This is a genomic window from Pedococcus soli (assembly GCF_054782575.1).
Genome location: NZ_BAAGSF010000003.1, coordinates 222227 through 277742, shown reverse-complemented (window position 1 = coordinate 277742; position 55516 = coordinate 222227). Strand labels below are relative to the sequence as shown.

58 protein-coding genes and 1 pseudogene (2 of these 59 cut by a window edge) are annotated in these 55516 nt (G+C 70.3%); 28 read left to right on the top strand and 31 right to left on the bottom strand.

The genetic code is table 11. The features are described 5' to 3' along the window. From ACYVKF_RS04305 to ACYVKF_RS04275, 7 genes are all read right to left on the bottom strand, one after another. Positions 1–253, bottom strand: partial view of an HIT family protein gene (locus ACYVKF_RS04305; RefSeq protein WP_056915311.1) — the 5' portion only. It extends 170 nt beyond the left edge of the window; the window shows 253 of its 423 coding nt (coding positions 1–253); its start codon is at positions 251–253; the stop codon falls past the left edge of the window. Positions 254–319: 66 nt separating this feature from the next. Beyond that, positions 320–1111: a DUF1295 domain-containing protein gene (locus ACYVKF_RS04300; protein ID WP_056915312.1), complete on the bottom strand. Its 792-nt coding sequence runs from the start codon at positions 1109–1111 to the stop codon at positions 320–322. Further along, positions 1108–2421 carry a class I SAM-dependent methyltransferase gene (locus tag ACYVKF_RS04295; protein ID WP_460965104.1) on the bottom strand — a complete coding sequence of 438 codons (1314 nt, stop codon included), beginning with the start codon at positions 2419–2421 and terminating at the stop codon, positions 1108–1110. The genes ACYVKF_RS04300 and ACYVKF_RS04295 overlap by 4 nt, the downstream gene beginning before the upstream one ends. Continuing rightward, positions 2418–3755: a class I SAM-dependent methyltransferase gene (locus ACYVKF_RS04290; RefSeq protein ID WP_460965102.1), complete on the bottom strand. Its 1338-nt coding sequence runs from the start codon at positions 3753–3755 to the stop codon at positions 2418–2420. Before ACYVKF_RS04290 ends, ACYVKF_RS04295 begins: the two co-directional genes overlap by 4 nt. Next, a complete protein-coding gene (locus ACYVKF_RS04285) occupies positions 3752–4483 on the bottom strand; it encodes a DUF1365 domain-containing protein (RefSeq protein ID WP_056915315.1) in 732 nt (243 codons plus the stop codon). Before ACYVKF_RS04285 ends, ACYVKF_RS04290 begins: the two co-directional genes overlap by 4 nt. Beyond that, a complete protein-coding gene (locus ACYVKF_RS04280) occupies positions 4480–5796 on the bottom strand; it encodes an NAD(P)/FAD-dependent oxidoreductase (RefSeq protein WP_460965099.1) in 1317 nt (438 codons plus the stop codon). Before ACYVKF_RS04280 ends, ACYVKF_RS04285 begins: the two co-directional genes overlap by 4 nt. A 64-nt stretch (positions 5797–5860) precedes the next feature. Continuing rightward, a complete protein-coding gene (locus ACYVKF_RS04275; RefSeq protein ID WP_460965097.1) occupies positions 5861–7078 on the bottom strand; it encodes a heparan-alpha-glucosaminide N-acetyltransferase domain-containing protein in 1218 nt (405 codons plus the stop codon). Positions 7079–7350: 272 nt separating this feature from the next. On the opposite strand from ACYVKF_RS04275, the gene ACYVKF_RS04270 reads away from it, so the two are divergent. Beyond that, positions 7351–8349 carry a MerR family transcriptional regulator gene (locus ACYVKF_RS04270; RefSeq protein ID WP_460965096.1) on the top strand — a complete coding sequence of 333 codons (999 nt, stop codon included), beginning with the start codon at positions 7351–7353 and terminating at the stop codon, positions 8347–8349. Between the two features lie 36 nt (positions 8350–8385). Here ACYVKF_RS04270 and ACYVKF_RS04265 read toward each other — a convergent pair whose 3' ends face one another. Then, positions 8386–10431, bottom strand: coding sequence for a DEAD/DEAH box helicase (locus tag ACYVKF_RS04265; protein ID WP_082552867.1), 2046 nt, complete (start codon positions 10429–10431; stop codon positions 8386–8388). Between the two features lie 503 nt (positions 10432–10934). Between ACYVKF_RS04265 and ACYVKF_RS04260 the strand changes: the two genes are divergently transcribed. Both ACYVKF_RS04260 and ACYVKF_RS04255 read left to right on the top strand, forming a co-directional pair. Beyond that, positions 10935–11744: a PAS and ANTAR domain-containing protein gene (locus tag ACYVKF_RS04260; RefSeq protein ID WP_460965094.1), complete on the top strand. Its 810-nt coding sequence runs from the start codon at positions 10935–10937 to the stop codon at positions 11742–11744. 59 nt (positions 11745–11803) lie between these two features. Beyond that, positions 11804–12721: a cation diffusion facilitator family transporter gene (locus ACYVKF_RS04255; RefSeq protein ID WP_460965092.1), complete on the top strand. Its 918-nt coding sequence runs from the start codon at positions 11804–11806 to the stop codon at positions 12719–12721. 18 nt (positions 12722–12739) lie between these two features. Here ACYVKF_RS04255 and ACYVKF_RS04250 read toward each other — a convergent pair whose 3' ends face one another. The 4 genes from ACYVKF_RS04250 to ACYVKF_RS04235 all read right to left on the bottom strand — a co-directional run bounded on the left by ACYVKF_RS04250 (position 12740) and on the right by ACYVKF_RS04235 (position 15399). Beyond that, a complete protein-coding gene (locus ACYVKF_RS04250; protein WP_460965090.1) occupies positions 12740–13258 on the bottom strand; it encodes a cupredoxin domain-containing protein in 519 nt (172 codons plus the stop codon). 11 nt (positions 13259–13269) lie between these two features. Beyond that, positions 13270–13896 (bottom strand): copper resistance CopC family protein, encoded by a 627-nt coding sequence (locus ACYVKF_RS04245; protein WP_460965088.1) that lies wholly within the window; start codon positions 13894–13896, stop codon positions 13270–13272. Then, complete coding sequence (locus ACYVKF_RS04240) at positions 13893–14627, bottom strand: YcnI family copper-binding membrane protein (RefSeq protein WP_460965086.1); 735 nt, start codon at positions 14625–14627, stop codon at positions 13893–13895. The genes ACYVKF_RS04245 and ACYVKF_RS04240 overlap by 4 nt, the downstream gene beginning before the upstream one ends. Before the next feature lie 142 nt (positions 14628–14769). Further along, entirely contained in the window at positions 14770–15399 is a 630-nt protein-coding gene (locus ACYVKF_RS04235; protein WP_460965084.1) for a hypothetical protein, read from the bottom strand. 341 nt (positions 15400–15740) lie between these two features. Here ACYVKF_RS04235 and ACYVKF_RS04230 point away from each other — a divergent pair, with 341 nt between their 5' ends. Further along, on the top strand, positions 15741–17441 hold the full coding sequence (locus tag ACYVKF_RS04230) for a ribonuclease J (RefSeq protein ID WP_056918296.1): 1701 nt from the start codon (positions 15741–15743) through the stop codon (positions 17439–17441). A 103-nt stretch (positions 17442–17544) separates the two neighbouring features. Here ACYVKF_RS04230 and ACYVKF_RS04225 read toward each other — a convergent pair whose 3' ends face one another. After that, positions 17545–20286, bottom strand: coding sequence for an ATP-binding protein (locus tag ACYVKF_RS04225; protein ID WP_460965082.1), 2742 nt, complete (start codon positions 20284–20286; stop codon positions 17545–17547). Between the two features lie 417 nt (positions 20287–20703). Then, entirely contained in the window at positions 20704–21249 is a 546-nt protein-coding gene (locus tag ACYVKF_RS04220; RefSeq protein ID WP_460965080.1) for a DinB family protein, read from the bottom strand. Between the two features lie 463 nt (positions 21250–21712). On the opposite strand from ACYVKF_RS04220, the pseudogene ACYVKF_RS04215 reads away from it, so the two are divergent. Then, positions 21713–22310, top strand: a pseudogene (locus tag ACYVKF_RS04215) (cadmium resistance transporter); the annotation flags it as partial. Positions 22311–22328: 18 nt separating this feature from the next. Here the strand turns inward: ACYVKF_RS04215 and ACYVKF_RS04210 are convergent. Together ACYVKF_RS04210 and ACYVKF_RS04205 are read right to left on the bottom strand one after the other, a co-directional pair. Next, positions 22329–22643 (bottom strand): DF family (seleno)protein, encoded by a 315-nt coding sequence (locus ACYVKF_RS04210; protein ID WP_460965534.1) that lies wholly within the window; start codon positions 22641–22643, stop codon positions 22329–22331. A gap of 176 nt (positions 22644–22819) precedes the next feature. Beyond that, positions 22820–24370, bottom strand: coding sequence for an FAD-dependent oxidoreductase (locus tag ACYVKF_RS04205; RefSeq protein ID WP_460965078.1), 1551 nt, complete (start codon positions 24368–24370; stop codon positions 22820–22822). A 159-nt stretch (positions 24371–24529) separates the two neighbouring features. On the opposite strand from ACYVKF_RS04205, the gene ACYVKF_RS04200 reads away from it, so the two are divergent. Together ACYVKF_RS04200 and ACYVKF_RS04195 are read left to right on the top strand one after the other, a co-directional pair. Further along, positions 24530–24895, top strand: coding sequence for an ArsR/SmtB family transcription factor (locus tag ACYVKF_RS04200; protein WP_460965076.1), 366 nt, complete (start codon positions 24530–24532; stop codon positions 24893–24895). Further along, positions 24892–26016, top strand: coding sequence for an ArsO family NAD(P)H-dependent flavin-containing monooxygenase (locus tag ACYVKF_RS04195; RefSeq protein ID WP_460965074.1), 1125 nt, complete (start codon positions 24892–24894; stop codon positions 26014–26016). The genes ACYVKF_RS04200 and ACYVKF_RS04195 overlap by 4 nt, the downstream gene beginning before the upstream one ends. Here ACYVKF_RS04195 and ACYVKF_RS04190 read toward each other — a convergent pair. The 5 genes from ACYVKF_RS04190 to ACYVKF_RS04170 form a co-directional block, all read right to left on the bottom strand. Next, positions 26002–26397 carry an arsenate-mycothiol transferase ArsC gene (locus ACYVKF_RS04190; RefSeq protein WP_460965532.1) on the bottom strand — a complete coding sequence of 132 codons (396 nt, stop codon included), beginning with the start codon at positions 26395–26397 and terminating at the stop codon, positions 26002–26004. The genes ACYVKF_RS04195 and ACYVKF_RS04190 overlap by 15 nt on opposite strands. Positions 26398–26706: 309 nt before the next feature. Further along, the gene (locus tag ACYVKF_RS04185) at positions 26707–27168 is read right to left on the bottom strand and encodes an SRPBCC family protein (RefSeq protein WP_460965530.1); all 462 of its coding nucleotides are present in this window, start codon (positions 27166–27168) and stop codon (positions 26707–26709) included. Beyond that, complete coding sequence (locus ACYVKF_RS04180) at positions 27155–27637, bottom strand: SRPBCC family protein (RefSeq protein WP_460965072.1); 483 nt, start codon at positions 27635–27637, stop codon at positions 27155–27157. Before ACYVKF_RS04180 ends, ACYVKF_RS04185 begins: the two co-directional genes overlap by 14 nt. After that, a complete protein-coding gene (locus ACYVKF_RS04175) occupies positions 27634–27960 on the bottom strand; it encodes an ArsR/SmtB family transcription factor (protein ID WP_460965070.1) in 327 nt (108 codons plus the stop codon). The genes ACYVKF_RS04180 and ACYVKF_RS04175 overlap by 4 nt, the downstream gene beginning before the upstream one ends. 17 nt (positions 27961–27977) lie before the next feature. After that, positions 27978–29045 carry a cation diffusion facilitator family transporter gene (locus ACYVKF_RS04170; protein ID WP_460965068.1) on the bottom strand — a complete coding sequence of 356 codons (1068 nt, stop codon included), beginning with the start codon at positions 29043–29045 and terminating at the stop codon, positions 27978–27980. Positions 29046–29099: 54 nt separating this feature from the next. Between ACYVKF_RS04170 and ACYVKF_RS04165 the strand changes: the two genes are divergently transcribed. Further along, positions 29100–29501 carry an ArsR/SmtB family transcription factor gene (locus tag ACYVKF_RS04165; RefSeq protein WP_460965066.1) on the top strand — a complete coding sequence of 134 codons (402 nt, stop codon included), beginning with the start codon at positions 29100–29102 and terminating at the stop codon, positions 29499–29501. 66 nt (positions 29502–29567) lie between these two features. On the opposite strand, the gene ACYVKF_RS04160 is transcribed toward ACYVKF_RS04165, so the two are convergent. From ACYVKF_RS04160 to ACYVKF_RS04150, 3 genes are all read right to left on the bottom strand, one after another. Then, positions 29568–30188, bottom strand: coding sequence for a DUF305 domain-containing protein (locus tag ACYVKF_RS04160; RefSeq protein WP_460965064.1), 621 nt, complete (start codon positions 30186–30188; stop codon positions 29568–29570). Between the two features lie 227 nt (positions 30189–30415). Further along, a complete protein-coding gene (locus tag ACYVKF_RS04155) occupies positions 30416–31999 on the bottom strand; it encodes a multicopper oxidase family protein (protein WP_460965061.1) in 1584 nt (527 codons plus the stop codon). Continuing rightward, on the bottom strand, positions 31996–32298 hold the full coding sequence (locus tag ACYVKF_RS04150; protein WP_460965059.1) for an SHOCT domain-containing protein: 303 nt from the start codon (positions 32296–32298) through the stop codon (positions 31996–31998). Before ACYVKF_RS04150 ends, ACYVKF_RS04155 begins: the two co-directional genes overlap by 4 nt. Positions 32299–32438: 140 nt before the next feature. Here ACYVKF_RS04150 and ACYVKF_RS04145 point away from each other — a divergent pair, with 140 nt between their 5' ends. The 3 genes from ACYVKF_RS04145 (at position 32439) to ACYVKF_RS04135 (ending at position 36875) form a co-directional block, all read left to right on the top strand. Continuing rightward, complete coding sequence (locus ACYVKF_RS04145) at positions 32439–33185, top strand: response regulator (RefSeq protein WP_460965058.1); 747 nt, start codon at positions 32439–32441, stop codon at positions 33183–33185. Positions 33186–33286: 101 nt separating this feature from the next. Further along, on the top strand, positions 33287–34378 hold the full coding sequence (locus tag ACYVKF_RS04140) for a sensor histidine kinase (protein ID WP_460965056.1): 1092 nt from the start codon (positions 33287–33289) through the stop codon (positions 34376–34378). A gap of 106 nt (positions 34379–34484) precedes the next feature. Beyond that, a complete protein-coding gene (locus tag ACYVKF_RS04135) occupies positions 34485–36875 on the top strand; it encodes a heavy metal translocating P-type ATPase (RefSeq protein WP_460965054.1) in 2391 nt (796 codons plus the stop codon). A gap of 714 nt (positions 36876–37589) precedes the next feature. On the opposite strand, the gene ACYVKF_RS04130 is transcribed toward ACYVKF_RS04135, so the two are convergent. From ACYVKF_RS04130 to trxA, 3 genes are read right to left on the bottom strand one after another with little or no spacing between them, the layout of a single operon-like run. Then, the gene (locus ACYVKF_RS04130; protein ID WP_056920565.1) at positions 37590–37856 is read right to left on the bottom strand and encodes a metal-sensitive transcriptional regulator; all 267 of its coding nucleotides are present in this window, start codon (positions 37854–37856) and stop codon (positions 37590–37592) included. A 59-nt stretch (positions 37857–37915) separates the two neighbouring features. Then, positions 37916–38308, bottom strand: coding sequence for a DUF302 domain-containing protein (locus ACYVKF_RS04125; RefSeq protein WP_460965051.1), 393 nt, complete (start codon positions 38306–38308; stop codon positions 37916–37918). Positions 38309–38353: 45 nt separating this feature from the next. After that, positions 38354–38722: a thioredoxin gene (trxA, locus tag ACYVKF_RS04120; protein ID WP_460965049.1), complete on the bottom strand. Its 369-nt coding sequence runs from the start codon at positions 38720–38722 to the stop codon at positions 38354–38356. A 194-nt stretch (positions 38723–38916) separates the two neighbouring features. Here trxA and ACYVKF_RS04115 point away from each other — a divergent pair, with 194 nt between their 5' ends. From ACYVKF_RS04115 to ACYVKF_RS04095, 5 genes are all read left to right on the top strand, one after another. After that, positions 38917–39255, top strand: coding sequence for a rhodanese-like domain-containing protein (locus ACYVKF_RS04115; protein ID WP_460965047.1), 339 nt, complete (start codon positions 38917–38919; stop codon positions 39253–39255). A 42-nt stretch (positions 39256–39297) separates the two neighbouring features. After that, complete coding sequence (locus ACYVKF_RS04110) at positions 39298–40719, top strand: rhodanese-like domain-containing protein (RefSeq protein WP_460965045.1); 1422 nt, start codon at positions 39298–39300, stop codon at positions 40717–40719. A 55-nt stretch (positions 40720–40774) separates the two neighbouring features. Beyond that, positions 40775–40954: a hypothetical protein gene (locus ACYVKF_RS04105; RefSeq protein ID WP_460965043.1), complete on the top strand. Its 180-nt coding sequence runs from the start codon at positions 40775–40777 to the stop codon at positions 40952–40954. Between the two features lie 167 nt (positions 40955–41121). Continuing rightward, positions 41122–41934, top strand: coding sequence for a sulfite exporter TauE/SafE family protein (locus ACYVKF_RS04100; RefSeq protein ID WP_460965041.1), 813 nt, complete (start codon positions 41122–41124; stop codon positions 41932–41934). Between the two features lie 103 nt (positions 41935–42037). Then, positions 42038–42649 (top strand): rhodanese-like domain-containing protein, encoded by a 612-nt coding sequence (locus ACYVKF_RS04095; RefSeq protein WP_460965039.1) that lies wholly within the window; start codon positions 42038–42040, stop codon positions 42647–42649. Positions 42650–42854: 205 nt separating this feature from the next. Here the strand turns inward: ACYVKF_RS04095 and ACYVKF_RS04090 are convergent, their stop codons facing one another. After that, the gene (locus tag ACYVKF_RS04090; RefSeq protein ID WP_460965037.1) at positions 42855–43601 is read right to left on the bottom strand and encodes a hypothetical protein; all 747 of its coding nucleotides are present in this window, start codon (positions 43599–43601) and stop codon (positions 42855–42857) included. A 315-nt stretch (positions 43602–43916) separates the two neighbouring features. Here ACYVKF_RS04090 and ACYVKF_RS04085 point away from each other — a divergent pair, with 315 nt between their 5' ends. From ACYVKF_RS04085 to ACYVKF_RS04065, 5 genes are all read left to right on the top strand, one after another. Continuing rightward, positions 43917–44522, top strand: coding sequence for a helix-turn-helix domain-containing protein (locus ACYVKF_RS04085; RefSeq protein ID WP_460965035.1), 606 nt, complete (start codon positions 43917–43919; stop codon positions 44520–44522). After that, the gene (locus tag ACYVKF_RS04080; RefSeq protein WP_460965033.1) at positions 44515–45267 is read left to right on the top strand and encodes a B3/B4 domain-containing protein; all 753 of its coding nucleotides are present in this window, start codon (positions 44515–44517) and stop codon (positions 45265–45267) included. Before ACYVKF_RS04085 ends, ACYVKF_RS04080 begins: the two co-directional genes overlap by 8 nt. After that, on the top strand, positions 45264–45569 hold the full coding sequence (locus ACYVKF_RS04075; RefSeq protein WP_460965031.1) for an antibiotic biosynthesis monooxygenase family protein: 306 nt from the start codon (positions 45264–45266) through the stop codon (positions 45567–45569). Before ACYVKF_RS04080 ends, ACYVKF_RS04075 begins: the two co-directional genes overlap by 4 nt. Positions 45570–45768: 199 nt before the next feature. Next, positions 45769–46461 (top strand): EamA family transporter, encoded by a 693-nt coding sequence (locus ACYVKF_RS04070; RefSeq protein WP_460965029.1) that lies wholly within the window; start codon positions 45769–45771, stop codon positions 46459–46461. Between the two features lie 185 nt (positions 46462–46646). Beyond that, a complete protein-coding gene (locus ACYVKF_RS04065) occupies positions 46647–47183 on the top strand; it encodes a hypothetical protein (protein ID WP_460965027.1) in 537 nt (178 codons plus the stop codon). Between the two features lie 806 nt (positions 47184–47989). Here ACYVKF_RS04065 and ACYVKF_RS04060 read toward each other — a convergent pair. Beyond that, positions 47990–48463, bottom strand: coding sequence for a hypothetical protein (locus tag ACYVKF_RS04060; RefSeq protein WP_460965025.1), 474 nt, complete (start codon positions 48461–48463; stop codon positions 47990–47992). Positions 48464–48841: 378 nt separating this feature from the next. Here ACYVKF_RS04060 and ACYVKF_RS04055 point away from each other — a divergent pair, with 378 nt between their 5' ends. Then, a complete protein-coding gene (locus ACYVKF_RS04055; RefSeq protein WP_460965023.1) occupies positions 48842–49576 on the top strand; it encodes a hypothetical protein in 735 nt (244 codons plus the stop codon). A 122-nt stretch (positions 49577–49698) separates the two neighbouring features. On the opposite strand, the gene ACYVKF_RS04050 is transcribed toward ACYVKF_RS04055, so the two are convergent. Next, entirely contained in the window at positions 49699–50307 is a 609-nt protein-coding gene (locus tag ACYVKF_RS04050) for a class I SAM-dependent methyltransferase (RefSeq protein ID WP_460965528.1), read from the bottom strand. Positions 50308–50789: 482 nt separating this feature from the next. Between ACYVKF_RS04050 and ACYVKF_RS04045 the strand changes: the two genes are divergently transcribed. From ACYVKF_RS04045 to ACYVKF_RS04030, 4 genes are all read left to right on the top strand, one after another. Further along, the gene (locus ACYVKF_RS04045) at positions 50790–51044 is read left to right on the top strand and encodes a hypothetical protein (RefSeq protein ID WP_460965021.1); all 255 of its coding nucleotides are present in this window, start codon (positions 50790–50792) and stop codon (positions 51042–51044) included. Between the two features lie 138 nt (positions 51045–51182). Next, a complete protein-coding gene (locus tag ACYVKF_RS04040) occupies positions 51183–52664 on the top strand; it encodes a hypothetical protein (protein WP_460965019.1) in 1482 nt (493 codons plus the stop codon). A gap of 113 nt (positions 52665–52777) precedes the next feature. Beyond that, positions 52778–53068: a hypothetical protein gene (locus ACYVKF_RS04035; protein WP_460965017.1), complete on the top strand. Its 291-nt coding sequence runs from the start codon at positions 52778–52780 to the stop codon at positions 53066–53068. Between the two features lie 405 nt (positions 53069–53473). After that, the gene (locus tag ACYVKF_RS04030) at positions 53474–53887 is read left to right on the top strand and encodes a replication/maintenance protein RepL (protein WP_460965015.1); all 414 of its coding nucleotides are present in this window, start codon (positions 53474–53476) and stop codon (positions 53885–53887) included. 426 nt (positions 53888–54313) lie between these two features. Here the strand turns inward: ACYVKF_RS04030 and ACYVKF_RS04025 are convergent, their stop codons facing one another. Further along, on the bottom strand, positions 54314–54910 hold the full coding sequence (locus ACYVKF_RS04025) for a helix-turn-helix domain-containing protein (protein WP_460965013.1): 597 nt from the start codon (positions 54908–54910) through the stop codon (positions 54314–54316). 227 nt (positions 54911–55137) lie between these two features. Here ACYVKF_RS04025 and ACYVKF_RS04020 point away from each other — a divergent pair, with 227 nt between their 5' ends. Both ACYVKF_RS04020 and ACYVKF_RS04015 read left to right on the top strand, forming a co-directional pair. Next, entirely contained in the window at positions 55138–55299 is a 162-nt protein-coding gene (locus ACYVKF_RS04020; RefSeq protein WP_460965011.1) for a hypothetical protein, read from the top strand. Further along, positions 55296–55516, top strand: the start of a protein-coding gene (locus tag ACYVKF_RS04015) for an NAD(P)/FAD-dependent oxidoreductase (RefSeq protein ID WP_460965009.1). The gene runs 718 nt beyond the window's last position; the window shows 221 of its 939 coding nt (coding positions 1–221); its start codon is at positions 55296–55298; its stop codon lies beyond the right edge, outside the window. Before ACYVKF_RS04020 ends, ACYVKF_RS04015 begins: the two co-directional genes overlap by 4 nt.

The following is a 55516-nucleotide window of genomic DNA, read 5'->3' as shown; positions in this document are numbered from 1 at the left end:
TCATCGCCACGAACGACCCCTGCGCACCGAGCCCGGCGACGACGGCGCTCGCCGTGCGCTGGGCCGCGCCCATGAGGACCGGGAGGAGCTCGGCCGGGAGGTCGGTGAAGGTGTCGACGTGGATGCGGGGCACGAGCAGGACGTGCCCCTTGAACACGGGCCGGGTGTCGAGGAACCCGAGCACGAACGGCTCGTCGACGACGACGGTGGCGGGCACCGAGCCATCGATGATCTGGCAGAAGAGGCAGTCCACCCCAGGGACCCTAGCCGCCGTGTCCGACACGGCCGCCACGTCGGTCCCGACGGTCGGGCGGAGGTCTCAGGCCTGCTTCGGCGGGCGGGGCAGGAAGTAGCTCGTGCGCCGACGGTACTCGGCGTACCCGGGGCGCTCGCCCATGTGCTTCTCGAGGAGCTTGGCCCCCGTGGCGAAGACGAGGAAGTAGGTCATGACGACGGGCGAGAGGACGGTGAGGACACCGGGCCACGCACTCGCGGCGACGAGGTAGATCCCCCACCAGACGCAGGAGTCCCCGAAGTAGTTGGGGTGGCGCGTCCACGACCAGAGGCCGCGGTCCATGACCTTGCCCTTGTTGGAGGAGTCGGCCTTGAACGCCTTGAGCTGGGCGTCACCGACCGCCTCGAACGTGAGGCCGACCGCCCACAGCAGCAGCCCGAGGACGGCGACCACGGTGATCCCGGGTCCGGACGCAGCGCTCACCTGGATCGGCAGGGACACGAACCAGACGGCCAGGCCCTGCACGAGGTAGACCTTCCGGATGGCGACCCACGTCGGGTTCCCGGGCTCCTTGTCGAGCATCTCCGCGTAGCGCGGGTCCTCGCCCTTGCCCGCGTTGCGTCGCGTCACGTGCCACGCCAGGCGCAGACCCCACAGCGCGACGACGACCACGAGGGCGAGGCGGCGCCACCCCGTGCCGTCACCGGCGAGGGCGGCCACGACCGCCACGACCACGAACCCGAGGCCCCAGGTCGTGTCGACCACGCTGACGCGCCCCTGCCTCGCGCCGACGACCGCGGTCGCCGCCATGAGGACGACGACCGCGAGGAGCGAGAGACCGGTGACGGCCAGGAAGTTCGAGCTGTCGAAGGTCATGACCAGATCGTAGGGCGCTGCGGCGGGAGGCCGGACGAACCGTGGTTCGGGCGGACCGACAGGATCTGGTCGACGCCCATGCGACCGTCGCGGAAGGCCATCGAGCCACCGACCAGGTAGAGCCGCCACACGCGGGCGACCTCTTCACCGACCAGGGCGACGGCCCGGTCCCAGTTGGCCTCGAACGTGTCGTGCCAGGCATCGACGGTGCGCACGTAGTGCTCGCGCAGCGCGTGCACGTCGCGCACCTCCAGCCCCGACTCCTCGATGAGGTCGACGGTCTGGCCGACGGGCCGCATCGTCATGTCGGGGGCGATGAACGACTCGATGAAGGGACCCCCACCCGGGTGCCGGCCACGCCGGGACATCTGCTGGATGAGCACCCGGCCACCGGGGCGCACGCGGTCGTGGAGGACCGAGGTGTAGGTGCGGTAGTTGCGCTCCCCCACGTGCTCACCCATCTCGAGGGAGACGACGGCGTCGAAGTCGCTGTCCGGCACGTCGCGGTAGTCCTGGAGCCGGATCTCGACCCGGTCCTGCAGTCCACGCTCGGCGATGCGTGCGTCGATGAACTTCTTCTGCTCGGCGGCGATGGTCACCCCGGTGACCTGCGCGCCGAAGTGCTCCGCGGCATACAGGCTCATCGATCCCCAGCCGCACCCGACGTCGAGCAGGCGCATGCCCGGCTGGAGGCCGAGCTTGCGGCACACCAGGTCGAGCTTGTCGCGCTGGGCGTCCTCGACCGTGTAGTCGGGGTCGTCGGAGGTCCAGTAGCCGCAGGAGTAGGCCATGTGCGGGTCGAGGATGAGCTCGTAGAACTCGTTCGACAGGTCGTAGTGGTGGTGGATGGCCTGCTTGTCGCGACCCAGGCTGTGCAGGCGCCCCTTGAGGACGGCTTGGCTCGCCGGCGGCGGGAGCGGGATCCCCAGTGCCCCAGCGCTCTTCGCGACCTTGACGATCGCGGCGATGGCCGCCGGAGTCGGGCGAATGGCGCCCAGGCCGCGTTCGTGCGCGACGGACCACACGTGCGTGAGGGCCGCGTCGAGGTCGCCCTCGACGTCGAGCTCGCCGGTGACGTAGGCCTGCGAGGCGCCGAGCTCACCCGGGTGGCGCAGCAGCCTGCGCAGGGCCCGCGGCGACCGGAGGACGACGTGGGGGGCGTCCTGCGGGCCGGCCGCGCTGCCGTCCCAGGCGGAGAGGTGCACCGGCAGGGCGCCGCCCACGAAGGGGGCGAGCGCCGCGGCGATCTCCGTGGCGACGCCCGGCTGGGTGGCCGTGGCGGTGCTGGGGGTGGTGTCTGTCGCGGTCATCGGCCGCCTTCCCTCTGGAGAACGAGCTGCTGGACATCGAGGTAGCCGGAGCGGAAACCCGCCCGCGAGTACTCGAGGTAGAAGTGCCACATCCGGTCGAAGACCTCGTCGAAACCGAGCTGGTGGACCCGCTCGAGCGCACCGAGGAACCGCTCGTCCCAGAGGCGCAGGGTCTCGCCGTAGTGCTGGCCGAAGGACAGCCGCTCCGAGACCCGCAACGAGGTCTGGGCACGGTTGACGTCCACGATGGCCTGGGTCGACGGCAGGAAGCCGCCGGGGAAGATGTACTTGTGGATCCACGTGTACGTGTAGCGCGTCGCGAGCATCCGGTCGTGCGGCATCGTGATCGCCTGGATGGCGACCTTGCCGCCGGGAGCGAGGACGCTGTCGATCTTGCGGAAGTACTCGCCCCAGTACTCGTGCCCCACGGCCTCGATCATCTCGACGGAGACGACGGCGTCGAACTTGCCCTCGACCAGGCGGTAGTCGAGCAGCTCCACGTCCACCTGCTCGGCCAACCCTGCTGCGGCGATGCGCTCGCGGGCCAGGGCCTGCTGCTCGGACGAGAGGGTGACCGACAGCACGGTCGCGCCCCGTCGGGCGGCGCGGATGGCGAGCTCGCCCCAGCCGGTGCCGATCTCGAGGACGCGGCTGCCCTCACCCACCCCCGCGGAGTCGAGCATGCGCTCGACCTTGCGACCCTGCGCCTCGGCCAGGTCGTCCCAGGCCGGGGCGGACGCCGGACGGCTGACCGTGACGGCCTCCCCCGCCACCGGTCCGCCGCGCTGCTCGTCCCCGGCGAACAACGCCGACGAGTAGCTGAGGGTGCTGTCGAGGAACGTGGCGAACATGTCGTTGGACAGGTCGTAGTGCCTCGCGATGTTGTTGCGGGTGTTGGCCGTCGAGTTCTTCTCCGTGTGCGGCATGCGGGCGACGTAGACCGCGCGCAGCTTCTGCAGCGGCTCGGGGATGAGCGTGGCCATCTGGGCGGCGAACACCTCGAGCAGGCCGCCGAGGTCCTCGGCGTTCCAGTCGCCCGCCATGTAGGACTCACCGAAGCCGATGAGGCCGTTGGCACCGACGGCCTCGAAGAAGGCGTCGGGGCGCTCGATGACCATGAGGGGTGCGGTCGGGTCCACGGCCGCTCCGCCGACGATCGCCTCGCGGCCGAGCTGCACACGCACGGGCAGCCGCTTCACCGCGGACAGGAAGATGCGTCGGGCGAGGGCACCCTCGACGACCCGGCGCGCCCTGGCGCGGCGGGTGGTCAGGCCCGGCCAGCGGACGGGGTCGATGGCGGGGCTCATGGAGAGCCCGGCGGTGGCGGTGGTCACTGGACTGCCTCCTGGTGGTGGGACGGACGGGGTTGGACCGGCAGGCGACGCAGCCACAGCCAGATGCCGTGGAGTCGGATCCGTGCCGAGACGGAGAGAGGTTCGAGGGGCTGGGTCAGCGCCAGGCGCAGGACCGTGCGGGTCGTGACGGGGAGTGCGCGCCCGGTCATCCCGGCGACGAACGCGGGGCGTCCGGGGCGTCGGAGGACGACCTGGACCGACACCCGGTCGTCGGGTTCGGGGACGGTGAGGCTGTAGGAGCCCGACACGTCGTTGAACGGGCTCACGTAGAGGGCCTTGTCGACCTCTGCCCGGCCGAACTCGTCGGCCTGCACGAGGTAGGCGTGCCGGTCGCCGTAGGTGTTGTGGACCTCGACCACGGTGCACGCGAGCGTGCCCTCGGGGTCGTGGCACCAGTAGACGCTGATGGGGTTGAAGACGGTTCCGAGCACCCGGGGCATGGCGAGCATCAGGATCCGCCCGCCGCGCAGGTCGACGCCCTTGGTGGCGAGGAAGGTGTCGAGGTTCTGGCGCAGGGTCCGCGCGGGGTCACCGAGGTGGTCGCGCGACTCGAAGCTCGCAAGGCGCTGCAGGCCACCCAGGCGCGGCAGGTCGTCGAGGTCGACGAGCCAGCTGTGGCTGCGCGTGCGGAACCGGTGGGCCACCGGCTCCTTGCGCGCGTGGTGGACCGACGTCGCGTAGATGCGCGTCGCGGGCGAGGTCCTCATCGGGCGACGACCTCCTCCGGCACTTCCTCGACGACCGCCTCGTCCCAGTCGACGCCGAGAGCAGCCGCAGCCTTGGCCCCGGAGAGCGCGCCGTCCTCGTGGAACCCCCACCCGTGGTAGGCGCCGGCGAAGGCGACCCGCGAGGTGTTGATCTCGGGAAGACGACGTTGCGCCGCAACGGATTCCGGGGTGTAGAGGGGGTGCTCGTAGCTCATCGTGTCGATGACCTTGTCCTGGTCCACGCAGTCCACGCCGTTGAGTGTGACGAGGAACCGCCGCCCCGGCACGTCGAGGCGCTGCAGCCGCGTGAGGTCGTAGGTCACGAGGACACCGGTCCCACCGGCGCGCTCGGGGCGACGCCAGTAGTTCCACGAGGCCCGGGCACCCGTCGTGCGGGGCAGCACCGACTCGTCGGTGTGCAGCTGGGCCACGTTGCTGGAGTAGGGGATCGCGCCGAGGACGTCGCGCTGGAGGTCGGTGGGGGTGCTCAACATGGCGAGCGCCTGGTGCGGGTGGGCTGCAATGACGACGGAGTCGTACGTCTCGCTGTTCCCGCTGGCGTCGACCACCAGCACGCCGTCAGGTGTCTCGGTGACCGAGCTGACGGGGGTCGCGAGGCGGATGTCGTCGATGCCTGCGGCGAGGGCCTCGACGTAGCGCTTCGAGCCGCCGGTGACGGTGCGCCAGGTCGGCGACCCGAAGACGGTGAGCATGCCGTGGTGGTCGAGGAACTCGAACAGGTAGCGGGCGGGGTACTTCAGCGAGACGTCCGGGTCGCAGGACCACACGGCTGCCACGACCGGCTCGAGGAAGTGGCGGGTGAAGTACGCGCTGAAGCCGACCCGGCGGGCGAAGGCGCCCAGGGTCTCGTCGCGGTCGGTGTCCGAAGAGTCGCGGGCCAGCACGTCGCGGGCAGCACCGTGGAACCTCTTCACCTCCGTGAGCATGCGCAGGTAGGACGGGTTGGCGAGGTTGGCGACGCGGGGGAACAGCCCCTTGGCCTTCTTCGCGCCGGCGTACTCCAGGCCGGACTCGTCGTCCCGGACCGACATGCTCATGTCGGAGTCCTGGGTGGCCACACCGAGCTCGGCGAACAGGCGCAGCAGCGTCGGGTAGGTCCGGTCGTTGTGCACGATGAAGCCCGTGTCCACGCCGACCACGCGACCGTCCACCTCGACCTCGTGCGTGTCCGCGTGGCCGCCGAGGCGGGCGTCGGCCTCGTACAGGGTCACGGGGCCGCGCGTGCTGAGCACGTGGGCGGCGGTGAGGCCTGCGACTCCGCTGCCGATGACGGCGCGGCGTGGTGCTGACATGGTGGTCCATCCGTTCAGGGGGTCGACGTGCAGGTCATTCGGCGTGCGGGGTGGGACGGATTGCCTATCGCGGGGCCGTGCCCGGCAGACGGGCAGGGGGTACGAGCCAGAGAGCCGCCCGCCGGGAGGTCACCGACACCACCGTCTCCAGCGGTCCCCGCAGGGGCACGAGCGCGAAGAACGCGCCGACGACACCGACCACGAGGACCTGGTCGCCGTAGTGGTCCGGTGACTCCCAGTCGGGCCACCAGCCCTGGGCCATCATCAGCACGTGCAGGGTGTACAGCGACAAGGTCATGGCGCCGGCCCCGAACACCGCCGCCCACACCCTCGGGTGGATCCGGGTGGCGAGCACGCAGAGCCCGGTCACGGCCATGGCGGTGCCGATCGTCTGGGCCAGGTCCAGCGGCGCGCCCGAGTGCGGGGCCACCACCGCCAGCCACCACCACGAACCGGTGGGCGTGGTCCCGCCCAGCCCGTGCGTCAACAGGGCGTCGAGGGCCCCGGGGTCCGTGGCGAGGGAGGGGTCGGGCGTCACCGTGTCGGGATAGGTCGCCGCGAGCGCCGCCCGCGCTCCCGGCTGCCCCAGCAGGAGCCGGGAGCTCGCGGTGGCCGCCACCGCGAGGACCACCCCGACGGCGAGCACCCGGGCCGCGACCACGGGCCGGGCCAGCGGGAGCCGGCCCAGCGCCATACCGGCGAGCAGGTAGGCGACCCACACGGCGGCTGGGTAGTACCCGGTGAGGAGCAGCTCGCTCAGGAGGTGGCCGGGGCGCAGGAGGTCCTCGGGTTCCGGGCTGCCGACCTCGTGAGGTGGGAGCAGGGGACGCAGGAGGTGGGCCCCGGCGGGGGCGAGGACGACCCACGCCACCGCCCAGGCCGCCAACGAGCGGGGGCCCAGCCCGAGGAACGGCAGGCCGAGGAGGAAGAGCACGGCGTACGAGGCGAGGATGACCGCGATCACGGTGGGCACGGCGCCGAGCGCCAGGCCGAGGGCGCCGATGAGCAGGGCACGGACGGCGAGCCGCACCGACGCGGCGCCGCGCTCACGGCCTCGCAGCGGCTCGGTCCGGCCGCTCGCGAGGGCGACGCTGACCCCGGCCAGCACCGCGAACAGGGCCGACGCGCGACCCCCGGCCACCTGTTGGGCCCAGGGCACGTCGTTCCCGATCCGACCGGGCAGGAGGTGGGTGGCCATCATCCCCGCCAGCGCGAGCGCTCGGGCGACGTCGACGCCGACGACCCGCCCCGGCGCGACGTCCGGGAGGACGGGCTCGCTCATGCAGTCATCCTGTCAGCAGGCTTTTGGTTCCGCGCGCCCGTCGGCCCCGACGGGTGGACCCCGACGCGCCGGAGCGAGGTCTCGGCACGTCGGGGTCGGTCGGGTGGTCGGTCGAGCCGACAGCTCCGCGGCCGCCTCGCCCCTGGTCGAGGAGGCCAAGCAGGCCCAGACTCTGTGAACAATGTTTGTCCAAGGTTGCACCCTGGAGTGATCCTGCCCGCCGCAGGAGCTCTTGTCCATACTTTGACCAACGTCGGGGCTACGCTGCGCGGGTGTACACGATCAGCCACGCCGCACGGCTGACCGGTGTGCCGGCCGCCACCCTGCGGGTCTGGGAGCGGCGGTACGCGCTGGTCGAGCCGCTGCGCACCGACGGTGGCTACCGCCTCTACGACGAGCGCGCCCTGCAGATGGTGCGCGCGATGTCGTCGCTCGTGGCCGCCGGCTGGGCGCCGCGCCAGGCCGCCGACCACCTGCTGTCCGAACAGCCCGGCCGGGACACCGACGGGACCGACACGACCGTGGCCCTCGAGACGATGACGGGGCTGCGGCCCGGACCGGGTTCGGCGCCGGGATCGGGTCGGGGCAGGAGTCCTGCACCGGTCGCGGCTCCCGCGCCGACGGAGGTGCCGGACGGGGACCCCCTGGCCGCGCTGGCGCGGGGGGCTGCCGCGATGGACCCGGGGGCGGTCTCCGCCGCGATGGTGGAGGCCTTCGCGGGCGGTGCCTTCGAGGACGTCGTCGACACCTGGCTCATGCCGTCCCTGCAGGTCGTGGGCGCCTGGTGGCGCGAGGGCCGGGTCGACGTCGCCGGCGAGCACGTCGTGAGCGCCACCGTGCACCGTCACCTGGGCGCCGCGATGGAGGCCTGCCCGCGCCACCCCGGCGGACCGCTGGTGGTGGTCGGCCTCGCCCGCGGATCGCACCACGAGCTCGGGGTGCTGGCGTTCTCGGTGGTGCTGCGCCGACGCGGGGTCCGGGTCGTCTACCTCGGCACCGACCTGCCGGCGCAGGACTGGGTGCAGGTCGTCCGTCGGCACTCCCCTGCGGCCGTGGTCGTCGGGGTGCCGATGCAGGCCGACGTCATCGCCGTCCGCGAGACCGCCGAGGCCCTGCACGCGCTCGACGCCGGGTTCCCGGTGTACGTCGGCGGGGCCGCCCAGGAGGACGTCGCCCACGGGAGCCTGCCCCTCGGGCACACCCTGCGCGACGCCGCGGACCTGATCGAGCTCGCGCTCGCCACGCACGGCTCGACGGTCCCCACGCGCTGACCGACGAGCCCGCCGGGCAGACGGCCGACCGTGCGGTCAGACGGTCAGGCGGGCCTGGAGCGCGTCGGTGAGCAGCGCCACGAGGGCCTCGAGCTGGATGTCCTCGGAGGAGGACACGTCCTCGTCCGACCCGTCGAGAGCGCGCGCGGCCAGGCCGGCCTTGGCGTCGATGAGCTGGGCGACCTTGGAGTCGATGGTCTGGGCGGCGATGATCCGCCACGCAGTGACCGGCTCCTCCTGCCCGATCCGGTGCACCCGGTCGATCGCCTGGGTCTGCTCGGCGTCGGTCCACGAGAGCTCGGCGAGGACGACGTTCGAGGCCACCTGCAGGTTCAGGCCGACCCCGGCCGCACTCAGCGAGCACACGACGACCGCAACCTCGGGGTCGTTCACGAACGCGTCGATGTTGGCCTGGCGCTGCTTGGGCGTCTGGTCACCGCGGATCGAGGAGTAGCGCAGCCCCCGCTTGGCGAAGGTCTCCTCGGCGACGTCCATGACGTCGATGTGCTTGGCGAAGAAGACGACCTTGCCGACGCTGCGCGCGAGCTGGGCGGCGTAGTCGGCGGCGAGGCCGGCCTTGGCCTGCCCGATGCGCCGCATCACGCCGAACACGTTCTCCTCCGAGGCGGAGGAGTTGGTGTCCTCGCGCTCCCAGCGAGCCACCCTGCGGACCAGCTCGTGGTCGATGCCCTCGACGAGGACGCTCGAGCGGCGGTTCTCCAGCGCGGAGTCGTAGCGGGACACCAGGCGCCGGGCGAGGTCGCGCTCGGCGGCGCGGATCGACCGACCAGCCTCGTCGTCGAGCTCGACCGGGAGGTCGGCGATGCGCCGGGCCGGGATGTCGGACGCCACGTCGACCTTGCGGCGGCGCACGATGCCGAGGTCGATGACGCTCGTGCGCGCAGCCGTGTAGAAGCCCGGGTCGGCCGGCGTCAGCCCGGTCTCCTCGAGCGCGTGCATGAGCGGGGCCAACGGCTTCTTGTCGTCGATCCAGCCGAGGAACTGCCAGATGGCGCGGAAGTCCTCGATGTCGTTGATCAGGGGCGTCCCGGTGAGGGCCATGAGCAGCGGCCGCACGGTGCGCGAGCGGATGCGCTCGGAGAGCTGCAGGACGTGCTGCGAGCGCTGCGACGTCTTGTTCTTGATGAAGTGCGCCTCGTCGACGACCATGCCGCGGAACCCGAGGTTGCCGAGCCAGCCGACGTGGCGGTCCAGCACCTCGTAGTTGACGACGACGATGTCCGCGAACCCGTCGATGGTGTCGCCGTTGCCGTGCACCACGGTCGCGGTGCGGCGGGGGGTCCAGAGGGCCGCTTCCCGGGCCCAGTTCGTCTTGACGACGTTCGGGACGACGACGAGCAGCGGGTAGGCGCCCGCGGCCTCGGCGGCGAGCAGGGCCTGGGCGGTCTTGCCGAGACCGGGCTCGTCGGCGAGCAGGAAGGTGCGGTGGCCCGCTGCGGCCGCGCCGACGAGCTGGGCCTGGTGGTGCATGAGCTCTAGCCCGGCAGGGGCCTTGACGGGGGCGTCCTCCGGCAGCTCCATGCAGGACGACGCACCGCCGTACTCGAAGGAGCGGAACAGCGGACCGAGCAGCTCCCAGCTGCTGAGCCGGCCCGTGGGGCGCTTGTGCTCCACGGCGGAGAAGTCGGGGGCGAGGAACGGGTTGGCGAGCTGGCGGGCGACGACCGAGCGGGGCACGACCCGCCGCTCGGGGACCGGGGCGGCAGAGTCGTCGACGGGTTCGGGCTCCGGCTCGTCGGGCACCTCGAACCCTGCGGCCAGCTGCATCTCGCGCTTGAGCGTCGCGGCGTCGTCGGAGACCGGGGTGTCCTCGGGCAGCAGGACCAGCAGGGAGGTGTCGCGCGCCGCGGTCTTGGCGAGGATGGTGGCCACGCCGTCGAGCCGCTTGAGCTGCTCCGTGCGTTGCGCCTCGGTGCTCTCGGCGTCGCTGCGGATCCGCGCCCGCTCCTCGCGGACCAGGAGGGCGACGACCTGGAACTTCGTCCGGCCGGACGGGCGGACCTTTCCACGCTGGGCGGCGGCCTCGACCTCGCGCACGGCGCGGGCGAGGACCGGGATCATCCCCTCGTTGTCGAGGTCACGGACCCGTCGGGGCGACCGCTGGCCCCCCTGGGCACCTCCGCGACGCGCTCCGCCCGAGCGGGCGGGACCACCACTGGCGGCACCACTGCGCGTGGCGCCGGGCTGGCGTTGGCCTCGAGCCAAGAACTTCTCCTCCGAAGGACCGCGACGAGCGGACGGGCGGACCCGGCCTGGGACGACCGGGACGATCAGGCGACGGCAGGCGTCCCTCCCGGGACCCCTCGACGCGACCCGGACCCGCCGGTCGAGCGACCGGGGCGGGGACGGAGCAGCTGCCCCCGCGGTGGGACCGGGGACCCCGGGGTGCCGCGACCGCCGTGCACCGAGCTGAGTCGGTGCGAGAGGGACGGTATGGCGCCGGGGCCGGTACTGCGCCCATCCTACCGTCCGCGGCGCCCGTGCGGGCGGCGGCCCGCAAACCCCCGTCGGGCACCCCGGCTGTGGTACATCTTTCGCACCATCCTCCGAGGCGAGAGAGCACGATGAGCACCGTCACGCCCAGCTCCCCCGTCGACCGACCCCTCCGGACGGAGGGATCCTCCCCCGTCCCCGGTGAGGCCCTCGCAGGCGCGGTCCACAGCAAGCCGGTCAACGAGGCACCCACCCAGCCGGGCCGGGCCACGGGCACCGGTGCCGCGGCCTGGGACCCGCTGACCGCCCTGACCGCCGGCACCGCCGAGCCCGCCGCGCGCTTCCGCTACGACGTCCGCAGCGGTGACTGGTGGTGGTCACCGGGCATGTTCGACCTGCACGGGCTCACCGAGGGCGAGGTCGAACCCACCACCGAGCTGCTCATGAGCCACAAGCACCCCGAGGACCTGGCCGCGACGGAGCAGACGCTGCGCAGCGTCCTCTCGACGGGCGAGCCCTTCTGCTGCCGGCACCGCGTCCTCGACACCCACGGTCAGGTGCGCGAGGTGCTCTCGGTGGGCGAGGCCGTCTGTGACGCCGACGGACGGATCGCCACGGTGCAGGGCTACTTCGTCGATCTTACCTCGGCCTTCGCCGTGGCCACCTCGCAGGCCGCCGCCGAGGTCCTCATGGTCGAGGCGCGTCGCCCGGCGATCGACCCCGTCATCGAGCAGGCCAAGGGCGCCCTCATCGCCGCCTTCCGGCTCACGGCCGGCGCAGCACTCGAGCTGCTCACCTGGCGTTCGGAGGAGACGGGCACGGACCTGGCCATCGTGGCGCGCGGCCTCGTCGCGGAGTTCCACTCCGTCCACGACGACGACCTCAGTGCAGCACGAAGGGCGTGCGCCTACCTCGGCCTCACGGCCCTGGACGAGGACTGAGCCTCCGAGACCCCCCGGGTACGATCGGGACATGACCTCCACGGACGGTTCCTGACGCCGTGGGCGGCTCCCACTCCCACTCGCACGCGCCGATCCCCGGTCACGCGGGCGCGGCGCACCGGTGGCGACTGCGGACCGCATTCGCCCTCGTCGCAGGGTTCTTCGTCGTCGAGCTCGTCACCGGCATCGTGTCGGGGTCGCTGGCGCTGCTCTCGGATGCCGGGCACATGGCCGCGGACGTGGTGGCCCTCGGCGCCGCCCTCGTGGCGACCCGCATCGCCGCGCGGCCCGACACGACGGGAAGGCGCACCTTCGGCTCCTACCGCGCCGAGGTGTTCGCGTCAGGGCTCGCCGTCCTCCTCATGGCTGGCGTCTCGGTCTACATCGTCGTCGAGGCGCTGGGACGGATCGGGACGCCGGCCCAGGTCGCGGCGACACCGATGTTCGTCGTGGGCTTCCTCGGGCTCGTCGTCAACGTCGTCTGCCTCGTCCTCCTGCGCGAGGGCGCCTCGGAGTCCCTGAACGTCAAGGGCGCCTACCTCGAGGTCGTCGCCGACACCGTCGGGTCGCTCGGCGTCCTGGTGGCCGGGGTCCTCGTGGCCGCCACCGGCAGCGCCTGGTGGGACACCGGCGTGGCCCTGGCCATCGCCGTCTTCGTCGCCGTCCGGGCCGTGGCCCTCGGTCGTGAGGTCCTCGTCGTCCTGGGTCAGCACGCCCCCGCGGGCATGGACCCCGACCAGGTCGCCAGCGCGCTCGGTGCCGTGGCGGGAGTGCGCGAGGTCCACGACCTGCACGTGTGGACGCTCACCTCCGGCATGAACGTCGCCACCGCCCACCTCGTCACCGCACAGAGCACCGACGCGCACGCCGTGCTGGACGACGCGCGCCAGGTGATGCGCAGCCGGTTCGGGGTCGAGCACGCGACCCTGCAGGTCGAGCCCGACACCCACACCGGCTGCGCCGAGGTCACCTGGTGATGCCGCCGTCCAGCTGGCTCACCGCACCTGCACCTTGAGCAGCCGCAGCGCCGGGTGGTGCGTCTCCACCTCGTAGGTCCCTGGCTGGTCCGTGACGAGGTCGAGGGTCGTCGCCGTGCCGGGCACGAGCTCGGCCTCCTTCTCGAAGCCGTGCGCGTGCAGCTCGTCCGCGTGGTCGCTCGTGACGGTCAGGCGCAACACCTGGCCGACCCGGAGCTCCACCACCCCCGGTGACGGCGAGACCTTCTTGCCGGTGACGGTGACCGACAGCTGCTTCGCTCCGGCCGGCAGGTCACCCGCGGACGAGGTCGTGGTGGTCGGCGGGCTCGTGGAGGAGGTGGACGACGTCGGGTCTCCACCGCTGGAGGCGGCGGACGTGCTCGTGGCCGCCGCCGTGGAGCTCGAGCCCCCGGTGGTGCTCGAGGACCCCGAGGTGCCGGACCCCGAGGAGCAGCCGGCGAGGGCGACGGCGATGGCGGCAATACCCACGGTGGCGCGAACGCCATGGGACGGGCGCGGGTGCTGGAAACGGGTCATGGGAGGGGCCTTCACTTTCGGAGATGACGGGTGGAGCGGGTGCGCGCGAGGGCGAGAACCCCCAGCGCCACGGCCACGAGGGCGGCGGCCAGGACCAGCCACCGGCTGGCCGTGCCGGAGGTGGCTTCGGGGGGTGTGGGGCGCGTGGTCGCCACAGTGGGGGCAGCGCCGGGTGTCGCGGAGGTCGTCGACGGCGCCGACGACGCCGACGACGACGACGCGGCACCGTCCCCAGCCACGGTGAAGGCGAACTCGTCCGAGACGGGGTGTCCGTCGTCGGAGGTCACCCGCCAGGCGACGTGGTACGCCCCCCGGGCGAGACCGTCCGCGAGGGTCTGGTGGACCTCGTCGTCCACCACCCGGACGGCACCGACGGAGACGACCCGACCGTCCGGCGCCTCCACGCGGACGACGGCGCCGACGCCGATGGGCGGCTCGTTGAACGTCAGGACGACCTCCTGGGGCGCGGTCGTGAGCGTGGCCCCCGCAGCCGGGACCGTGGAGCGGACGCGGGCATGGGCCTGCGCCGACGGCGCGAGCGCGAGGCCGACGGTGCCGGCGGCCACGAGGGCCACCAGCACCGCCCGCACCCCGGGGAGGGCGCGCCGGGTGCGCCCTCCCCGTCGCGGGCCGGTCACGCGAAGACCTCACGTCGTCGCCGTGCGAGCACCTGGCCGGCCAGGGCGGCCAGGGCCACGAGGAGCGCACCACCCGCCAGGAGGCGGCTGACGAGGTCGCCCTCGTCGCCGGAGGTCTGTTCCGCGTGCGCGGCCCGCACGTCGCCCGCCCCGGCTGACACGCCAGCCGTGCCTCCCGCCGTGGCAGCCGTCACCTCGAACTGCGGCGCCGGGTGCTCAGGCTCCTCCTGGCCGGGAGCCTGAGCCGTGGCCCAGTCGACGACCTCGCCGTCCGAGTAGGTCTGGGTGACGGGCAGCACGAGGGTGCCGGGGGCGGGCAGCGGGCCCGCGCTGATCGCGAACTCCTGGTACTGGCCCGGGGCGATCGCCTGCCCACCCCCGGCCGTCCACGTGACGGTGCGAGCGGCCTTGGTGAGCGTGCTGCCGTCGAGCGTGACGGGTGTCGGGAGGGGGGCCTCGGTGACGGCTGCGGTCCACCCCGGGACCGGTCGCACCGAGACGTGGCGGAAGGGCGTGTCCCGGGGCAGCGTCAGGACCACCTTCGTCGTGGACGCGGTGTCGGACTCGTTCGGCACACGGAACGTGAGCCCGGAGTAGCTGCCGGAGACCGTCGAGTCGGGTTCGACCCTGACGTGGGCCGCGGCCGGCCCCGCGGACAGGGAGACTGCAGCAAGTCCGCCGAGGACGACGGTGGTGGTGCGCGCACGAAGGCGCGCCGGGAAGTGGTTCATCGATGAGGTTCCTTTGCGTGGGTACGCCGGAACGCCCCGAGGCGTTGCGGACGCAGGGAGTTCGGGGGGTGGTGGGCACCCGGCCCGTCCGCGCGCCATACGCCGTCGTCGCGTCGTCGACGCGATGGGGAGGTGCGGTCGCTCAGGAGGTGGCCGGGGTGTGGACCCACGGCGGGCCCCGGCGACCCACGCTGCCGGGCACGACGGGCTCGGCCACCGCGAGGAGCAGCCGGGGCAGGACGGTCAGCGGTCGGCGCGCCGCCGGCAGCTGCGCCGCAGCGGGCGGCGTCGGCCACACCAGACCGGCGAGGAACCACACCGCCGTCTCACCGCGCGCCAGCACGAGGGCGAGGAGGACGGCGGCGAGAACGTGGGCGGCGACCATGGCCGCTCCCGACGGCCCGTGGTGCGACATCAGGCCCATGCCGTTCATCCCGGCAGCGCTGCACACCGTGCTGGCGCCGTCGACGAGGTGACCGGCGTGGGCGTGCACCACGGTGACGCACGACCCGGCGGTCCCGGCGACCAGGAACGCCTGGTGCAGGAGGACCTGGGACAGTGCCAGCACCGAGACGAGCGCGACCCGGCCGAGTCGGCGGTGCGTGACGAGCACACAGGCCCACCAGGTCACGAACAGCAGCACGCCGGTGCCAACCGCCGAGGGAGCACTCCCCCCGCCCACGAGGTGGGCGGCGAGCGAGAGTCCGTATGCCGCGACGGCCAGGCCGAGGGCACGGGTCAGGCGCAGAGCACCCGCGCCTGCCGAGACCATGCGAACCAGAGTACGCACCCGGGTGCCGGCGGCCCCTCCGGCAGCCTGCGTAGGACGCCCACCACCAGGGCTGCCACGCCGCCACGAAACTGGTCGAGCCACCCACCGACACGGGTGGACCAGGGCCGCGCGGGCGCCCCCGGATGGTCGTCGGGGCCACCTGTGCGCACCATCCCGCCGCGGACAGAGGACACTGGCAGGTGACCGAACCGGTCGGGAGCCCACCGGGCACCCGGGTGGCTCACCCCGCAGCACCGTTCAACCCCATACCGAAGGACATCGATGAACACTCCCCAGCAGGCACGTCGTGCCTCGTCCACCACGATCCCCGGCGCGGCGCGATGAGCCGCCGCAGCTCCGGACGCGGTCGCCGGACCAAGGACACGCTCGCTCCCCTGCCGAAGGGTGGCCTGCGCGTCGTGCCGCTCGGCGGCCTGGGCGAGATCGGCCGCAACATGACCGTCTTCGAGCACGAGGGCCGCCTGATGATCGTCGACTGCGGCGTCCTCTTCCCCGAGGAGCACCAGCCCGGCGTCGACGTCATCCTCCCGGACTTCACCTGGATCCGGGACCGCCTCGACAAGATCGACGCCATCGTCCTCACGCACGGCCACGAGGACCACATCGGCGGTGTGCCGTACCTCCTGCGCGAGCGGGCGGACATCCCCGTCGTGGGGTCCCGGCTGACGCTGGCCTTCCTCGAGGCCAAGCTCAAGGAGCACCGCATCACCCCGAAGACCGTCGAGGTCAAGGAGGGTGACCGCCGCACGCTCGGGGCGTTCGACTGCGAGTTCATCGCCGTCAACCACTCCATCCCGGACGGCCTGGCCGTCGCCATCCGCACCGAGGCCGGTCTGGTCCTGCACACGGGCGACTTCAAGATGGACCAGTTCCCGCTCGACGGCCGGGTCACCGACCTGCGCGCGTTCGCCCGGCTCGGCGAGGAGGGGGTCGACCTGTTCCTGTCCGACTCGACCAACGCCGAGGTGCCCGGGTTCACGATCTCGGAGGGTGAGCTGTCCCCCGCCATCGACACCGTGTTCCGGACCACCAAGGGCCGGGTCATCGTGTCGAGCTTCGCCAGCCACGTGCACCGGATCCAGCAGGTCCTCGACACCGCCCACGAGCACGGCCGCAAGGTCGCGTTCGTCGGTCGGTCGATGGTCCGCAACATGGGCATCGCGTCCGAGCTCGGCTACCTGAACATCCCGCAGGGACTGGTCGTCGACCTCAAGAAGCTCGAGAACCTCCCCGCGGACAAGATCGCGCTGATCTGCACCGGGTCGCAGGGTGAGCCGCTGGCCGCCCTGTCGCGCATGGCGAACCGGGACCACCCCATCGAGGTCACCGAGGGCGACACCGTCCTGCTGGCCAGCTCGCTCATCCCCGGCAACGAGAACGCGATATACCGCGTGATCAACGAGCTCACCCGCTGGGGCGCCAACGTCGTGCACAAGGGCAACGCCAAGGTGCACGTCTCCGGCCACGCCAGCGCCGGCGAGCTGTCCTACTGCTACAACATCATCAAGCCGCGCAACGTGCTTCCGGTCCACGGCGAGTGGCGTCACCTGCGCGCGAACGCCGACATCGCGATCCGCACCGGTGTCGACCCCCGCAACGCCCTCATCGCCGAGGACGGCTCGGTCATCGACCTCGTCCGCGGCAAGGTGAGCATCACCGGCAAGGTGTCCGCCGGCATGGTCTACGTCGACGGCGGCCGGGTCGGTGGGGCGACCGAGGAGACCCTGCACATCCGCCGGACCCTCGCGGAGGAGGGCGTCCTGACGATCGTCTGCATCGTCGACCCCGACTCGGGCAAGCTCACCGAGGACCCCGACTACATGGTCCACGGCCTGGCCACCGACACGATCGACTTCACCGACGCCACGTCGGCGATCCAGCAGGCGCTCTTCAAGGCGTCCAAGGACGGCGTGGACGACCTCGACCAGATCGAGGAGCTCGTCCGCAAGGCCACCTCCACCTGGGTGCACCGCAAGCACCGCCGCAGCCCGCTGATCATCCCCGTGATCGTCGACGCCTGACCGACCCCCGGGTATGGCGCGCGGGTCACCCGCACGCCGCCGCGAGCCCACCGCACACGTGACGACGCCCCACCCGAACCGATCGGGTGGGGCGTCGTCACGTTCAGGCCAGGGGCACGGTGAAGGTGAAGCGGGCCCCGCCACCCTCGGTGCCACCGGCGTGCATGTCGCCGCCGTGCAGGCGCACGATGTCGCGGGAGATGGCCAGGCCCAGGCCCGAGCCCTGGTGGGACCGGGTGTCGGTGGCGTCGACCTGCACGAACGGTTCGAAGATCTTCTCGACCATCTCGGCAGGGATGCCGCTGCCGTGGTCGCGCACCTCGAAGGTCGCCCAGTGGTCGTCGGCGCGGACGTCGAGGTCGATGGACGCGCCCTGGCTGGAGAACTTCGAGGCGTTGACGAGCAGGTTCGCGAGCACCTGGACGATGCGGTCGGAGTCCACCCGCACGGTCAGCGGGGTCGGCGTGTACTCCAGCGCGACGGCCGCCCGCTTGAGCGCGGCCGCGGCGTCGAGCGAGGCTGCCGAGACCAGGTCGTCGACGGGAACCTCCGCCGGGTGCAGCACGAGACGGCCCGTGCGCAGGCGTTCGGCGTCGAGGATGTCGCTGACGAGCCGGACCAGCCGGTCGGCGCTGGTCGTCGCGAGGGCCACCATCCGCGCGGCGGCTGGTGGCAGCTCGCCGGCCGCTCCCCCGCTCAGCAGCCCGAGCGACCCGCGCAACGACGTCAGCGGGGTGCGCAGCTCGTGGCTGACCATGGCGGTGAACTGGTCCTTCATCCGCTCGACCACCTGCACCTGGCCGATGTCCCGGACGATGACCACCGCTCCGGAGCGGGTGCGCATCGGTGACACGACCCACTCGGCGTCGAAGCTCGAACCGTCCGCCCTGACGTGGGTGCCGCGTTCGGGCAGGCCCGGCCTCACCTCTGGTGGCACGGCTCCCGCCGGTGTCGCCACCGCCTGCGCAGACCGCGTCGCCGGGACGCAGGCCAGGCTGAGGACCTCCACGTCGGTGCGCCCCAGGATGCTCGTGCGCGGCAGCCGCACGAGGTCCTCCCCGGCGCGGTTGACGAAGGTGATGACCCCGTCACCGCCGACCCCGAAGATTCCCTCGTCCACCGAGTCGAGGACGGTACCCATCTGGTCGGTGAGCTCCTGCAGCGCCGTGGACTGCGACGCGAGGTCGTCCTCGGCATAGTGCCGCTCCACGCTGCGCCCGAGGTGGACACCGACCTGGCTCATCACCTCGGTGACCGCTGCGTCCTCCTCGATGACGGACCGGGAGAACATCTCCAGCACACCGACCGCGTTGTCGCGCACGCGGATCGGCAGGGCGACCGCCGTCCGCAGACCCACCGACTCCGCGGTGCGCAGCCAGGCCGCGCTGCTCCACTCCCGGGTGTCGCTCCACACCGGGACCCCTCGTTCCATGGCCAGGCCCACCACGGGGAGGTCGGTCAGCTCGGTGCTCTCGGTCTGGCTGCGGAAGGAGTCGTCGTCCGGGCCCGCCGAGGCGGTCCACATGTGCGTCGACGCCGTCGCCGCCGACCGCGGCGCCAGCCACGCGTGCGCGACGTCCCACTCCCCGAACTCGCAGAGGGCGTCGAGCGTCTGCGCCACCGCAGCCTCCACACTGACGGCCGAGTTGGCTGCGGCGGCCACGGTGCCGAGCAGCTCGAGCACGCGCTGCTGCCTCTGCAGCGTGTCCGCCGCGGTGGCCAGCTCCCGCTGCAGCTGCCGCCCTGCCGTGACGTCGCGGAAGCTCCACACCCGTCCGACGACGCGGCCCTCGAGGCGTTGCGGCTGCGAGTAGCGCTCGAAGATCCGACCGTCCGTGAACAGGATCTCGTCGAAGCTCGTCGCCACCGTGTCCTCGTACAGCGCCGTCACCCCGGCCTGGAAGGCCGCCGGGTCCACGAGCTGCCCGAGGACCGAACCCATGACCGCTTCGTCGTCACCGGCCTCGAGCAGCCCCGGCGGCACCCGCCACATCGACGCGAACTTCTGGTTGTACCCGACCACGTGACCCGCCTGGTCGACGACCAGCAGCCCGTCCACCGTGGACTCGAGGGTCGCGGCGGCGAGGGCGGCCGCCCGCAGCGAGCGCGAGCGGTCGGCGAGCATGCGTTGCGCCTGCACCGTCGTGTCCGCCAGCCAGGCCAGCGTGTCCTCGACGTCCGGCGAGGGCGCGGCCAGGATCGACGCCTCGCCGGGGCCGTCGAGGCCGCAGTCGCGCACGTGGTCGACGGCCTCGTGCTCGGTGAGGATCGGGCCGGATGCCGCGAGCTCGTGGGCCACCGTGGTGTCCGCACCGACCGACACCCGGCAGTGGTGGGCCATGCACATCTCGCCGGCGGCCCGAACCAGCGGTTCGAGACAGTCCGCGAGGGGCGCCCCGGCGCTCACCTGCTCGACGAGGAGGCCGTGCGCGGCCACCTTGAGCTCGGACCGCCGCAGGGAGGTCACGTCGACGAAGACGCCGTCGAACACCGGTCCCTCGACGGGGTCCTCGACCACGTTCGCCTCGTCGAGCACCCACACCAGCCGGCCGTCCTCGCGGACGATCCGGTACTCCGAGACCAGCTCTCCGTTGCGGAAGCCGATCTCCTCCTGCTCCAGCGCTGCCGCCTGGTCGGCGGGGTGCAGGTGGCGGGACCAGTAGTCGTCGTCGGCGAGGATCCGGCTCGACGGCGCCCCGAGCACGTCCTTCACACCACCGGCGACCGACAGGAACCGCCCCTGCTCGCCGGGCACTGCGCGGTAGGTGACCACGCGCCGTACGGGGGAGGTCACGACCGCGCCGGACGGGTCGAGCTGGCCGGCCACGCCGGTACGCGACTCCATCCGAACCCTCCCCTCCACCGTCCCAGCGATCCTCTCGCACGCCGATGGTAGAGGCGTGGGGTGCCCACCGGACGGAAGTCACACATTTGCCGGTGGCGGGGCCAGCGAGCGACGAGCAGCCTCGGAGGGGCGTCCGCTGCGGCAGGGGGCGCGCCGCGCACAGCAGAAGACCCGGACCAGTGGTCCGGGCCTTCTGTCGCTGACGCGTTGGTAGCGGGGGTTGAATGTGAACCAGAGACCGCACGCTGAGCTCGTCAGCCGCGAACCCCCTGACCTGCGCGTTTGCCCTCGTGTCCACCCGTGTCCAGTCCTTCTGTCCAGTTCCTTCGGCGATCTAAACGCCCCGTCCGTCATACCCGACCTGTCTCGTCCGACATTCTGCCGTCCCCGGTGGACACAGTGATCGCGTGACACCGGTCAGCCGCCGAGGGCGAGTTGGGCGCGGTGGTGGGCGTAGTGCAAGACCGGGTACTCGTACACCTGCGCCAAGGTCATGAAGGGTCGGAAGTACGGGTCCCAGCTGGTCGGGAACGGCATACCTCGCCTCAGCCGCTGCTCGGGCTCGCGCTCGAGGCTGACGACCAGGTGGTTGATGGTGCGGTCGCACAGCCGTCCCATCCTGGCGTGGTTGAACACCAGCGCCCCACCGGCAGACCCGGCGTAGTTCACCGCGTGGAACGGCACACGCCCCGCATTCAGCAGCCCGGCGAACGCACGACCCGCCCGCGGCGTCATCACGGACACGAGCCGAACCAGGGGGAGCAGCCGGCGCACGACCAAGAACCCGAAGACCATGTGGAACAGCAGCTGCTCGTTGGTCCACCTGGTGCCGTTGGACCGTGCCCGCAACCTGTCTGGGGTCGCGCCCGCGAGCAGGACGTGCAGATCGTCCCGGCAGGCGGTCAGGTCAGCGACCACTGCCGCCCGGTCCACCATGCCCGACGCGCCCTCTCCCACGCTCACGACGGGCCTGCGCTCATGAGGGACCTTGGCTCATCAGGGCAAGTGCCGGTCCAGGCGCCGTAGCCGCGCTCCGACAACGGGCCAGTCCTGGGCGCCGGCGCGCGTCACACCTTCCCGGGCAGCGGCGACAGTGCGGCGGAGGATTGCGCCGGGCGTACGGCGCCCCACCTCGGCGCTCGCGCGGGCGCGGCGATGCAGCCATTGCGCGCACCCGGCGCAGACCCCGACCTCGGGGTGCGACCCCAGGCGGCTCAGGTCGGCCTCGTCGAAGGTGTTCCCGCAACACCAGCACGAAGGGTGCCCTAGATGCTCGTGCTCGACGGCCAGTTCTGCTGCCATGACCCCATCGTGACGCCTAGCCACACCCGTGACCAGAGGGCGTGACCAGAGGGCGTGACCAGTGGGCGTGACTCGGCGGCAGGGCTGGCACTGCGCGCGACGGACGGCGTGGAAGGGTGTCGTCATGTCCTGGGGATTGGCCGGCCAAGCGGTGAGCCTGTTCGCCGTCACCAACATCGACGACCTCGTCGTGCTGGCGCTGTTGTTCGACCAGGGAGCTGGTCATCGCGGCGCCACCACTCGCATCGTCCTTGGTCAGTACCTGGGGTTCATCGCCATCCTGGCCGTCGCTGTGGCTGGCGTTCGGTGCAAACCTCTTGCCGGAGTCCGCTGTCCCCTACCTGGGCCTGGTACCGCTGGTGTTGGGCCTGCGTGCCGCGTGGACGCTGTGGCGCGACCGTCACCAAGACGCCGAAGAACGCCCCGACGACGCTGCACTTGGCGGCCCGACCACGCTGGCGGTGGCAACCGTGACGTTCGCCAACGGCGGGGACAACATCGGCGTGTACGTCCCGGTGTTCGCCACGGCCGGCGGCAGCGGTTTGAGCGTGTACACCGTCGTCTTCTTGGCCCTCGTTGGAGTGTGGGCCGCCGCGGGAAAGTTCTTCGCCACCCGGGCGCGGGTCGCCAAAGCGCTGAGCCGGTGGGGTCACGTCCTGCTGCCCGTCGTGCTCGTCGGCATCGGGGTAGTCATCCTGGTTGAGGGTGGCGCGTTTGGCCTCTGGCCCCGCCGTCCCGTGTCAGGCGGCGCGTCGGGTCAGGGCCTCAGCCAGTTGGTCGACCGTGGGCGACCCCGCCAACCCGTCGGGCGTGGGGTACACCCGGCAGGCCAACGCCGGCACGGCATCCGAGGTCGCGAACGGGTCCACGCCGTCCAGCCAGATGGTCGGGGACCCAGTGAACCCCAGCCGGTCAGCCTCCTGCTGAGTCTCCACAGCCAGGACGGACACCGACACATCGACGTGTGTCTGTGCCGCCGCCACGTGCACCTGGTCCAGAGCCGTCTGCCAGCTCGGGCAGCCTGCGAAGTAGAGGACAGTCACGTCGACGCTCATACCTTCATCATCGCCCACCACCTTGGGCCAGCCGCATCGGCCAGCCCGTGGCACACGGCAAAGACACCGCCGCCGGACACACCATGACCCACTCAACCAGGACTGCAGTGGAACGAGCGCGACGATGGGCCCGCCCCCGACCACCAGGCGACGCACATCGGCGTCGACCGGTCGGGTCACCCGCAGCAGCCGCCCGAACCCTGCGAACGCACGTCGGCCAGCGCCAGCGACGTGCCCTGCGCGACCGCCTGCTCGGCCTCGACGTCACCGGCGCGGCCGTGCTCAACCCCGGTCGCGAACCCCACCGACGGCGAAAAAGAAGTCGCGGTACCGCAGGAAGCAGCAGCGGAGTTGGGGGTTGCGGTGTCGCAGCAGCCGCTGGTGGCCTCAACGCCGGTGGCGACGTCCTCGTCGGACAGCGCGTTGGACGAGGAACAGACCCCGGTCTCGGGTAGCACGAGATGGACCTCGTCCGCGGCGTCCTGGTCACCGGCCAGGTGGGCCACGACGGAGCGGACCTGCTCGTTTCCGGTCGTGACCAGGAACGTCGGAGCGCGCCCGTACGACTTCATCCCCACGGTGAAGAACCCGGGCTCGTTCTCGTGCGAGAGCTCACGCCACCCATGCGGAGAAACCGAGCCGCAGGAGTGAAACTGAGCATCCACAAGGGGGCCAAGGACGCGCGTGGCTTCGACCGCGGGGTCGAGATCGAGCTGGAGCTCGGACAGCATGGCCAGGTTCGGACGGAACCCGGTCGCGGCCGCGATGTTGTGCACCCCGGCGATGACCCGCTCCCCGTCGGCGGTGTCACCGACCACGGACACGGTGTCGTTGTCGATGTTGACCTGGCGCGTGGCGAACCCAGTGACGTACTCAAGTGCGCCGGAGGCCACCAGGTCCTGCAGGTCGGAGCCGAGGCGGCCGCGGTCGGCGAGCTCATCGTCGGCGCCGCCGCCGAACACGCGCCGTGCGCTGGTGCCGCGGATGGCCCACACGATTCGGGTCCCCGCCACCTCCCGTGCCAGCTGGGCGAGGGCGACCAGCGTGTTCGCAGCCGAGTGCCCCACCCCGACCACCAAGGTGGTGCGGCCGGCGAACTTGGTCCGGTCGGTGCCCAGGACGTCCGGGAGCGGTCCGACGAGGAAGCCAGCCTGTAGGGCGGCCTCCTCCCCCAGGGCGGGCAAACCGGAGGAGCCGAGCGGGTTGTGCTGCTCCCACGTGCCGGAGGCGTCGATCACGGCGCGGGCGCGCAGGTCCTCGACGTGGCCATCCGCGTGGGCGACCCGGACCAGGAACGGCCGGTTGGCGCGGCCGACCGTGCGGGACCGGTCCAGGCCGTCGCGGGACACCGCGATGACGCGCGCGCCGGTGCGGACCACGCCGGCGCCGAGCGCGCCGGCCAGCGGGACCAGGTAGCGGTCGACGATGTCGGCGCCGGTCGGGGACTGCCGCTCAGCAGGACGGGTCCACCCGGTCGGGGCGAGAACCTTCTCCGCCGTCTCGTCGACGATGTACTGCCACGGCGTGAACGTGCGGATGTACCCCCAGGCGCGCATCGCCGCGCCGACCTGCTCGCCCGCCTCGAGGACGACGACGGGCATGCCGCGATCGGTCAGGTGCGCAGCAGCGGCGAGGCCGACCGGGCCGGCGCCGATGACGACGACCGGTAGGCCCACGGGCTCGGCGAGGTTAGGCGTGGTGCTCGCCTCGGGGGCGGTGACGCTCATGGGTATCTCCTTGGACAGGGCGCAGCCGACCGGATCTCGGTCGGTCGGGGAACATCCAGCAGGACTTCGACGTTCATCGAATCATAACTTCGAAGTTCTTGGAAGCATTCCTTCGAACTTCATCGAAGTTCCCTGTTCACGAAGGTAGGATGGGCCACGATGACGACCACGACCTCGCTCCCCACACCATCCGCACGCACGCCGCTCACGGTTCTGGCGGCCTGCTGCACCCCAGCAGATGCCACCGTCGCCGACGACTCGGCGCAGCAGCTGGCGGACATGTTCAAGGCCCTGTCGGACCCCGCACGAGTCAAGGCGATGTCGATGCTGCTCAACTCCGACGAGGTCTGTGCGTGCGACATCGCCGACGGCATGGGTAAGAGCCAGGCCACTGCCAGTCATCACCTGGGCATCCTGCGCAGGGCGGGACTGGTGACCGGCGAGAAGCGCGGCACGTGGGTGTACTACCGCGCCATCCCCGAACGCTTGGCCGCCCTCGGCGACGCGCTCGCTCTGGGGAAGTGAGCACCAACACCACGTCGCCCGATGAACGCGACGTCGACGTAGTTGTCGTCGGCGGCGGGCAGGCCGGGCTGGCCACCGGCTACCACCTACGGCGAGCCGGTTTCGATCCCGGGACGGGGTTCGTCATCCTCGACGCGAACGCCTCCCCCGGTGGTTCGTGGCAGCACTTGTGGGAGTCGTTGCACCTGTTCTCCCCGGCTGGGTACTCCTCCTTGCCCGGGTGGATGATGCCGCCAGCCGACGGCGAGGACTTCCCGCCAGCAGCGCACGTCGTGGTCTACCTGACCCGGTACGAGGACCGGTACGACCTACCGGTCCGCCACGGGGTCCGCGTGAGCTCGGTCCATCACGCTGACGACGACCTGAGCGGGCGCCTGCTCGTGGACACCACGAGCGGCACCTGGTCGGCGCGGGCTGTGGTGTCCGCTACCGGGACGTGGGGGCGACCCTTCATCCCGACCTACCCCGGCATGGGCACCTTCGCCGGCACCCAGCTGCACAGCGCCGAGTACACGACCCCAGACCAGTTCTGTGGGCAGCGCGTCGTCGTGGTCGGGGGCGGGAACACCGGCGCCCAGCTGTTAGCCGAGCTGTCCAGCGTCGCGGACACGACCTGGGTGACGCCGCGCCCGCCGCGGTTCCTGCCCGACGACGTCGACGGCCGGGTCCTGTTCGAGGTGGCCACCGCCCGCCGCAAGGCCCTGGACGCCGGGCGCGGCGACACCGGCGGCGTCGCCACCCTGGGGGACGTCGTCATGGTGCCCGCGGTCCGAGAGGCACGCGATCGCGGCGTGCTGGTCGCCACACCGATGTTCGACCGCCTCACGCCGACCGGGGTGGCGTGGGCGGACGGCACGCAACTGGAGGTGGACGTGGTGCTGTGGTGCACCGGGTTCCGCCCCGACCTAGGCCACCTGGCCCCGCTCGGCCTGGCCCGCCGCGACGGGCACCCAGTCACCGTCGGCACCCGCGCTGCCGATGAGCCGCGGCTGCACCTGGTCGGGTACGGCGACTGGACGGGCCCGGCGTCGGCCACGCTCATCGGCGTCGGACGCACCGGCCGCGACGCCACCCGCGAGCTGGTCGACCTACTGCACGCGCCGCCGTCAGCTGGTAGTTGAGCCGGTCATCCGGCGTCGCAGGTCGGTGACCCGGGCGGCGATGTCGTCGCGGATCAGACGCATCCGCTCCATGCCCTCGATGGCCCGTTGCGACGGTTCGTCGGTGTCCCACGTCTCGAAGATGGGCCCGTCAACGGGCTCGACCTTCGCCTCGGCTCCGAGGATGACGACGTAGTCCATCCGCGCCAACAGAGCCGGCTCGACGGGCTTGGTGAACTCTCCCGCCGTCGAGGCGCCGACCTCCCCCAGGGAGGCAACGGACAGCGCGTTCAGCTCCCCCTTGGGCTTCGTGCCGGCCGAGTGCACCTCGATCGCGTCACCGGCGAGCTGGCGCATCAGGGCTGCTGCCATTTGCGACTTTCCGCCGTTGCCGACGCACACGAACAAGACGCTGGGCTTCTGACTCACTGGGTGGGCCGCCTCTCATGCGGTGCTGTGTCGTGGGGGTCTGCGCGGGGTCGAGCCGAACACCTCATCGTGCATCGGGTCTACCTCGGACGAGGCCAGTATGCGCAACATTCCACGACAGGAGGGACCCACGTCCAGACCACTTGGGTGAGCACCTCTCCGTGCTGACCAGCTGCGGCAGGACAGCCTGGCGTGCGGAGGACGGCGTCCTGGAGTGGCGCATCACCAGTACGGCGCGGTTGGACGGAGCAGCCTGAACACACGGGCACCCCGCCGTCAGGGTCAGGTCCCTTTCTGACCTTCGAGCCGGCGCTTGAGCGCCGTCAGGTTGGCTGGCATCTCCTTGGCCGCCTGGCGGCGGACCATCAGGGGGATGAGGACCTTGCCGATGCCGTGGCCCTCGAAGTCGACCGCGATGGTCAGGCGTGACCGGACGTCACCGAGCGGTTCGACGGTGACGTCGACGATGGCTCGGATGGGGCCGTCTATGCCGTGCACTCCCCACCGGTGCGGCGGTTCGATATGGGTGACCTCGGAGGTGGAGGGGCGAACGGCGCCGCCGATGCGGCGCGACGTCAGGCACCGGTCCCCGACCTTGGGGATACCGGTGGCCCCCAGGTGCCCGTCGACGACGCCGCTCTGCCACTCATGGAACCGGGTGGGGTCCGTGGCGTAGGCGAACACGTCCGCGGCGGCGCGGTTGACGTCCGTGCGGACGGTGACCGCGCCATCAGTCGGCCAGATTGGTGATGGCGGCGTACCGGTCCAGGTACAGGGGCCAGCCCTGGTCGCCGTCGATGCCTTCGTGGACCGCTTCCCAGCCGGGTCCGTGCCGGTCGATGTGACGATGCTCGAGCACCACCCGAGTCTGAGCTTCGCTGAGCGGCGTGAAGTGGACGTCGACCTCGCTGGTGTTCGCTGGGTCGGTCTCGACCTGCCACGTGGGGCCGATGTCCCAGCTGAACACGACCCGGGTCGGCGGGTCGTAGGTGAGGATTCGCGCCCAGGCGCACTCAGTCCCGTCGGTGCCGCGGTCGATGATGTGGCCACCGACCTTGGGCTCGAACACGGTTTCGGCGATGGGCACGGCCAGCAGGTTGTGCTCGGCCGGCTTGAAGTCGCCGAACCCGTCGGTGAACAGGGCGAACGCCCGCTCGACCCCCACGTTGACGACGACTTCCTTACGCACCACCGGCGCGGCGGTTCCGGTCATGGCTGCTCCTTCGATGTCGGTTCGTTGGCGGTCCGTGCGTACCCGGTCAGGGCGCGGTTCCAGAACGTGTCGAGCTGGTCGCGCATCGCGGCCACACCTTCAGGGTTGAGCCGGTAGATGCGCCGTGTGCCTTCTGCATGCTCGGCGACCAGGTGCGCGGCCTTGAGGACCTTCAGGTGTTGGGACACCGCGGGCCGGCTCACCGGCAGCACCTCAGCGAGCTCACCGACAGCGCGGGGCCGTTCGGCCAAGCACTCGAAGATGGCGCGCCGGGTGGGGTCACCCAGAGCGCTCAACCCGTCGACCTGTTGGTTAGCCGCCACGAACGGTAAGTTAGCACTTACCGAACGGTTTGCCCACCCTCAACTGTCGCCGGGTAGGCGTGGACAACGGCCTTGCGCAGGCGGGGAACGGCAGCAGCCATGCGCTGCTCCGCCTCGTGCGCCAGGTCATGGGCGGCCGCCGCGCTCACGCCTGCATCCACAACGAGGGTGACGTCTGCCAGTAGCTCGTGACCGACCCACCGCATGCGCAGGTCACGCACCCCCATGACGTGCGGTATCGACGCCAGGGCGCTCTCCGCGGCCTCGACCTTGTCCGGTTCGACGCCGTCCATGAGTCGCCGAAACACCTCGCGCGCAGCCGTGCGCAGCACCATGACGATGGCGACGGTGATGAGCAGGCCCACCACCGGGTCCGCCCAGTTCCAGCCGACCGCAACACCTCCCGCACCGACCAAGACGGCCAACGAGGTCAGGCCGTCCGTGCGGGCATGGTGGCCGTCTGCGACCAGGGCAGCCGAGCCGATGGCCTTGCCTTCACGGATCCGGTAGACGGCCACGGCTTCGTTGCCGAGGAAGCCGAGGAACCCGGCGACGGCGACCCAGCCGAGGTTGTGCACCGGTGTCGGGTCCAGAAGGCGGCGGACGGCCTCCCACCCGGCTAGGACCGCGGAGGCGGCGATCATGAGGATGACGAACAGGCCGGCAAGGTCTTCAGCCCGGCCGAAACCGTAGGTGTACCTGCGAGTCGGTGGGCGTCGGCCGAGCCAGAACGCCACCCAAAGCGGGATGGCGGTGAACGCGTCGGAGAAGTTGTGGATGGTGTCGGCCAGCAGCGCGACCGACCCCGACGCGAGGAAGACCAGCAGCTGGAGGACCGCGGTCAGGGCCAGCCCGACGAGGCTGACCTTGACGGCGCGGATTCCGCGGGCGCTCGACTCCAGAGCGTCGTCGACCGAGTCGGCGACGTCGTGGGAGTGGGGCGCGAACACGTGGCGAACCTGGTCCACCCAACCGTGCCCGTGCTTGTGCCCGTGGACGTGCTTGCCCTCGTGTGCGTGGTGGTCGTCGTGCTCCTCGTGCGCGTGAATGTGGTGCTGGTTGGGCATGGTCGGCTGGGCGGGCATGCTTCGAGCATACCTGCGTGCCTGTGAAGGTATGCAGGCGGTAGGGTTTGTGATGTGCACGATGAACTGCCAACCCTGTCCATGCCGCACGACGACCAGGCTCAGCTGGCGGCCGAGACCTTCCGGATGCTGGCCGACCCGACACGGATCAAGCTGCTGTGGGCGCTGATGCAGGGCGAGTCGTCTGTGACCTGCCTGGCTGAGCTTGCCGGGGTCACGCCGACGTCGGTGAGTCAGCACCTGGCCAAGCTGCGACTGGCTGGCTTAGTGCGTGGGCGGCGGGAAGGGACGTTCGTCTACTACACGGCCGCGAACACGCACGTGCACGCCTTATTGGCCGAGGCGCTGTCCCACGCGGAGCACGCCGACTCCGACCTCGGTTCGGAGGGTACGCACCGGCACACTCTGGGCGCTGCCCCCACGTCACCGGATAACGCTGGACTGTCCGCCCGCTGAGCCACGTCTGACCAGGCAGTGGCGCGAACCCTTACTGGGTCCCGCCCGCTGACTGCGGCGACAGGCTCAACTGGTCTTCAGCAGCCCAGTCATCGTGGCGATCTCCTTGGTCTGACCGTCGACGATGCTCTGCGCCAGCGTGCGCACGTTCTGGTCCTTGGTGGTCGCCAAAACGTCCTTGGCCATGGTGAGAGCGCCCTGGTGGTGAGCGATCATCATCGTCAGCCACATCCGGTCGAAGGCCGCCCCGCTCGCTTGGCTGAGCTTGCTCATGTCGGCCTGGCTCATCATGCCGTCACTGCCGTGGTCCATCCCAGCCATGCCGTTCATGTCACCGGCACTGCTCGGGGCACCCCACCGATTCAGCCATCCGTTCATGGTGGCGATCTCCGGGTCCTGGGCGGCCTTGATCTTGGTGGCGAGGGCCTTGACGTCGCTGGAGGTCGCTCGGGCCAGGGCCATGTCAGCCATCTGAACGGCCTGCTGGTGGTGCGGCACCATGCCTTGGGCGAACATCACGTCGGCCGGGTCGACCTTGGCCGTGGCGGTCGCGCTCGGGGTGGCGGTTCCCATGCCGCTCATCCCGGTCATGCTGTTGTGGTCGGTGTCCGCCCCGCCGCAAGCAGCCAAGGCGATGGCGCCAACGAGGGCGGCGGCGACGGATAGGGCACGGGCGGGGGTGCGCACGGGTGGAGCTCCTTGCTTAGGCGACGAGGTCGGGTGCCGGGCCTGCGGGGACACGCGGCGCCCGGCACCCGCGTCTACTGTCCGGTTCCTCCCCTGAGGGTCCGGTCGGGATCCGATGAAGGTTCGATGAAGAACCCCAAACGGCGCAGTCGACAAGGTCCCTCTCCGGGGGCCCCGGACCGGCCAAATCGCCGTGCTCGTGCTCGTCGTCGTGGACCTGGGCGTGGTCAGGTGCGGTACGACAGGGTCGTCATCATTCCCGCTTCACCGTGGTAGGCGTTGTGGCAGTGCGTCATCCACTGGCCGGGGTTGGTCGCGTCGAGGTCGACCGTGACGGTGCGCATCGGGGCCACGATGACGGTGTCCTTGCGTACCCCAGGCCGACCCGTGCCGTCGACGACGGCGAACGTGTGGCCGTGCACGTGCATCGGGTGGAACATCATCGTCGCGTTCTTCAGTCGCAACCTGACCCGTTCCCCTTGGCGCACGTCCAGCGGCCGCTGGTGGTCGAACGTGCGCCCGTTGATGGTCCACGCGTAGCCGGCCGGGGAACCACCCATTCCGCCCATCGCGCCCATCGAGCCCCCGAGGACGAGGTCGTGGGTGCGGTCCGCCCTCCGGGTGGGCATGGCCGCGGACTGCGCCGGTACTAGGTCGGCCACGGTCAGGACGCGCCCGTCGAGCTCGGCCGGACGCGCCTGCGGGCTCGGTGCCGTGCCGGTCGCGGTCCGCACGACGGCCAAGCCGTGGCCCTGCTTGCCCTCGGCTGAGGCAACCAACGGGAACGCGCCATCACCCAGGGTGAGCGTGACGTCGACACGTTCACCCATGCCGAGCAGGACCGCGTCACCGGTCACCGGCACCACCGGGAACCCGTCGGCGTGAGTGAGGGTCAGCTGATGCCCACCGACCGCGACACGGAACGCAGTGTCGGAAGCGGCGTTCACCAACCGCACCCGGACCCGCTGTCCGGGACGACCCGACAAGCTCACTGGAGCAGTCGGTACGCGCCCGTTCACCAGGTAGTACGGGTAGGCAACATCACCGGCACCACCCAGCCACGGTGAGGTCATCGACTCACCACCCATGCCGCCGGTACCCATACCCATTCCGCCACCCATGCCACCCATGCCGGACCCCGTCCCGGACGCGGTACCGGCCTTGAGCGAGGCAAGGACCTCGTCCGGGGTTTGTCCCGTGCCGTCGACCCAGTCGTCAAGGACGACGACCCACTCGTGGTCGTACGCGCCGGGTTCGGCCGGGTCGTCCACGACCAGGACGCCGTACAGGCCGCGGTCGAGCTGGACGCCGACGTGCGGGTGGAAGAAGTACGTCCCCGGGTCGGGGACGGTGAAGTCGTACCGGAACGCTTCGCCGGGGCCGACTGGGGCCTGCGTCATGTTCGGGACGCCATCCATGTCGTTGCGCAGGGAAATCCCGTGCCAGTGCACCGTCGTCGGTGACGGGAGCCTGTTGGTCAGGTCGACGACGACGCGGTCACCGGCCCGGGCGCGGATGATGGGTCCGGGAACGGTTCCGAACGACCAGGTGTCGACCACCGGTCCGCCGAGGTCGATGCGGCCCGGCGCGGCGGTCAGCCGGGACGTCACGGTTCGGCCGGTGTGTGACCGGGCGCGCTCGACCGCCCTCACGGCAGGCGAGCGCGGGGTGATGAGCTGGGACGTCAGGGAGCCGCATGCCGCCAGGACGCCAAGGCCCACGGCACCGGCACCACCAGTGAGCACCGCCCGCCTCGTCACCGGTGCAACCGTGAAGGTCCCTGAACTGCCGGTCACCCTCGCGAAGGTCATGCCCGACTCATCAGGGCAGCGAGCCGGGACCGGTACTCGGCCTCGTCGATGTCACCTGCAGCGAACCGTTGCTCGAGCAGGGCTCGCGCGACCGGGGACACCTCCCGACCGACCGGTTGCACCGAACCGTTGTCCGTCCCGGCGACCATCGCCCGGTCACGTGCACCCCACGGCCAGCGCATCACGGCCACGATGGCAACCGCCACCACAACCCACAGCCCGACCATCATCACCGACATGACCACCCAGCCGCCCCAGCCGGTGTCGTAGCCACCCATCATCGGGACCACCCTCTTCATCTTCTTCTCGTTGTGTGTCCTCCCAGCGTGTGACGACCCCCCTGCACCTCCGGTCGCGCAACCATGAAGGTTCGCTGAAGAACGGCACGGGAGGACCTTCGGCGCACCAGATGAGGGACCTGGCCTGCCACGATGACGCCATGAGCACCCCACACGTCATGCCCGACACAGGTGGCATCCGTGGGCTGCGCGCCTTGGTCGTCGAGGACGACACCCCCATGGCAGACGTCATCGCCAGCTACCTGGACCGTGACGGGTTCGAGGTTCGCACCTGCGGCAACGGCATCGACGCGGTCGACGTCGCGCGTGAGCTGGACCCCGATGTCGTCGTTCTCGACCTGGGCCTACCCGGCCAGGATGGGCTGGAGGTGTGCCGTCAGCTGCGCACGTTCTCCGACGCGTACGTGGTCATGCTCACCGCCCGCGCCGACGAGGTCGACACCTTGGTCGGTCTGTCCGTGGGCGCCGACGACTACATGACCAAACCGTTCAGCCCCCGCGAGCTCGTCGCCCGACTACGCGCCATGCTGCGCCGCCCCCGACCCATCGGCGGACACAGCACACACGGCGACCCTGCGCCGCAGCTGCGCAGGTTCGGCGACCTGTCCATCGACCCCCTCGGCCGTGACGTGTGGGTGGACGCCGAACCGGTCCCCTTGACCCGCACCGAGTTCGACCTCCTCGCCGCCCTGTCGGCCAGGCCGCAGATGGCGTTCAGTCGCAGGCAGCTCATCGAGGACGTGTGGGGGTCAGGGTGGGTCGGCGACGAGCACCTCGTCGACGTCCACGTCCTGCACCTGCGTCGCAAGCTCGGCGACGACGCCACCACGTCGAGGTACATCCGCACCGTCCGTGGCGTCGGGTACCGGATGGGCACCGGCTCATGACCACGACCCGGCAGCCGGAGCCCTCGCCCGAACCAGCACCATCAACGTCCTCGTCCTCGTCCTCGTTGTCGTCACGGCAGGGTCGGCGCCGGCCCGCAGGGTTGTCGACGCGCCTGCTGCTGGCGCAGGGGCTGCTGCTGGTCGCAGGCGCCGGCACAGCCTGGCTGGTTGCCTTGGCCATCGGTCCCGGCATCTTCCACCAACACATGGTCGAAGCGGGCGGCACGCACACCCCGGCGGAGCTGGACCACATCGAGCGGGGGTTTCGCGACTCCCTGGTCGTGGCACTGTCCACCGGACTGGTCGCCGCTGTACTCATCGCGCTGGTCGTCACCTGGTGGTTCAGCCGCCGGCTGCACGCATCCACCGCTGCCGTCGCCGCGTCCACCACCCGCATCAGCCACGGTCACTACGACACCCGTGTCCCCACCGTCGGGCTCGGGCAGGAGTTCGACCACCTCGCCGACACCGTCAACGAGCTCGCCACCCGCCTCGAACGGGTCGAACAGACACGGACCCGCCTGCTGGCCGACCTCGCCCACGAGATGCGCACCCCTTTGGCCAGCATCGACGCCCACCTCGAAGCCATCGAGGACGGTGTCCGCACCGCCGACCCCGCCACCATGGCCGTGCTGCGCGGCAACAGCCGGCGCCTGCACCGCCTGGCCAACGACATCACCACAGTCAGCCGCGCGGAGGAAGGGCGCCTGGACCTGCGACCCACACCCACCGCGGCTGCCGACCTCCTGCGTAGCGCCGCTGCCGCTGCCGCTGACGCCTACGCAGCAGCAGGGGTCACCTTGCGCACCGAGGTCAACACTCCCGCCGCCATCGACGCCGACCCTGACCGCATCAGCCAGGTCCTGACGAACCTGCTCGACAACGCCCTGCACCACACTGTCGCCCCCGGAGCCGTCACCCTCACCGCCCGCCGGGGCCACGACCACACCGTCGAGCTCGTCGTCACCGACACCGGGACCGGCATCTCCGCAGACGACCTACCGCACATCTTTGAACGGTTCTACCGCGCAGACCCCGCCCGCCAACACCGCGGCGGCAGCGGCATCGGTCTGACCATCAGCCGAGCCATCATCGACGCCCACGGCGGCACCCTCGTCGCCACCAGCAACGGCGCCGGCCGCGGCGCCACCTTCACCGCCACCCTCCCCGAGACCGGGCACCACCACCCCTGAGCTCTCACCCCTGCCCCTCCCGCGCCTGCCCCACCCGGCGGCAACACCGGACCTGGCACGACCTCCGCCTCTTGACCGGATACCCCCTAGGGGTATGGTGGTAGGCATGAATACAGGCCACGACCACACGGACCACTCCGATCTGCCGGGGAACGTGCGGACCTCGTTGGTGAAGGACCCCGTCTGCGGTATGGACGTCGACCCCGCCACCAGCGAGCACCGCAGTGAGCTCGACGGGCGCACCCATCACTTCTGCTCGCCCGGGTGCAAGGCGAAGTTCGACGCCGACCCGAGCGCCTGCCTCGACGCCGAAGCCAGAACCCACGGCCACTCCCACCGCTCGACAGGCGGCGCCGGCTCCGGGGACTCCGGTGCTGGCCCGGCTGTGGCCGAGTGGACGTGCCCGATGCACCCCGAGATCCGCCGGCCGGGGCCCGGCACGTGCCCCATCTGCGGCATGGCGCTCGAACCGGTGAGAGTCACCGCCGACAGCGGCCCCAACCCCGAGCTGGCCGACATGACCCGCCGTTTCAAGGTCGCCACCGCGCTGAGCATCCCGGTCCTCATCCTGGGCATGGGCCGGGACCTGGTCCCGGCTCTGCACGACGCCATCTCGGCGCCCGTGTCGAACTGGGTCCAGCTGGTGTTCGCGACACCGGTCGTGCTGTGGGCCGGAGCCCCGTTCTTCGCCCGGGGCTGGACCTCGGTGCGCACGATGAAGCTGAACATGTTCACCCTGATCGCGATGGGCACGGGCGTCGCCTGGCTGTTCAGCGTGGTCGCCACCGTGGCTCCTGAGATCTTCCCGGAGTCGTTCCGCATGGATGGCGCCGTCGCGGTCTACTTCGAAGCGGCCGCCGTCATCACCGCCCTCGTCCTGCTCGGCCAGGTCCTCGAGCTCCGCGCCCGAGAGAGCACCTCCGGCGCCATCCGAGCCCTGCTCGACCTGACTCCCAAGACCGCTCGCCGGCTCGACGACACCGGAACCGAGACCGACGTGCCGCTGGAGCAGGTCGTCGTCGGCGACCTGCTGCGCGTGCGGCCCGGGGAGTCCGTCCCCGTCGACGGACGCGTCCAGGACGGGTCCTCCACGTTGGACGAGTCGATGGTGACCGGCGAGTCGATGCCCGTCACCAAGACCGCCGGCGACCCGGTCATCGGCGGCACCGTCAACCAGACCGGTGCCCTGGTCGTGCGCGCCGGCAAGGTCGGCGCCGACACGATGCTGGCCCGCATCGTGCAGATGGTCGCCGACGCACAACGCTCCCGAGCACCCATCCAGCGCCTCGCCGACAAGGTCTCGGCACTGTTCGTGCCCTCCGTCATCGGCGCCGCGGTCGTCGCGTTCATCATCTGGGCCACCCTCGGCCCGGACCCGCGCCTTGCACACGCCCTGGTCATCGCGGTCAGTGTCCTCATCATCGCCTGCCCCTGCGCACTTGGCCTCGCGACGCCGGTGTCGATCATGGTCGGTGTCGGCCGAGGGGCGTCGTTGGGCGTGCTCATCAAGAACGCTGAGGCGCTCGAGCTGCTCGAGAAGGTCGACACCCTCGTCGTCGACAAGACCGGCACCCTCACTCAGGGCAAGCCATGCCTGACCCACATCACGCCTGCGGCCGGGTTCGACCAGGACGACGTGCTGCGCCTGGCAGCCGCGGTGGAACGCCCCTCCCAGCATCCGCTCGGGGCAGCCATCGTCACCGCGGCAGATGACGCCGCCCTGACCGTCCCGGACGTGACGGACTTCGACGCCCCCACCGGCAAGGGCGTCCTCGGCACTGTCGCGGGGCGACGAGTCCTTGTCGGCACCTCGTCGCTCCTGACCGCCAACAACGTCGCCACGACCGCGATGGACGGGGAGGCGGACCGGTTGCGCACTGATGGCGCCAGCGCCGTCTACGTCGCCGTCGACGGCGACCTGGCCGCGGTCCTAGCCATTTCCGACCCCGTCAAGGACACCACCGCGGCCGCGCTGGAAGCGTTGCGCCGCGACGGCATCGAGGTCGTCATGCTCACCGGCGACAACGCCAGGACCGCCCAAGCCGTCGCCCGCACCTTGGGCATCGACCGGGTCGAGGCCGAAGTCATGCCCGACCACAAGAGCGACGTCGTCACCAGGCTCCGGGCCGAGGGCAACGTCGTAGCGATGGCCGGAGACGGCGTCAACGACGCACCCGCGCTGACCGCGGCCGACGTCGGGATCGCCATGAGCACCGGGACAGACGTGGCCATCGAGAGCGCCGGCGTCACCCTCCTGCGCGGCGACCTCAACGGCATCGTCGCAGCGCGCGCCTTGTCCAAGGCCACCATGGGCAACATCCGCCAGAACCTGGTCTTCGCGTTCGTCTACAACGCCGCCGGTATCCCGCTGGCCGCAGGCGTGCTCTACCCAGCGTTCGGGCTACTGCTGTCGCCAATGATTGCCGCAGCTGCGATGGCCCTGTCATCGGTCAGCGTCATCGGCAACGCGCTGCGCCTGAGGACTCGGCGCTTGTAGCGCCCCGCCCTGCTCATGCACTCGCGCATGCCGGAGGAGATGATGGAGAGATCAGCCCGGTCCAAGCGCGGTCGACGGCGGCGAGCTGGGTGACAACGTCGCGGCAGTCGGCATTATCTTGCTGCGTCGAAACGGCCCTACAACCGGCGCAACGCACCCGACCTGGCAGCTGTCCTGCGAGCTTCGCGACGGCCGGTAGCAACCGCAGGGTCCAGGCACCTGTCAGGGATCGCGACCTGGTGCGCAAGCCGACGACAGGGTCGCCGCGACACATCAGCACCGACACCGGAGACCATCAGCAGGATGGTTGCGCAAAGAGAAGCGGCCCTCACAGTGAATGTGAGGGCCGCTTCTCTTTGCTACTTCAAGTAGCGGGGGTTGAATTTGAATCAGAGACCGGCGGATGAGGTTGCGTGCTACCGATGCCCTGACCTGCGCTTTCGTCACGTTGTCCACCCGCGTCCAGTCCTTCTGTCCAGTCGCTCTAACCATCTGCTCGTCCCCGTCCGACATTCTCGACCTCGCTCGTCCGACATTCTGCCTTCCTCCGTGGACACGGTGGTCGCGTGGCAGCGGGCCGTCGCCCGAGCGTGAGGCGAGGCGAGACTGTGCCCAAGTGAGGGCTCCGGGCGCCCGTCCAAATCTGACCGTACGCAGCCACCAGTGTCGGACACTGCTGCCCGTGCGATGTGCTCGCTGGCGGACCCGTCGGCGTTAGGCGAGGGTGAGGAAGAGCTTCTCCATGGTGGCCTGGTCCTCGGCGTTGATGCCGTCCGGTGAGGACATGCACTCGCGCATTCCGGAGGAGACGATGGCGAACCCGGCGCGGTCCAGGGCGCGGTTGACGGCGGCGAGCTGTGTGACGACGTCGCGGCAGTCGCGCCCTTCTTCGATGAGGCGGATGACGCCGCCGAGCTGGCCCTGGGCGCGGCGCAGGCGGTTGATGACGGGGGTCATGTCGTCGGTGTTGAGGGTGACCATCGGGATGCTCCTGGGGCTCGGTGTTGCTGGGTGCGTTGGCGGGGCAGGGTCAGGCGGTGTCAGGCGGTGAGCGACACGAGGGCTGCGGTGAGTCTGTCGCGGGCGTCGGCGGCGACGTCGGTGAGGTTCTCGTTGCGGGTCATGGTGACCATGACCTTGGGGTCCATGGCTTCGACGAGGGTGGTGTCGTCGTCGATGGAGCGGACGACGACGTTGCACGGCAGTAGCAGCCCGATGGACGGTTCTGCCTGGACGGCGGCGTAGGCCAGTGGTGGGCGGCAGGCTCCAAGGATGACCTGGGCGGGGATGTCGGCGTCGAGCTTGGCCTTGAGGGTCGCGGCGAGGTCGATCTCGGTCAGGACGCCGAAGCCTTGGTCGGCCAGGGCCGTCCGGGTGGCCTCGAGGGTGGGTCCGAACGGCTGGTTCACGGTGGCGCTCAGGGCGTAGCTCACGGGTGGCTCTCCTTGGTCGGTGTGGGGGCGGCAGACGGTGCTGGTTCAGGCGGGCTGGTTCTGCTCGGCGAGCTGGGTACGGATGGCGTCCATGTCCAGGGCGCGGACGCCCTCGATGACCTGCTCGAGGCTGGCTGCAGGCAGCGCGCCGGGCTGAGAGAACACCAGGATGCCGTCGCGGAACGCCATCAGGGTGGGGATGGACGTGATCTGGGCCGCGGCGGCGAGGGCCTGCTCGGCCTCGGTGTCGACCTCGCCGAACACGATGTCGTCGTGGGCGGCCGAGGCGGCCTCGAAGACAGGGGCGAACTGACGACACGGGCCGCACCAGGAGGCCCAGAAGTCGACCAGGACGATGCCGCCGGCGGTGATGGTGGATTCGAAGTTCTGCCCAGTCAGGGTCGTGGTGCTCATGTGGGTGCTCCTTGGTCTGCTGAGGTGAGGATACCTGCTGGGGTATGCAGCGCTCGCCCAGTCTCACCCATTCCCGAAGCCTGTGTGGATACCCGGTGGGGTACATCACACAGGCTCTCCTCGACTTGACTGGAATGCCCCCGGGGGTACTACGGTTGCACGCATCCGATACCCCGCTGGGTATCAGTGTCCGGATGAAGGAGAGCAGCCAGATGTCCGAGGTCAGCCTCGAAGCGTTCGCCTCAGCCCACGCCGACGGCGCCATCGTCATCGACGTCCGCGAGCCCGGCGAGTACGTCGGCGGGCACGTGCCCGGCGCAGTGCTGATGCCCATGGGACAGCTGCCCTCCCGCACCACCGAGCTCGACCGCAACCGCCCCGTGTACGTCATCTGCGCCAGCGGCAACCGCTCCGGTGCCATGACCGACTACCTCGTCCACGCCGGCTTTGACGCGCTCTCGGTCGCCGGCGGCACCGCTGCCTGGGCCACCAGCGGTCGCCCGGTCGTGACTGGTCAGCGTCCCACCGCCTGACCGCCGACCCTCCCTCACGACCCCGTCCCGGAAAGGACCCCCATGAACACCAGCACGAGCACGACAGGCATGACCGTGAGCACCCCGGTCATCATCCCCATCGACACCCCCACCCTCGGGGACCGCTCCTACCTGGCCCACGACAGCCAGGTCGCCGTCGTCGTCGACCCGCAGCGCGACATCGACCGGGTCCTGGCCCTGGCGGCCGACGCCGCTGTGCGCATCACCGACGTCTTCGAGACCCACATCCACAACGACTACGTCACAGGCGGGCTCGCCCTCGCCCAGGCCACCGGTGCGACCTACCACGTCAACGCAGCCGACGACGTGTCCTACGAGCGGTCGCCCATCAGCGACGAGGACATCGTCGACGTGTCCGCCACGATGCGGGTCCGCGCCATCGCCACCCCTGGCCACACCTTCACGCACCTGTCCTACGCCCTCGAGGCGGCCCCTGCTGCCGGTGAGGCGTTCCAGCCGGTGGGGGTGTTCACCGGTGGGTCGCTGCTGTTCGGCGCCACGGGCCGCCCGGACCTGCTCGGTCACGACCACACCCACGACCTGGTCCACCACCAGTTCGCCTCGGCGCACCGCCTCGCCGAGGAGCTGCCCGAGCACACCCACGTCCTGCCCACCCACGGCTTCGGGTCCTTCTGCTCCGCCGGTTCCACCGGTGACACCACCGCCTCCACCATCGGTGACGAGAAGCGCCAGAACCCCGCCCTGACCCGAGACCAGGAGCGCTGGGTCGCCGACACCCTGGCCGGCCTGGACGCCTACCCGGCCTACTACGCCCACATGGCCCCGGCCAACGAGGCCGGCCCGGGCGCGCCCGACCTGACTGCACCGCAGACGGCGGACAAGGACACCCTCGCTGCGCGCATCGCGGCCGGTGAGTGGGTGGTCGACCTGCGTACCCGCACCGCGTTCGCCGCCGGGCACGTCACTGGCACCCTGAACTTCGGCCTCGACGGTCAGTTCGCCACCTACCTCGGCTGGCTCATCCCCTGGGGCACCCCACTCACCTTGCTCGGCGACAGCCCGCAGCAGGTCGCCGAAGCCCAGCGCGAGCTCGTCCGCATCGGCATCGACCACCTCGCCGGCGCCGCCACCGGCACCCCCGACCAGTGGACCGACAACCCCCTCGGAAGCTTCGAGCGGGCCGTGTTCGCCGACCTCGCCCAGGTGCGTCACCACCGCCCCGTCATCGTGCTGGACGTCCGCCGGGCGAGCGAGTTCGATGACGGGCACATCGACGGCGCTATGAACATCCCGCTGCACGAGCTGCTCGCCCGCGTCGAGGAGGTCCCCGCCGGTGAGGTGTGGGTCCACTGCGCCGGCGGCTACCGCGCCTCCATCGCCGCCTCGGTGCTCGCCGCCCGCAGCATCCCGGTCGTGGCCGTGGACGACAGCTTCGGCGAGAACGCCGCCAGCTCCGGCCTGCCCATCACCGAGGCAGCCTGACCACACCCGACCTGACCACCGACCCCTCGCACCACCACACCTAAGGAGAACCACCATGTGCCGTCCCGCCACCTGCAAGGTCTGCGGCAAGACCACCTGGGCCGGTTGCGGCCAGCACGTCGACCAGGTCATGGCCGGCGTGCCCCGCGCCGACCGCTGCCCCGGCCACAGCGCCGACGAGTTGGCCGCATCTGGTGGCGGCTCGTTCCTCGGCCGCCTCTTCGGCCGGAACTGAGCCGCACAACCCCCTCAGACCGGGCGCCGGCCGTCGTCCCCCCTGTCCGGCGGCGCCCTGACCGGGACGCGCAATCCCCGAACCGCGTCTTGGTCAACCCGTCGGGGGTCGGCGCCCCTGCGCTTGCCCCCGACGGGCCCACGAAAACCTAGGAGAGAACACCTACCGTGTCGCCCTTGGTACTGCCCCTTGGACTGCTCATCGGCCTCGCGCTCGGTGCGCTTGGCGGTGGTGGGTCCATCCTCACCGTCCCCGCCCTCGTGTACCTGCTGGCCCAGGACCCACGGTCGGCCACGACCAGTTCGCTGCTCATCGTCGGAGCCACGTCCCTCATCGCCCTCGCCCCGCACGCCCGAGCGGGCCGCGTCCGGTTCGGTCAGGGCCTGATGTTCGGAGCCCTCGGCACCGCAGGGTCGTTCGCCGGCTCCGCCCTCGCCGCCCACGTCGACCCGCAGGTCCTGCTGACCGCGTTCGCCGGGCTCATGCTCGTGGTCGCCACCTTGATGATTCGCCGCTCACTACGCAGCACCGGCGTCGCGGGTGGCCTCGAGGACCCCACTGCCGAGCCCATCCTCACGTTCAACCCCATCACGTGCGCCTGCCCTCGGCTGGCGAAGGTCGTCGTCACCGCGACCGCGGTGGGCCTGCTCACCGGGTTCTTCGGCGTCGGCGGCGGATTCGTCCTCGTCCCGGCACTCGTGCTGGCCCTGTCGTTCCCGATGCCCGTGGCCGTCGGCACCTCGCTGCTCGTCATCGCCGTCAACAGCGCCACCGCCCTGACCGCCCGCATCACCACCGGCAGCACCCACCTGGACTGGCCCCTCATCGCCGGGTTCACAGCCGCTGCTGTCGTCGGCAGCCTGTTCGGCGGACGCATCACCTCACGCGTCAAGCCCTCCCACCTGACCCGCGCGTTCGCCGTCCTGCTCGTCGCCGTCGCGCTTTACACGGCCGCACGCAGCATCCCCGCCCTGATCTGACCCGCCCGCCGATGCGGCGCATGGTGCTCACGCGGCTAACGCATGCCCACGTCGTCACGACCTGCGCGCCGGGACCGACCCGGCGCGCCCTCGAAAGGAACCCATGACCCACCCCACGAACACCACCCCGACCGGCACCCGGCTGCGGCGCCGCGCCGCCTTGGACGCTCACGCCGTCCAGGACTGGCTCACCGCGCCGGACGGACCGCGCCTGCTCGACGTGCGCAGCCCGGCGGAGTTCACCACCGCCCACATCCGCGGGTCGTACAACGTCCCCTTGGACCTGCTGCGCGAACACGCAACCGAGCTGCGCACCCACCTGCGCGAAGACGTCGTCCTCGTCTGCCGCTCCGGCGCCCGCGCCACCCAGGCCGAGACCGTCCTGGCCACGACCGGCCTGGAGAACCTGCACGTCCTGACCGGCGGCATCACCGCCTGGGAAGCATCCGGTGGCCCGCTCACCCGTGGCGCGCAGACGTGGGAGCTCGAACGTCAGGTGCGCCTCGTCGCCGGCAGCATCGTCCTGGCCGGAGTTCTCGCGAGTGTCGTCGCGCCGTGGGCGAAGTGGATCTCGGCCGGCATCGGCGCCGGCCTTGCCGGCGCAGCCCTGACGAACAGCTGCGCCATGGGCATGCTCCTGTCCAAGCTGCCGCACAACCGACGCAACACACCCGACCTGGCGGCGGTGCTGCGCGACCTTCGGGCCAACCGGTAAAGCCCGCCGTTCGACGGCGTCACCGCCGCAGGATTGTGGCCACAACCTGTGGCCACAATCCCGCGATGGTGACCGGTGCTACACGTCGTAGCAACTTTGCAGGCGCCGACTTTCCCTACGGTCGTACGTCATCAACGCACCCGCACCGCCCGCACCATTGACCAGCCGGACGCGTCCACCTGGCAGACCTGCCATAGGCCGCTGTCTACTCGGCGCTGGAAGTCGTGGCTGCGTGAGCTCGCTGGTGTTGGGGCAGCTTGGCTACGCGGGCGCCGCAGTCCGGGCACCGTGAGAGCTCTGCGCTGTCAGCCCAGGAGTCGATGGTTGCCGGCCACCACCAGTCCTTGCCTCGGTCGGTCCCGTCCGGCGCGGGGAACGTGCCGTTGTTGCGGCGCAGGCGCAGGTTGTCCGGTGACCAGCCAAGGTGGCGGGTGACGGCCCGGTACCCCCACCGCGGAGGTGACGCGTTCTTCGCGCGACGTTCGACCGCCGCGTTGCTCAACATGAGCACGGCGGCGATGTGGTCCCGCGAGCATCCGCCGACCCAGAGAGCCTCGAAGGCGACAGCGGCCGCAGCGTCCCTGTCGTCCTGCGTTGCCAAACCGCGGGTCAGCAGGGCTCGAGTCGTGCGTCCGCGCCGTCCGCGCCAGCCGGCGTCATCACCCGCAGCCGCCAGCGCCACTGTCAGCGCCAGCACCAGCATTCGGGTGGAGGAGCGGACGCTGACGGCAGCGTCAGTCGATGTGGTCGCCCGGGCGAGCGTACGAAGGTCGGCGATGCTCACGTCGTCGAAACGGGTCAAGAGCCGGCGGACGGACGTGTGCACCTCGTCGGCGGTCCACCGGCCGTCGTCACCCGTGGGCCCCAAGTGCTGCCCCAGAACCGGCGCCCACACCGCCCCCAGCCCCAGCAAAGCGCACGCACCTGCCGCGTCGTAGCTCGTGCTCGTCACTGCCCACCTCCTTGCGGCCCTCATCGCGCCCTCAGTGCGGTGGCTCATTGTCTGCCGACCGCAGCTTCCGCGCCGGTCATCCACAGTTTTCGCCCGCTCACTCAAAAACGTCGGGCGTGGGCGTCCTTCGTGCGCTGAGCGACGAGTCCCTTCGACAAGTTCGTGTCCGCGGCAATGCGGTCGCAGCTCCACCTCTGCCGGCGCGGGTGCGCGACTGCCTCAGGCGCGGCCACGTCAGCTGCTCTGCGACGTCGTCGATGACCGCGATCTGCCCATTACATTTCCACTGCACTACAAGTGCAGTAAGATGCACTTGTGGATGAACAGACGGCGAGTTTGGCCTCGGCAATCGGGGCGCGTGTGCGGCAGGAGCGGCAGGGGCGTGGTTGGACTTTGGACCAGCTGGCGGCGTCGGCGGGGGTGAGTCGGCGCGCTGTGGTGAACGTGGAGCAGGGTGTTGCAAATCCCAGCGTGGGCACGCTGCTGCGTGTCAGTGATGCCTTGGGCATCGGGTTGCCGGCACTCGTTGCGCCGCCGGCATCCAGACCGGTCACGGTGACTCGGGCGGGGAAGGGCGCGGCTCTGTGGACGGGTGAGAACGGTGGCCAGGGTCTGCTGGTTGCTGGGACGCAGCCGCCGGACGTGGTCGAGCTGTGGGACTGGACCCTGGCCGCCGGCGACCGTCATGTCAGTGAGGCACACGTGTCAGGGACCAAAGAGCTGCTGCAGGTACGCACCGGGACCGTCACCCTGGTAGTCGGCGACCAGACGTACGCCTTGGACCCGGGCGACGCCGTGTCGTTTCCCGGTGATGTCGAGCACGGGTACGCCAACCGCTCCGATTCGGTCGCGTCGTTCTCCCTTGCGGTGTTCGAACCAGGGGTTCATCCCGGCACGCGCGACGAGGTGTCGCATGCCTGAGCGCCCGCCGGTAGCGACCTTCCTCGCCGAGGCCACACTGAGCGCCGAGGTCGCTGAGCTTCGACCTGACTACCGTGCGCTGCTCGTGGTCGCGCAGGGCCTGACTCCCGGTACGAGCGACGAAGTCAGCGACGCCCTCCTGCGCCGAGCCGAAGCGGCCGCCACTGCCCGTGTCTCGGCCAACACGGTTGAGGAGATGCCGCACGTGGCGGCATGGCGCGACGCCTACCGAGCCTTCGGCGCGAAGCCGCAACGCACGCGCAACAGCCTTGAAGCGCTCACCCGGCGGGCGCCCAGCGGCCTACCCCGGGTCAACCGGCTCACCGACGTGTACAACGCCATCTCCGTCCTGCACCAGCTACCCATCGGCGGTGAGGACCTCGACCGCTATGTCGGCAGCCCGCGCCTACTGCGAGCCACAGGCGCCGAACCGTTCGACACCACGGCGGATGGTGCGGACGTCATCGACCACCCCGAGCCGGGCGAGGTCGTCTGGTGCGACGACCTCGGCGTGACCTGCCGACGCTGGAACTGGCGCCAAGGCCGCCGCACCGCTCTGGGCGAGGACACCACCGATGCCGTGTTCATCCTCGACGCCCTCAAGCCGATGACCGACCATGCGCTGCGTGCCGCAGCGACCGACCTGACCGACCACCTTCGACGCCTGGGCCCCGACGTGCACGTGACCGACCGGCTCCTCCACGCATCGGCACCCCAGCCCACCGACCCACCGGAGCTCTCATGATCTGCGTCCAGTTCATCTTCAAGCCCGGCACCTACGACGACGACTTCCACGACCTCGACGCGCAAATCGACACCTACGCCCGCAGCCTGCCCGGCTTCGTCCGCACCGAGACCTGGCAGCAACCAGAACACGGCTTGGTCAACGCCATCTACTACTTCACCGACCAGAAAGCCCTCGCACACCTCGCGAAGTTCCCCACCCACAGGGAAGCCAAGAGCCAGGTGCACCGCTGGTACGACGGGTACCGCATCGTTGTCACCGAGGTGAAGGCGACCTACGGCGACGACCGGCTCCCTGCGTGACTCACCGCCACACCACCCCGGCCTGGACGCTCGCCGTGGGTGCCATGCTGTCGGTCCAGCTCGGCTCCGCCCTGTCGCTCGATGTCATGGACGCCATCGGACCGGCAGGTACCGCATGGCTGCGCCTGAGCATCGGGGCGGTCATCTTCATCGCCATCGCCAGACCACCTCTACGTACCCTGGGCCGCAACGACATCCCGTGGTCCTGGGCCTCGGCATCAGCACCGGCGTCCAGACCGTCACCTTCCTGGCCGCCATCCAACGGCTCCCACTGGGAACGTCAGTCGCGATCGAGTTCTTGGGGCCCCTGACGGTGGCCGCCATCGGAAGTCACTCTCGTCGTGCACTTGCGTGGCCCGCCTTGGCGTTGGCCGGCGTGGTCCTGCTGACCGAGCCGTGGCACGGCCGCGTCAACATCACCGGGGTGACGCTCGCCGCCCTGGCAGCCCTCGGATGGGCCGCCTACATCCTGCTGACCCAGCGACTCGGCGACCGCTTCACCGGCCTCAGCGGCTTGTCCATGACAGTGCCCGTAGCAGCAGCAACCGCAGCCATCATGGGCATTCCGCAAGCCGCCGGGCACATCACGTTTCCCGTTCTTGCCGCCACCGCTGGACTGGCCCTGCTGCTGCCCGTCCTGCCCTACGCCCTGGAACTGCTCGCCCTACGCCGCATGACTCACCTCGCGTTCGGCACGCTCATGGCACTCGAACCCGCCCTCGGTGTGCTGCTAGGGCTGCTGGTCCTACACCAGCACCCAAGTTTCGCTCAAGGCATTGGCGTCGCCCTCGTAGTGCTCGCCGGAGCCGCTGCCCAGCGCGGAGGGCGACGCGAGACTTCGACACGCCAAGACGCGGCACCGGCGCACTCACAGCTCGACAGGTGTAGTTGACCCACGCATCCGGGGACGTCCGCTCTGCAGATTCTTGTTCTGACGGTGCGACCGGTGCCTGGCCGCGCCGGAAGTACGTCACCTGCTGATGGACCAGTGACGGCCCGAGCGACACCTCATCGTGCGGCGGCGCGCGTCCTAACAGGTGGTGCGCTGCTGTTCAGAGGCGGGCAAGATATCTGTTCGTGCCCCAGGAGTCCTTCCCGACGCTGGAGTCCCGTCTGGCAGCGATGGAGTCGGTCGAGCAGCGTCGGACGGCGACTCAGCTCGCGTCCGTCGTACTTCCCCTGGGGGAGCTGGGTTCGCTCGCACTGCCCCCTGGCGGGCTCGGTCCCATCGCGGAGGCGATTGCGGCAAGGACCAGCATCACGTCGGTCGAACGAGCCCGGCACGTCCTCTTGACCATGCCGGAGATGGGCGGGGACGAGGAGCCTGAAGACGTTCCTACTTGGTATGCGTTCGGGGCTGTGGTCGCTTGGGTCTACGCGGCCGATGCGAACACGACCTCCCCGTCTGGCGGGGTCGTCCACACCTTCAACCGTGTCTCCGAACTGCTGGACGAGATCGACAACGACCTCGAGGACACCCAGCTGCTCAACGAGCTGCTGGGTGTGATGAATGGTCTGAGCGGTGCAACCAACCCGTGGGCAGCGTTGACCCAAGGCGTGCGCGAAGCCGCTGACCGGCTGCGCGCGCTCGAGGTAGGCCACTCCTCGGCGTGAGAGCACGAAGCAAGAAGTGAGCGTGCTCAAGCGTGGAAGGCGATTGGTGCGAGACGTCCTATCCTGCTCATCCGTGCTGCGCCAGCTCAGCGCCAAACTTGGGTGTCGGGTTCAGCGTCGGGGGTCGGACACCCGTCGGGTCAGGGCAATCAGTGCGTCGTACAGCGGAGCTGCTGATGGAAGCGCCTCTGTCGCACGGCGGGCCGCTGGAGCCAACCGGTGTGCTGTGTTGGTTGCCGTGACGAACGGCGAACAGGCAAGGCCAGCGAACGCGCCAAGCTCACCGCTGTGCTCGAGCCCGGACGTGTTCCCGTGCAGGTCGCCGAACCACCAGCCGGTGGCGTCAGGCCGGACACCATCTCCAGTCGGATCTGAAATCGCCTTCTTCATGCACACGGCGCAAACATCGCACACGCCCCCGCTCGCTCCGGCGCGAACGAGTTCGCTCTCAGCCAGACGGACAGACTTGCGCGACACCCGGCCGCGCCTGCCGCCGGTGAAACGCTCAAGTGCGAACCCATCCGGCCGATGAGGTGGGTGTCGCACCAGCACTCGGAACGCTCGCAACCCCTGCCACGTGAGCCGACCCCCCCCTGAGGTGACTCCACCCACAGCCAACTCGGCGTGGCCGCATTCAACGGGCTTGGCCCGGCCGGCACAGGTTGTGGGTGCACCATGGGGTAGCAGCGCGCCGCCTCCCTGACCCCCCCCTCGGGTTGAGGAGGCGCGCTGCACCTTCATGCCAGCCTGCGCGCAGGCGTGCAGCGCGGGGGTGCGCATCAGCTACTGGCGACGACTGCCCGGACTTAGGACTGCAGGGGTTGCGGTGGGGGTTCGTCGTGGTTGGCCCACCACCACTTCCCGATGTCGTCCAGGGCGTCTTCGTAGCGGCGCCATCGACCCAGCGACCGCAGGAACTCCGCCGTGAGCCCGTACTGGGCTCCTTGGGGTGACACGGTCAGGTACCCGCCGTGGTCGTACATCGGGGAGCCGTCGTCCCAGTGCAGGAACGGGGCCTCGGCCTGGACCTGCTGCGCGTCGCTCATCCGCACCGAACGCTCGACGACGGACACGATGACCGCTGACTCGGACGAGAACGACACATCTAGGTCCGGGTAGTCGGGGTCCGGTTCCAGTGGTCCGGTCGGTTCGACGTTGTACAGGTCGCCGCCGGAGCCGTCGCCGGTCAGGGCGAGGGAGGCGAACATGCGGCCCAGGTCACGGTCGGTCGTGACGTACACCCGTTTGGGGTCGTGCGGAGCGTCGCCGGCCTTGTACATCCGCAACATCATCGGGTGCGCGCGCGGACGGAGCTGGTCCCCTGGGGACAGACCAGGTGTGCCGCCGTGCCAGTACGGCGTCAGCGGCACCGACCCCTGCTTGCGTTCCCGGCGACCGCCACGCCTCGAGCCACCTGCGCGCCCACCCATGTTCCCCCTTGAGCTATGCGTACCTGCTTGACCGTTCTACCACCGCGGCCCACGGACCGGGCAACCCAGAGGCGTGTGCACGCCACTTGCGGCGCCACCATGAAGTGCCGAAAACCATCTCGATTGCGTCACAGCACCCCATAACGGTCACCGCGATGTCCGCAACGGCGCCTACGTTGGGCCGGCGCCCGCACGCGCGCACCGACGCCGCTCCTGGAGGAACATCTCGTGATTCGCACTGCCCGTCTTGCTCTGCCCGTTGTCGTCCTGGCGCTGGCGTTGACCGCCTGCGGCAACGCCCCCGAGCGTGCGGTGACGGTGGGGACCGAGTCGCCGGCTGCCAAGGCTGCCCAGACGAGCGAGGCTGCACCCAAGCCCCAGGGTGCTGGTGACAAGCTGGACGCGAAGCAGGTCAAGGCTGCACTGCTGGCTGTGGGTGACATGCCGACCGGTTGGGCGGCGGCGGAGTCCGAGCCGGAGAAGGACGACACGTCGACGGTGGAGCCGGCGTCGTGCCAGAAGCTATTCGACAACATGGACACGTCGGGCAAGAAGGTGAAGGCGAAGCACAAGGCGTCCGCGTCGTTCACCCAGGGCGGCATGCTCGGCGTCCAGTTCGAGGAAGAGGTCGCGTCCTTCGACGACGACAACCAAGGCGACCACGTCGAAGGGCTCGGCAAGGTCCTGACCGAGTGTTCGAAGATGACCGTTGTCGACGGGGCCGAACGCATGCCGATGACGATGACCGGGCTGTCGTTCCCGAACCTGGGCGACCAGACCCTCGCGTTCCGCGCCAAGGCCAAGTCCGAGGGCATCGAGGTCGTCATCGACGCCGTGTTCGTCGCCGTCGGCCACAACGTCGTGTCGTTCACCGCGGCCGGCCTGACCCCGATGGCCGGCGACGACATGGAGAAGGTCGCCCGCGCCGGGATGGCGAAGGTCGCCACGGCAGCGAAGTCCTGACCTGCGACACCCCACCTGACGCCGTCGGCTCGCCGGGGTGGGACTGGGGTGCGCAGCCCATCCCCGTGCGGCATCACCATCGGGTGTCCGCAGGGGCCGGGCCGTTCAGGGTCGAACCTTGGTCAGGCTGCTTCCAGGACGAAGAACAAGAAGCAGATGAACGCGGTGCGCTCACCCAGGTCGGAAGGCAGGAGGTCAGGTGGGGTGTCGGGCGAGAACGGTGGCTCGCTGATGACGCTGATGCGGAACCCGGCCCTGGCGAAGGCGTCGCTCATCGCGTGCAGCGGACGGTGCCAGTACGTCAGCGTCGCCTGCTGGTCGTCGAACGTGTACTCCTCGGAGTACTCGGTCACGGCGAAGTAGTCAGCGGTCGGATTGGCTGACTCGAGGATGCGCGGGTGGTTGACCGACAGCAGCAGTCGCCCACCTGGGCGCAGGACGCGTCGCAGCTCGGCCAGCGGGCCCGTCCAGTCGCGCAGGTAGTGCAGCACCAAGGAGCACACGACGTCGTCGAACGCTGCGTCGGCGTACGGCAACGGCTCGCTCAGGTCGGCCACCGTCAGGTCCACGTCCGGCCCCAGACGCTGCCGCGCCAAGCTCAGCATGGCCGGGCTGGAGTCAAACCCGGCCACGCGCGCGCCACGCGCCCGAAGGTCGTGCACCAACGGGCCCGAGCCGCACCCGGCGTCCAGCACGCGTCGGCCTTGCACATCGCCAGCCAGGTCGACCATCGCCGGCCTGGCGTAGTACCTGTTGAACAGACCGGTCTCGTTCGCGCGGGCGTAGCTGCTTGCGAAAGTGTCGTAGTGGTCTGCTCGCACATGTCCCCCTGGACGTGGTGCTCCCGGGTTGGGAGCGCGGGCGTCCACCGTGCCACGGGCACCCTTGACCTGGACGTCAGCAGCGCCGGTACTCCTCCCGGCCGCGATGAACTCGAGCGGAGCATCTGGACTCTGCACGTCGCGAGTGACCGGACCGAGTCGGGCAGTGCCATGACCTACGACCCTGTCTGCAGGTACTTGGTGCTGCGATCGTGGAGGCACGCTCAGGAGGTGCACTGATGACCACACGACCTCACGCCACACGCCCGTCTTCACACACGGACCCTGCGTCACACGGCGGGCGGCAGGAACACGCGGCCGCTGCTCGTGCCTACCGTCGGGCCTGGTGGTCCCTGACGCTGTACCCGCTGTCGTTCCTGCTTGCGTTCGGCGTGGGCGAAGGCATTCTGGCGTTGCTCACCGACGACCCGGAGCACGCCGCGTTCTGGCAGGGGACCTTGGCGGCCGGTCCCGCACTGGTGGTGTTCGTCATCCCCGGCGTCCTGGCCGTCACCCACGGACGCGCCGCGGTTCGCCTGGGTCAACGTGCAGGTCGCGTCCCGGCCATCATCGGTGCCGCCATCGGCGGCGCCTTCATCGCTACCAACCTGGCCGCGTTCCTGTTCGGCGACCTCACAGGCCAGTAGGAGGACCTGGAGGAAGCAGGGGACGCCGTCGCACCGACCCTGGGCCACGTGCACATCGGACCAAAGCGGGGCTATGCGTCCATGTCCGGCGATACGGTTCGTCCTGGCACATCGGCACCATCATCCCGGGGGAACGTCATGGCTGAGCAGAGTTGGCACGAGGCGCGTCTTATTCCGACGTCCGGCATCAACGGCGCCGACGAGCAGGAACGCCGAGCAACATCCGCACTGCTCGCGGTGATGACCGCGGTCAAGGAGTACGGCCGCGCCATCGTGAAGCCGTTCGGCGCCCCAGCTGGCACACTCGAGTGCTTCATCGAGGTCCCCTTCATGCTCGGCGACAAGAAGCTGTACCCCGACGGTCTCATCCGCGCCAGCCGCGGGACCAAGACGTGGACCGCACTGGTTGAGGTGAAGACCGGCGGGAACGAGCTGGCTACTGAGCAGTTGGAGAACTACCTCGACATCGCCCGCGAGCAGGGCTTCGACGCCGTCATCACCATCTCCAACGAGATCCCGGCCATCGCCGGTCAGCACCCGACCAAGGTCGACAAGCGCAAGCTGCGCAAGGTCGCCCTGCACCACCTGGCCTGGTCCCAGGTCCTGGCCGAGGCCGTGATGCAGAAGGAGTTCCGCGGCGTCGCCGACCCCGACCAGGCATGGATTCTCGGCGAGCTCATCCGCTACCTGGAGCACTCACGCTCCGGAGCGCTGGAGTTCGACGACATGGGCGAGTCCTGGACCTCAGTGCGGGACGCAGTAGCCGCCGGCACGCTGCGCCCGACCGACAAGGGCATCGCCACCGTCGTCGCCCGCTTCGACGCCCTCCTGCGCTTCGCCAGCCTCGGCTTGGGCCGACGCCTAGGGACCGAGGTCGTCCCCGTCCTGACGCGTAAGGAGCTCGCCGACCCCACGCTGCGCGCTCAAGCCCTGACCGCGCAGCTGTGCGCCACCGGCCAGCTGTCCGGCGCCATCCGCATCCCCGACACCGTCGGCTCGCTCGTGGTCACCGCGGACCTGCGCGCCGGGCAGGTCACCTGCCACGTCGACCTCGACGCACCTCGCGACGGGCGCGCCACCACCCGCGTCAACTGGCTGGTCCGACAGCTGAAGAACGCCCCCGAGAGCGCCCGGGTGGAGTGCTTCACCGCCCACTCGCGCGGGTCCAGCGCCGCCGAGCTGCTGCGCACCGTGCGGGAGAACCCGAACAGCCTGGTCACCGACCCGGCCAAGGACATCCGCTCGTACCGCGTCGCGACCTCCGCGGCTCTGGGCACCAAGCGGGGCCGGGGTCGCGGCGCGTTCATCGACTCCGTCCTGGGTGAGGTCGACGCCTTCTACGCCGAAGTCCTCGGCGACCTCAAGGCATGGTCGGCTGCACCACCGAAGCTACGGCAGCCCTCCCCCACCGAGACCGAGGACGTCGAGGTCACCAAGCCGGCATCGCTGGTTTCGACGGACTTCTCGTCCCAGGACGGCCCAGCACCCGCCGACACCGCAGTCGCCACCACACCCACCGACCCGCCCACCACCGAGGCGTCGGTCGAGGAGGCGGTCGAGGAGACGCCGACGGAGCCCGCCGGTTCGACGGCCGCCGACGGCAAGGACCAGGCGCTCTAAACGTGCGGCTCTTCCACGGCGGCGCTCCCGGGCGCCGCAAGGGCGACCTGCTGCTGCCACCGTCGATCACCGGCCTTACCACGACCACGAGAACCCGCAGCGTCGCGGCAGGGATGGCCAACATCACCGGCCGCCATGACCGGGTCTACGTCACCACCGACCGGGAGCTGGCGCGCGCGTGCGCCGGAGCGTCCGAGCACGACGACGGCACCGTCGGCGGCGGCGTCCTCTACCAGGTCGAACCCGTCGGAGACCTCGAGCCAGACCCCGACCTGCCGGGTCTCCATATCTCCTTCGCAGTTCCGCAGGCGGTCGTGGTGGCCGTCCTCGACGCGTACGTGCGCCGCGACGACACCCGGTACGCGGCCAAGTTCCAGGCAGTGCTGAACCATCTGGCCCGCTGAGGCACCAGGCGTACTGTCCATGCACCCGGCCCGGCGAGGTCCACATGCTGCGTCGTCGTCGGGGGCGACCGAAAGACATCGGCCAGCGGCGGCGTCAGCCGCCCTTCGCTCTGCGGTGATCAAGGACTGGCCTTGCTGCCGTGACGACCTTCGCCACACACCTGCGGGGCAGGGACTTCGGCGAACTGTGTTGATGCGGCCGGAGGCCGCGAGCGGAGCGCAGCGACGCCAGGGCCGTGTTCGGAGCAGGGTGAGTGTCCAGAGAGCCTAGAAGGTAACCCCTCGTTGTCGCAGGTCACCGGTGTGGTCGCGTGTCGAAGTCACCACAGATCCATGCGGTTTCTGACCCATCCGACACATGTAAGTCAGGTCGCAACACGGCGGCACCACCCCGAGGAGTCATGAATGCCCGAGTACGCAAACGTCGAAACCGGCGAGATCCACCTGGTCGGCATCGTCAAGCGCCCACGCCACACCGAAACCTTCAGCTTGTTGTTCCAGAAGCCGCTGCTTCACCTGTTGAGCGACAAGGAGCTGCGCCTCTCCGCGCTCGACTGGAAGCTGCTGCTGTTGCTGCTGAGCTCGATGGAGTACGAGAACACGCTCGACGCCCACATCTCCGAGCTCGCAGAAGGCATCGGCCACGAGCGCTCCGCTGTGAGCAAGGCTCTGACCAAGCTTGAACGGGCTGGTCTCATCAAGCGGCAGGACATGGGCGGGACGCGGCCACGACGCATCCTGGTGGACCCGGCGCTGGTGTTCCGGGGGACGTTCGGGCAGCGCGCTGCGGCCTTGAAGGTCTACGACGCTGCCGCCTGACAGGCGGAGCCTGCCTTCGACCTTGTGCGGGTTCTTGGCGGAGTGTCTGAACGCGCAGACGGCAGTTCCGGAAAGGACACTTGAGACGGCTTCCGCAGCCTCAGGTGGCGAGCTCCGGCTGGGACTTACCTATTCCTGCCAGGACACTCGCCCGAGGGGTTAGTTCTGGCCGGGACACTTCGCCGGCGCATGCGTAGGGAAGAGTGGCTCACCGAATTGCCCCAGAGGGGCAGTCATGACGCTCATGCGTGCGTGTTACGACCCGGTCCCGGTCAGGAGCCGTGAACGGAACGACGACCCGTTCAGATCGGGATGGCGACGTTGCCGTGAGCCTGCCCAGCCACCAGATGACGCATCGCAGCCGGTGCCGCGGTACGCGGCAGTGCGCTCCATAGCCGGCGCGACGGTGCCAACCCTTCAGGATGCTCAGGGCTGCTGCTTGCTTGCTGACCGGGCGCGTGCGTGGACCCGTTCCCCTTGGGGACCGAAGAGGCTCAGCACTTCGGCAGGCTGGACGCCGTCGCTGCCGAACCAGTGCGGAACGTGCGTGTCGAACTCGGCCACCTCACCGGCCTTCAGGACCAGGTCGTGGTCGCCGAGCACCAGGCGCATGTGACCAGACAGGACGTACAGCCACTCGTACCCCTCGTGGCTCCGGAGCTGCGGGGTGCTGTTTGTGACGGGGATGACGATCTTCCACGCTTGCACCCCGCCGGGTTGGCGGGTCAGCGGCAGTACGGTCCGCCCGTTGCGTTTGCTGGCTTTCAGTCGAACCCGCGGGTCGCCTACCTCGGGTGCCCCGACGAGGTCGTCGAGTGGGACGCGGTACGCCTGAGCTAACGGCAGTAGTAGCTCCAAGCTGGCTCGACGCTGTCCTGTCTCCAGCCGGGACAGGGTGCTCTTGGAGATGCCAGTGGACTCGGCCAGCGCCGTTAACGTGACACCTCGTGTCGCCCGCAGCTGCTTGAGCCGTGGGCCAACCTGCTCAAGCGCCTTCGCGATGACTGTCGGCGAGTCCTCCATGCGCCCATGGTGACCACCGGGCGCGCCCATGGCAACGCCTGTTGCCAATTCTGGGCCGGAGGAATCGCGCAGCTCCATCGACACCCGACCGGGGATGATTCACCAGCCGCTCTCATTACATGTGGGGGTGCTTGCTCACTAGAGGCGTTCGTACCGTCGAGCGCACGCGGAACCCTTCAACGGCCCGACGCGAAGGGTCCCGGCCTGGCACCGAAACGGAGCGCGCCATGAACGCACTCAACCCACTCCGGTCGTCGCTGTACGACCTGTTCGTCGAGGCGGACTGTCCCTGCGACCTGCCGCACAGGGCAGACGAAACGATCACCGTTCCCGGAAACAGCAACGGGGCTGGTGTCGTCCGGGCCCACGGCTCCACAGTGTCGCCATGAACAACAACTACGACGTCCTCGTGGTCGGTGGCGGAGCCGCCGGTCTGTCCGCCGCCCTGGTGCTTAGCCGAGCCCGGCGCGACGTCGTCATCGTCGACGCCGGACACCCTCGTAACGCGCCCGCCGCACACATGCAGGGATTCCTCTCCCGCGACGGGATGCCGCCCGCTGAGCTGCTCGAGACCGGCCGGAAGGAGGTCACCGGATACGGCGCCAC

Bases quoted from the DNA above. Each gene is read 5' to 3' on its own strand.
- ACYVKF_RS04060 (WP_460965025.1), bottom strand. From the start codon at position 48,463: ATGTACAAGGCCGGCGACGCTCCGCACGACCCCAAACGGGTGTACGTC.
- ACYVKF_RS04020 (WP_460965011.1), top strand. From the start codon at position 55,138: ATGAACGCACTCAACCCACTCCGGTCGTCGCTGTACGACCTGTTCGTC.
- ACYVKF_RS04250 (WP_460965090.1), bottom strand. From the start codon at position 13,258: ATGACCCGTTTCCAGCACCCGCGCCCGTCCCATGGCGTTCGCGCCACC.
- ACYVKF_RS04130 (WP_056920565.1), bottom strand. From the start codon at position 37,856: ATGGTCACCCTCAACACCGACGACATGACCCCCGTCATCAACCGCCTG.
- ACYVKF_RS04110 (WP_460965045.1), top strand. From the start codon at position 39,298: ATGAACACCAGCACGAGCACGACAGGCATGACCGTGAGCACCCCGGTC.
- ACYVKF_RS04095 (WP_460965039.1), top strand. From the start codon at position 42,038: ATGACCCACCCCACGAACACCACCCCGACCGGCACCCGGCTGCGGCGC.
- ACYVKF_RS04235 (WP_460965084.1), bottom strand. From the start codon at position 15,399: ATGGTCTCGGCAGGCGCGGGTGCTCTGCGCCTGACCCGTGCCCTCGGC.
- trxA (WP_460965049.1), bottom strand. From the start codon at position 38,722: ATGAGCACCACGACCCTGACTGGGCAGAACTTCGAATCCACCATCACC.
- ACYVKF_RS04300 (WP_056915312.1), bottom strand. From the start codon at position 1,111: ATGACCTTCGACAGCTCGAACTTCCTGGCCGTCACCGGTCTCTCGCTC.
- ACYVKF_RS04230 (WP_056918296.1), top strand. From the start codon at position 15,741: ATGAGCCGCCGCAGCTCCGGACGCGGTCGCCGGACCAAGGACACGCTC.
- ACYVKF_RS04040 (WP_460965019.1), top strand. From the start codon at position 51,183: ATGGCTGAGCAGAGTTGGCACGAGGCGCGTCTTATTCCGACGTCCGGC.
- ACYVKF_RS04075 (WP_460965031.1), top strand. From the start codon at position 45,264: ATGATCTGCGTCCAGTTCATCTTCAAGCCCGGCACCTACGACGACGAC.
- ACYVKF_RS04145 (WP_460965058.1), top strand. From the start codon at position 32,439: ATGAGCACCCCACACGTCATGCCCGACACAGGTGGCATCCGTGGGCTG.
- ACYVKF_RS04200 (WP_460965076.1), top strand. From the start codon at position 24,530: ATGACGACCACGACCTCGCTCCCCACACCATCCGCACGCACGCCGCTC.
- ACYVKF_RS04035 (WP_460965017.1), top strand. From the start codon at position 52,778: ATGGCCAACATCACCGGCCGCCATGACCGGGTCTACGTCACCACCGAC.
- ACYVKF_RS04260 (WP_460965094.1), top strand. From the start codon at position 10,935: ATGAGCACCGTCACGCCCAGCTCCCCCGTCGACCGACCCCTCCGGACG.
- ACYVKF_RS04150 (WP_460965059.1), bottom strand. From the start codon at position 32,298: ATGAAGAGGGTGGTCCCGATGATGGGTGGCTACGACACCGGCTGGGGC.
- ACYVKF_RS04135 (WP_460965054.1), top strand. From the start codon at position 34,485: ATGAATACAGGCCACGACCACACGGACCACTCCGATCTGCCGGGGAAC.
- ACYVKF_RS04275 (WP_460965097.1), bottom strand. From the start codon at position 7,078: ATGAGCGAGCCCGTCCTCCCGGACGTCGCGCCGGGGCGGGTCGTCGGC.
- ACYVKF_RS04180 (WP_460965072.1), bottom strand. From the start codon at position 27,637: ATGACCGGAACCGCCGCGCCGGTGGTGCGTAAGGAAGTCGTCGTCAAC.
- ACYVKF_RS04170 (WP_460965068.1), bottom strand. From the start codon at position 29,045: ATGCCCGCCCAGCCGACCATGCCCAACCAGCACCACATTCACGCGCAC.
- ACYVKF_RS04240 (WP_460965086.1), bottom strand. From the start codon at position 14,627: ATGAACCACTTCCCGGCGCGCCTTCGTGCGCGCACCACCACCGTCGTC.
- ACYVKF_RS04210 (WP_460965534.1), bottom strand. From the start codon at position 22,643: ATGAGCGTCGACGTGACTGTCCTCTACTTCGCAGGCTGCCCGAGCTGG.
- ACYVKF_RS04080 (WP_460965033.1), top strand. From the start codon at position 44,515: ATGCCTGAGCGCCCGCCGGTAGCGACCTTCCTCGCCGAGGCCACACTG.
- ACYVKF_RS04280 (WP_460965099.1), bottom strand. From the start codon at position 5,796: ATGTCAGCACCACGCCGCGCCGTCATCGGCAGCGGAGTCGCAGGCCTC.
- ACYVKF_RS04050 (WP_460965528.1), bottom strand. From the start codon at position 50,307: ATGGTCGACCTGGCTGGCGATGTGCAAGGCCGACGCGTGCTGGACGCC.
- ACYVKF_RS04115 (WP_460965047.1), top strand. From the start codon at position 38,917: ATGAAGGAGAGCAGCCAGATGTCCGAGGTCAGCCTCGAAGCGTTCGCC.
- ACYVKF_RS04205 (WP_460965078.1), bottom strand. From the start codon at position 24,370: ATGAGCGTCACCGCCCCCGAGGCGAGCACCACGCCTAACCTCGCCGAG.
- ACYVKF_RS04225 (WP_460965082.1), bottom strand. From the start codon at position 20,286: ATGGAGTCGCGTACCGGCGTGGCCGGCCAGCTCGACCCGTCCGGCGCG.
- ACYVKF_RS04265 (WP_082552867.1), bottom strand. From the start codon at position 10,431: ATGATCCCGGTCCTCGCCCGCGCCGTGCGCGAGGTCGAGGCCGCCGCC.
- ACYVKF_RS04105 (WP_460965043.1), top strand. From the start codon at position 40,775: ATGTGCCGTCCCGCCACCTGCAAGGTCTGCGGCAAGACCACCTGGGCC.
- ACYVKF_RS04285 (WP_056915315.1), bottom strand. From the start codon at position 4,483: ATGAGGACCTCGCCCGCGACGCGCATCTACGCGACGTCGGTCCACCAC.
- ACYVKF_RS04295 (WP_460965104.1), bottom strand. From the start codon at position 2,421: ATGACCGCGACAGACACCACCCCCAGCACCGCCACGGCCACCCAGCCG.
- ACYVKF_RS04030 (WP_460965015.1), top strand. From the start codon at position 53,474: ATGCCCGAGTACGCAAACGTCGAAACCGGCGAGATCCACCTGGTCGGC.
- ACYVKF_RS04155 (WP_460965061.1), bottom strand. From the start codon at position 31,999: ATGACCTTCGCGAGGGTGACCGGCAGTTCAGGGACCTTCACGGTTGCA.
- ACYVKF_RS04025 (WP_460965013.1), bottom strand. From the start codon at position 54,910: ATGGAGGACTCGCCGACAGTCATCGCGAAGGCGCTTGAGCAGGTTGGC.